This window comes from Endozoicomonas sp. ALC013, assembly GCF_049310205.1.
GTDB lineage: Bacteria > Pseudomonadota > Gammaproteobacteria > Pseudomonadales > Endozoicomonadaceae > Endozoicomonas.
The window spans coordinates 1-57,671 of sequence record NZ_JBLYNS010000010.1 but is presented as its reverse complement, the minus strand read 5'-3'; the positions used below and the strand labels follow the sequence as shown (position 1 = coordinate 57,671).

General features: G+C 50.0%; 48 protein-coding genes and 4 tRNA genes (1 of these 52 running past the window's edge). 32 read left to right on the top strand and 20 right to left on the bottom strand.

Annotation, left to right across the window (positions count from 1 at the left end):
- The 7 genes from ACO6V1_RS03975 to ACO6V1_RS03945 all read left to right on the top strand — a co-directional run.
- Positions 1–300 carry the 3' portion of an ERF family protein gene (locus tag ACO6V1_RS03975; protein WP_422447846.1) on the top strand. It extends 483 nt beyond the left edge of the window, so 300 of the gene's 783 nt are visible here — the last part of the coding sequence; the start codon falls outside the window, past its left edge; it ends in the stop codon at positions 298–300.
- On the top strand, positions 301–1,860 hold the full coding sequence (locus tag ACO6V1_RS03970; protein WP_422465885.1) for a YqaJ viral recombinase family protein: 1,560 nt from the start codon (positions 301–303) through the stop codon (positions 1,858–1,860).
- Positions 1,860–2,351, top strand: coding sequence for a single-stranded DNA-binding protein (locus ACO6V1_RS03965; RefSeq protein ID WP_422465883.1), 492 nt, complete (start codon positions 1,860–1,862; stop codon positions 2,349–2,351). The genes ACO6V1_RS03970 and ACO6V1_RS03965 overlap by 1 nt, the downstream gene beginning before the upstream one ends.
- A 26-nt stretch (positions 2,352–2,377) precedes the next feature.
- Positions 2,378–2,701: a hypothetical protein gene (locus tag ACO6V1_RS03960; RefSeq protein ID WP_422465881.1), complete on the top strand. Its 324-nt coding sequence runs from the start codon at positions 2,378–2,380 to the stop codon at positions 2,699–2,701.
- 74 nt (positions 2,702–2,775) lie between these two features.
- On the top strand, positions 2,776–4,035 hold the full coding sequence (locus ACO6V1_RS03955; protein ID WP_422465879.1) for a hypothetical protein: 1,260 nt from the start codon (positions 2,776–2,778) through the stop codon (positions 4,033–4,035).
- Positions 4,036–4,048: 13 nt separating this feature from the next.
- Positions 4,049–4,255: a hypothetical protein gene (locus ACO6V1_RS03950; RefSeq protein ID WP_269671927.1), complete on the top strand. Its 207-nt coding sequence runs from the start codon at positions 4,049–4,051 to the stop codon at positions 4,253–4,255.
- An 11-nt stretch (positions 4,256–4,266) separates the two neighbouring features.
- On the top strand, positions 4,267–5,319 hold the full coding sequence (locus tag ACO6V1_RS03945; RefSeq protein ID WP_422447834.1) for a tyrosine-type recombinase/integrase: 1,053 nt from the start codon (positions 4,267–4,269) through the stop codon (positions 5,317–5,319).
- An 86-nt stretch (positions 5,320–5,405) separates the two neighbouring features.
- Here ACO6V1_RS03945 and ACO6V1_RS03940 read toward each other — a convergent pair.
- From ACO6V1_RS03940 to ACO6V1_RS03920, 5 genes are all read right to left on the bottom strand, one after another.
- Positions 5,406–5,492: transfer RNA gene (locus tag ACO6V1_RS03940), tRNA-Leu, on the bottom strand.
- Positions 5,493–5,525: 33 nt separating this feature from the next.
- A tRNA-Leu gene (locus ACO6V1_RS03935) sits at positions 5,526–5,612 on the bottom strand.
- A gap of 167 nt (positions 5,613–5,779) precedes the next feature.
- Positions 5,780–6,103 carry a helicase gene (locus ACO6V1_RS03930; RefSeq protein WP_269672018.1) on the bottom strand — a complete coding sequence of 108 codons (324 nt, stop codon included), beginning with the start codon at positions 6,101–6,103 and terminating at the stop codon, positions 5,780–5,782.
- Between the two features lie 208 nt (positions 6,104–6,311).
- Positions 6,312–6,584, bottom strand: a complete 273-nt coding sequence (locus ACO6V1_RS03925) for an HU family DNA-binding protein (protein WP_163371979.1) — start codon at positions 6,582–6,584, stop codon at positions 6,312–6,314.
- A gap of 202 nt (positions 6,585–6,786) precedes the next feature.
- Complete coding sequence (locus ACO6V1_RS03920; RefSeq protein WP_422447956.1) at positions 6,787–6,954, bottom strand: rubredoxin; 168 nt, start codon at positions 6,952–6,954, stop codon at positions 6,787–6,789.
- 141 nt (positions 6,955–7,095) lie between these two features.
- On the opposite strand from ACO6V1_RS03920, the gene ACO6V1_RS03915 reads away from it, so the two are divergent.
- The 6 genes from ACO6V1_RS03915 to ACO6V1_RS03890 all read left to right on the top strand — a co-directional run bounded on the left by ACO6V1_RS03915 (position 7,096) and on the right by ACO6V1_RS03890 (position 13,198).
- Positions 7,096–8,778, top strand: a complete 1,683-nt coding sequence (locus ACO6V1_RS03915) for an ABC transporter ATP-binding protein (RefSeq protein ID WP_422465877.1) — start codon at positions 7,096–7,098, stop codon at positions 8,776–8,778.
- Entirely contained in the window at positions 8,778–9,878 is a 1,101-nt protein-coding gene (locus tag ACO6V1_RS03910; RefSeq protein WP_422465875.1) for an ABC transporter permease, read from the top strand. The genes ACO6V1_RS03915 and ACO6V1_RS03910 overlap by 1 nt, the downstream gene beginning before the upstream one ends.
- A complete protein-coding gene (locus tag ACO6V1_RS03905) occupies positions 9,878–10,804 on the top strand; it encodes an ABC transporter permease (RefSeq protein ID WP_422465872.1) in 927 nt (308 codons plus the stop codon). The genes ACO6V1_RS03910 and ACO6V1_RS03905 overlap by 1 nt, the downstream gene beginning before the upstream one ends.
- An 87-nt stretch (positions 10,805–10,891) precedes the next feature.
- Positions 10,892–11,977, top strand: a complete 1,086-nt coding sequence (locus ACO6V1_RS03900; RefSeq protein WP_422465870.1) for a BMP family ABC transporter substrate-binding protein — start codon at positions 10,892–10,894, stop codon at positions 11,975–11,977.
- Between the two features lie 56 nt (positions 11,978–12,033).
- The gene (locus ACO6V1_RS03895) at positions 12,034–12,573 is read left to right on the top strand and encodes a chorismate--pyruvate lyase family protein (RefSeq protein WP_422447825.1); all 540 of its coding nucleotides are present in this window, start codon (positions 12,034–12,036) and stop codon (positions 12,571–12,573) included.
- 58 nt (positions 12,574–12,631) lie between these two features.
- Positions 12,632–13,198: an ISAzo13-like element transposase-related protein gene (locus tag ACO6V1_RS03890; RefSeq protein ID WP_422461977.1), complete on the top strand. Its 567-nt coding sequence runs from the start codon at positions 12,632–12,634 to the stop codon at positions 13,196–13,198.
- Positions 13,199–13,302: 104 nt separating this feature from the next.
- On the opposite strand, the gene ACO6V1_RS03885 is transcribed toward ACO6V1_RS03890, so the two are convergent.
- Positions 13,303–14,481, bottom strand: coding sequence for a serpin family protein (locus ACO6V1_RS03885; protein ID WP_422461942.1), 1,179 nt, complete (start codon positions 14,479–14,481; stop codon positions 13,303–13,305).
- Between the two features lie 256 nt (positions 14,482–14,737).
- Here ACO6V1_RS03885 and ACO6V1_RS03880 point away from each other — a divergent pair, with 256 nt between their 5' ends.
- The 3 genes from ACO6V1_RS03880 (at position 14,738) to ACO6V1_RS03870 (ending at position 16,055) form a co-directional block, all read left to right on the top strand.
- Positions 14,738–15,703, top strand: coding sequence for an MBL fold metallo-hydrolase (locus ACO6V1_RS03880; RefSeq protein ID WP_422465868.1), 966 nt, complete (start codon positions 14,738–14,740; stop codon positions 15,701–15,703).
- Between the two features lie 165 nt (positions 15,704–15,868).
- Positions 15,869–15,944: transfer RNA gene (locus ACO6V1_RS03875), tRNA-Phe, on the top strand.
- A 35-nt stretch (positions 15,945–15,979) separates the two neighbouring features.
- A tRNA-Phe gene (locus ACO6V1_RS03870) sits at positions 15,980–16,055 on the top strand.
- 459 nt (positions 16,056–16,514) lie between these two features.
- On the opposite strand, the gene ACO6V1_RS03865 is transcribed toward ACO6V1_RS03870, so the two are convergent.
- Positions 16,515–16,787 (bottom strand): oxidative damage protection protein, encoded by a 273-nt coding sequence (locus tag ACO6V1_RS03865; RefSeq protein WP_101746174.1) that lies wholly within the window; start codon positions 16,785–16,787, stop codon positions 16,515–16,517.
- Between the two features lie 76 nt (positions 16,788–16,863).
- Entirely contained in the window at positions 16,864–18,342 is a 1,479-nt protein-coding gene (locus ACO6V1_RS03860; protein ID WP_422465866.1) for a protein adenylyltransferase SelO, read from the bottom strand.
- A gap of 154 nt (positions 18,343–18,496) precedes the next feature.
- Between ACO6V1_RS03860 and ACO6V1_RS03855 the strand changes: the two genes are divergently transcribed.
- On the top strand, positions 18,497–20,002 hold the full coding sequence (locus ACO6V1_RS03855) for a hypothetical protein (protein ID WP_422447815.1): 1,506 nt from the start codon (positions 18,497–18,499) through the stop codon (positions 20,000–20,002).
- Here ACO6V1_RS03855 and ACO6V1_RS03850 read toward each other — a convergent pair.
- The 4 genes from ACO6V1_RS03850 to ACO6V1_RS03835 form a co-directional block, all read right to left on the bottom strand.
- Positions 19,999–25,596 (bottom strand): autotransporter outer membrane beta-barrel domain-containing protein, encoded by a 5,598-nt coding sequence (locus ACO6V1_RS03850; protein ID WP_422465864.1) that lies wholly within the window; start codon positions 25,594–25,596, stop codon positions 19,999–20,001. The genes ACO6V1_RS03855 and ACO6V1_RS03850 overlap by 4 nt on opposite strands.
- An 84-nt stretch (positions 25,597–25,680) precedes the next feature.
- Positions 25,681–26,763 (bottom strand): A/G-specific adenine glycosylase, encoded by a 1,083-nt coding sequence (mutY, locus tag ACO6V1_RS03845; RefSeq protein WP_422465862.1) that lies wholly within the window; start codon positions 26,761–26,763, stop codon positions 25,681–25,683.
- A gap of 69 nt (positions 26,764–26,832) precedes the next feature.
- A complete protein-coding gene (locus ACO6V1_RS03840; RefSeq protein ID WP_422465860.1) occupies positions 26,833–28,860 on the bottom strand; it encodes an AsmA family protein in 2,028 nt (675 codons plus the stop codon).
- 108 nt (positions 28,861–28,968) lie between these two features.
- Positions 28,969–30,951: an SPOR domain-containing protein gene (locus ACO6V1_RS03835; RefSeq protein WP_422447807.1), complete on the bottom strand. Its 1,983-nt coding sequence runs from the start codon at positions 30,949–30,951 to the stop codon at positions 28,969–28,971.
- A gap of 313 nt (positions 30,952–31,264) precedes the next feature.
- Between ACO6V1_RS03835 and ACO6V1_RS03830 the strand changes: the two genes are divergently transcribed.
- The 6 genes from ACO6V1_RS03830 (at position 31,265) to hisF (ending at position 35,272) form a co-directional block, all read left to right on the top strand.
- Complete coding sequence (locus ACO6V1_RS03830; RefSeq protein ID WP_422447805.1) at positions 31,265–32,017, top strand: hypothetical protein; 753 nt, start codon at positions 31,265–31,267, stop codon at positions 32,015–32,017.
- Positions 32,018–32,123: 106 nt separating this feature from the next.
- Positions 32,124–32,717, top strand: a complete 594-nt coding sequence (gene hisB / locus ACO6V1_RS03825; protein ID WP_269671797.1) for an imidazoleglycerol-phosphate dehydratase HisB — start codon at positions 32,124–32,126, stop codon at positions 32,715–32,717.
- A 2-nt stretch (positions 32,718–32,719) separates the two neighbouring features.
- Positions 32,720–33,364: an imidazole glycerol phosphate synthase subunit HisH gene (hisH, locus tag ACO6V1_RS03820; protein ID WP_422447803.1), complete on the top strand. Its 645-nt coding sequence runs from the start codon at positions 32,720–32,722 to the stop codon at positions 33,362–33,364.
- Positions 33,365–33,366: 2 nt separating this feature from the next.
- Entirely contained in the window at positions 33,367–34,095 is a 729-nt protein-coding gene (gene hisA / locus ACO6V1_RS03815; RefSeq protein ID WP_422447801.1) for a 1-(5-phosphoribosyl)-5-[(5-phosphoribosylamino)methylideneamino]imidazole-4-carboxamide isomerase, read from the top strand.
- A gap of 16 nt (positions 34,096–34,111) precedes the next feature.
- Entirely contained in the window at positions 34,112–34,474 is a 363-nt protein-coding gene (locus ACO6V1_RS03810; protein ID WP_422447799.1) for a DUF4870 domain-containing protein, read from the top strand.
- Positions 34,475–34,498: 24 nt separating this feature from the next.
- Complete coding sequence (gene hisF / locus ACO6V1_RS03805) at positions 34,499–35,272, top strand: imidazole glycerol phosphate synthase subunit HisF (RefSeq protein WP_422447797.1); 774 nt, start codon at positions 34,499–34,501, stop codon at positions 35,270–35,272.
- Positions 35,273–35,705: 433 nt separating this feature from the next.
- On the opposite strand, the gene ACO6V1_RS03800 is transcribed toward hisF, so the two are convergent.
- The 4 genes from ACO6V1_RS03800 to ACO6V1_RS03785 form a co-directional block, all read right to left on the bottom strand.
- Positions 35,706–36,998, bottom strand: coding sequence for an AhpA/YtjB family protein (locus tag ACO6V1_RS03800; protein WP_422461930.1), 1,293 nt, complete (start codon positions 36,996–36,998; stop codon positions 35,706–35,708).
- A gap of 230 nt (positions 36,999–37,228) precedes the next feature.
- Positions 37,229–38,617 (bottom strand): ankyrin repeat domain-containing protein, encoded by a 1,389-nt coding sequence (locus ACO6V1_RS03795; RefSeq protein WP_422465858.1) that lies wholly within the window; start codon positions 38,615–38,617, stop codon positions 37,229–37,231.
- Positions 38,618–39,102: 485 nt separating this feature from the next.
- Complete coding sequence (locus tag ACO6V1_RS03790; protein WP_422465856.1) at positions 39,103–40,704, bottom strand: ankyrin repeat domain-containing protein; 1,602 nt, start codon at positions 40,702–40,704, stop codon at positions 39,103–39,105.
- A 296-nt stretch (positions 40,705–41,000) separates the two neighbouring features.
- Positions 41,001–42,542 carry an ankyrin repeat domain-containing protein gene (locus tag ACO6V1_RS03785; RefSeq protein WP_422465854.1) on the bottom strand — a complete coding sequence of 514 codons (1,542 nt, stop codon included), beginning with the start codon at positions 42,540–42,542 and terminating at the stop codon, positions 41,001–41,003.
- 438 nt (positions 42,543–42,980) lie between these two features.
- Between ACO6V1_RS03785 and serB the strand changes: the two genes are divergently transcribed.
- The 5 genes from serB (at position 42,981) to ACO6V1_RS03760 (ending at position 48,089) form a co-directional block, all read left to right on the top strand.
- Entirely contained in the window at positions 42,981–44,252 is a 1,272-nt protein-coding gene (serB, locus tag ACO6V1_RS03780) for a phosphoserine phosphatase SerB (protein ID WP_422465852.1), read from the top strand.
- Between the two features lie 16 nt (positions 44,253–44,268).
- Positions 44,269–44,475 (top strand): CPXCG motif-containing cysteine-rich protein, encoded by a 207-nt coding sequence (locus tag ACO6V1_RS03775; protein WP_269671786.1) that lies wholly within the window; start codon positions 44,269–44,271, stop codon positions 44,473–44,475.
- 61 nt (positions 44,476–44,536) lie between these two features.
- On the top strand, positions 44,537–45,730 hold the full coding sequence (locus ACO6V1_RS03770) for an ABC transporter substrate-binding protein (RefSeq protein ID WP_422465850.1): 1,194 nt from the start codon (positions 44,537–44,539) through the stop codon (positions 45,728–45,730).
- Positions 45,727–47,469 carry an ABC transporter permease gene (locus ACO6V1_RS03765; protein ID WP_422447779.1) on the top strand — a complete coding sequence of 581 codons (1,743 nt, stop codon included), beginning with the start codon at positions 45,727–45,729 and terminating at the stop codon, positions 47,467–47,469. The genes ACO6V1_RS03770 and ACO6V1_RS03765 overlap by 4 nt, the downstream gene beginning before the upstream one ends.
- Entirely contained in the window at positions 47,466–48,089 is a 624-nt protein-coding gene (locus ACO6V1_RS03760; protein WP_422465848.1) for an ATP-binding cassette domain-containing protein, read from the top strand. Before ACO6V1_RS03765 ends, ACO6V1_RS03760 begins: the two co-directional genes overlap by 4 nt.
- Here ACO6V1_RS03760 and ACO6V1_RS03755 read toward each other — a convergent pair.
- The 4 genes from ACO6V1_RS03755 to epmB all read right to left on the bottom strand — a co-directional run bounded on the left by ACO6V1_RS03755 (position 48,079) and on the right by epmB (position 54,472).
- Positions 48,079–48,801, bottom strand: coding sequence for a hypothetical protein (locus tag ACO6V1_RS03755; protein ID WP_422447775.1), 723 nt, complete (start codon positions 48,799–48,801; stop codon positions 48,079–48,081). The two genes, ACO6V1_RS03760 and ACO6V1_RS03755, sit on opposite strands and share 11 nt — an antisense overlap.
- 531 nt (positions 48,802–49,332) lie before the next feature.
- Positions 49,333–51,354: an EAL domain-containing protein gene (locus tag ACO6V1_RS03750; RefSeq protein WP_422461913.1), complete on the bottom strand. Its 2,022-nt coding sequence runs from the start codon at positions 51,352–51,354 to the stop codon at positions 49,333–49,335.
- A 178-nt stretch (positions 51,355–51,532) separates the two neighbouring features.
- A complete protein-coding gene (locus ACO6V1_RS03745; protein ID WP_422465846.1) occupies positions 51,533–53,185 on the bottom strand; it encodes a hypothetical protein in 1,653 nt (550 codons plus the stop codon).
- 243 nt (positions 53,186–53,428) lie between these two features.
- On the bottom strand, positions 53,429–54,472 hold the full coding sequence (gene epmB / locus ACO6V1_RS03740) for an EF-P beta-lysylation protein EpmB (RefSeq protein WP_422447769.1): 1,044 nt from the start codon (positions 54,470–54,472) through the stop codon (positions 53,429–53,431).
- Between the two features lie 29 nt (positions 54,473–54,501).
- Between epmB and efp the strand changes: the two genes are divergently transcribed.
- The 4 genes from efp to epmA all read left to right on the top strand — a co-directional run bounded on the left by efp (position 54,502) and on the right by epmA (position 57,266).
- The gene (gene efp, locus ACO6V1_RS03735; protein WP_101745846.1) at positions 54,502–55,071 is read left to right on the top strand and encodes an elongation factor P; all 570 of its coding nucleotides are present in this window, start codon (positions 54,502–54,504) and stop codon (positions 55,069–55,071) included.
- Between the two features lie 160 nt (positions 55,072–55,231).
- A complete protein-coding gene (locus ACO6V1_RS03730; protein ID WP_422447767.1) occupies positions 55,232–55,540 on the top strand; it encodes a hypothetical protein in 309 nt (102 codons plus the stop codon).
- Positions 55,541–55,593: 53 nt separating this feature from the next.
- Positions 55,594–56,121 (top strand): hypothetical protein, encoded by a 528-nt coding sequence (locus ACO6V1_RS03725; protein WP_422447765.1) that lies wholly within the window; start codon positions 55,594–55,596, stop codon positions 56,119–56,121.
- A 155-nt stretch (positions 56,122–56,276) separates the two neighbouring features.
- Positions 56,277–57,266, top strand: coding sequence for an EF-P lysine aminoacylase EpmA (gene epmA / locus ACO6V1_RS03720; RefSeq protein ID WP_422447763.1), 990 nt, complete (start codon positions 56,277–56,279; stop codon positions 57,264–57,266).
- Positions 57,267–57,671: the final 405 nt, after the last annotated feature.

The window sequence follows — 57,671 nt, the reverse complement described above, 5'->3', positions numbered from 1 at the left end:
CAACAGATCGGTTCTACCGTGACTTATCTGAAGCGTCAGACTCTGGTCGGGATTCTTGGCGTCGCCTGCACCGATGATGATACCGATGGTTATGTGCCCGATATGAATGACTCGACCCAGTCACCGGTTCACAACCACTACTCCGATGAAGACTTCCAGCGTCTGTTACCAGAATGGCGGGCATCCATTGAGTCCGGCCAACAGAGTGCAGATCGCATCATCCGAAAAATCAATTCCAAAGCTCCAGCCACCCCACAACAAGTACAACAACTGAAAGCCATCCAACCCAGAGGCCACTAAATGGACATTCTCGATATCCAACAGGGGACGCCTGAATGGCTCGCCCTGCGCCAGAACTATTTCACCGCCAGCGAGGCACCGGCCATGATGGGCGACAGTCCCTACCTCAGCCGGGACCAGCTACTCCATCAGAAGAAAACAGGCAGCACCCCAGAGGTAAATGCATTTCAGCAGAAGAAATTCGATGCAGGGCATCGGGCCGAAGCAGAAGCTCGACCGTTGGCAGAGAAAATAGTCGGAGCGGATCTGTTCCCAGCCACCGGCGTCACCATCATTGACGGTTTACCTCTGCTGGCCAGCTTCGACGGGCTGACCATGGTGGAAGACCTGGTCTTCGAGCACAAGCTCTGGAATGAAAAGTTGGTTGCCCAGATCGAAGGAGAAGGTATTGAACCTGCCTATTACTGGCAGTTGGAACAACAACTATTGGTCAGTGGTGCCGAACGGGTTCTGTTTGTTTGCTCTGATGGTACCTCTGCCAACCTGCGCCATGTTTACTACGAATCCCAAGACCATCGTCGTGAAGCTCTGATCGCTGGATGGAAGCAGTTTCAGGAAGATCTGCACAAATTTGAATCGGCAGTAGCCACTCCGGTTCTGGAAGGCGAGCTTATTCAAGATACTACCACCCTGGTTATCCAACTTAACGGTCAGGTTAATCACTCCAATCTGCCCCAACTTGAAGAGCAGATCCATCACCGCATTGATTCAGCGAAATCCGAACTGGTCAGCGATCAGGATTTTGCCGATGCCGAATCGGCAGTGAAGTTTTTCAAAAAGACGGAAAAGAAACTGAAGGACGGCAAAGAAACCGCGCTTGCCCAGGTACCGGAAATCGCCGAACTATTTACCCGCATAGACCACCTCACCGATGCCATGGCCAGCAAACGCAAGTCGCTGGACAAGCTGGTCAAACATCAGAAGCAGCATATAAAAGACAGCATGGTGCTGAAAGCTGTCACCGCACTGGAAAAAGAACGTCAGGTGATCAATTCGGAACTCACTCCCGGCTGGATCGCCGCCGAGGTTACGCCTGCTGATTTTCAGGAAGTCATCAAGGGAAAAAAGAGTGTTGCCAGTATGCAGTCTTCGGTAAATGACCGGCTGGCACAGGCTCGGATCGAACAGAAGCAGCAGGCACAGGACGTAAAAAACAATCTGGCGATATACCGAAAAATGGCAGCTGATAAGGACTACCTGTTTCCGGATCTGGATGTGCTTCTTCATAAAGAGCAAACCGACCTGATCGCCATTATTGAAATACGCCTCAATCAGGAAGCCCGGCAGAAAGTAGCTGACAAACAGCCCGAACCGGTAACAGAAATCGAAAAAGGCGAAGATCAACCCGACTTGCTCTACTCCGATGGCGAAGTCACCGAAGAGATTCTGACCGACGATATCCACGCCATGGAAAAGTGGCTCGGCAAAGGCTCACTGGACTGCTACCGCTTTGACCGCCACGGCAACGAATACCGCATCGAACTGATCATCCGCCGTGCCGCACTGATCACCCCAGCTCAACAACTCTCTCTAAAACCAGAAGAAAAGGAGATCGCCTGATGGTCGCATCCATGAACCGCGTCACCCTGATTGGCAGGCTGGGCAAAGACCCGGACTGCAAAGCCACCGCCAATGGCAATGCCGTAACCCTTCTTTCCATCGCCACTGAAGAGAGCTGGAAAAAAGATGGCCAGAAACAAACCCGCACCGAATGGCATCGGGTGGTTCTCTATGGCAAACCTGCTGAACTGGCCGCTCAGTATCTGGGCAAAGGCCACAGAGTCCTGATCGAAGGACAGCTCCAGACCCGAAAATGGCGGGACCAGAATGGTCAGGATCGCTACCAGACTGAAGTCGTGTACAGCGGGTACAACGGCAAGCTGCTGTTTCTGGAAAAGAACCCCAATGGTCAGCAGGCTCAACCCCAAAATTATCAGCCACAGCCAGGCACACATCAGAACCAGTACACCAACGCCCGGGATGGTGGTCATGCTCCCCAGCCCATGCAGACACAACAGTATGACTCCTACGACGACTCCATCCCATTTTAAAGGAGCTTGTTTTAATGAAAGCCGGAATGAGTCCACTCACACCCGATGATCTGGCCTTGGCCATAGAAATAAAACAGAAACAGACCGCTGGTCTCAGCTCGGAAAAGGAGGAAAAGGAACTGGCAAAAAAAATCATGCTGGCGGACCGGATCGGTGACGAAATGGAAGGCCAGCTATTGGATGCAGAAACCGTACTGATTGAAATGACCACGCTGATTGTGGCCATTACTGTCGGCATCCACAGCCCCCGGGCGCGGGATCAGGCCATGCTGGTAACCGGACTGATCCTGCAACGCATCCGGGATATTGATCAGCAAACGACAATACAAAAAACCACCCATATTCACTGAAAGCAATAACCCACACCCTGTGGAAAACCTGAACACCAAAGTTATCAACAGGCCAGCATCAAAGGACACTGACTATGGACAGCACAGTACCTGCCAATAAAAGCGCCAACCTTATCACCAGCCTGGATCAGGCCGAACTGAAAATCCGTCGTGCCGGCATTATTCGCCTCACTCCTGAAGGATATGAACAAGTGGAAGGCGAGGAGCTGCTGCAAAAAGTGTGCGGCTTTAACCTGGAGTCGAAAACCGTAGCTCAGGCGATTAAGCGACAGATTACAAAGCATGAGTTTACCGAGGGCCAAGACTTTACAACATTGATGTTGCAAAGTTCCGGAGGTCGACCCAGAAGGGTTTATCACTTTTCTGTGAATGCGGCGAACCATGTCCTGCTTTCTGCCATGACCCAGGAAGGCAAACAGGCAAGACAGGAAGCGATTGACGATAAACGTGAAAAGCAGCTTGCCCGTCACGATACTATGCCTGCGTTGCATAAGCCCGGGATTTATCAACCAGAGTTATCCACACCTCAGGCTTTGCTGGAAATCAATATGGCCACCTCCCTGAAAGCCATTGCCTTTGCCGAGGCGCTGGGCTTTACCGGTAATCAGAAGCTGCTCTCCGCTGACCGGTTACTGAAAAGCCAGATCGGCTTTTCGCCACTGGAAGCCATGGGGCAGAAACAACTGGTGGCGCCTGTCCAGGCCATGACGTTTACGCCAACCCAGCTCGGGCAGATGATGACTCCAACCCAGGATCCACGACAAGTGAACAAATTGCTGGAAGCTGCAGGACTCCAGCTCAAGATCGACAGCCAGTGGGTACCTACCGACCAGGGTCAGCCACTCTGTGAAATCCTTGATACCGGAAAAGCCCATAACAGTGGTGCGCCAGTAAAGCAGGTGAAATGGTATCAGACCGTGCTGGACCGATTGCAACCGGCTCTCCCCGATGAATCCAAAACTGAATCGATCGATCAGGATTGCCGCTATGCTGATCCTGCGGTGGTTGGATCTGACAGCGATGACGAGCCTGTGCAAAGAAAACAAAAGCGCAAACGCAACCGCTACGAACTGGACGATTACTTCTCCCTGGTGGAGCTTGGCGAATTTATTGGGCGCAGCCGTCAGCATGTGGTGGAAGTACTGGAGAAGCACAGGATTATCAAATGGACGGGGCAGGGCAAGAGAGGCAAATACCTGCTCACCGATAAGGGCTGGCAGTACGGCCTGATGTATGACCCTTCCGAGATCTGCTTCCACAACCGGAACAGTAAACGACTGACCACCAGCAATGCCCAGCCGGTTCTGAGGTACGACATCCTGAAATTCTTTTAACCGGGTCGGCGATATGGATGCGCTTATTTCCCAGCCCGACCTGATGGAGTGGTCAGGCATTAAGCAAAAAACGGCACTGATCAAATGGATGATTCAAAACAGGATACCGTTTTACTACGGACGTAATGGCGAAGTAGTCACCACCTACGCCGCCATTAACCAGCCATTGATTGGCACCGAACCACAACAACCCAAAAAACAACCACTCAAATTCCTGTAGGAGATGTATTGATGGGAAGACCACGCAAAAAAGAGAATGCCCAGTTGCCGGATGGCGTCTATCGAAGTAAAGGACGCTTCATCTATAAGCCTTACCACGGGCGAGTTGGTAAAAAGAATGTATTCGGAGCCGAGATTGTATTGGGGCCAGAAACCATGGCCATGTCCAAACTCTATATGGCCATTGAGAACCTGGAGAAAAGTTCCGACCAGACATTGGGCTGGCTATTGGATGAATACCTGGAGTCAAAAAAGTTCAAAAGCCAAAGCAAAGACTGGCAGTACAATAAAAGGCTCTACACCCCCAAAGTAAAAAAATTCCCCGTCGAGGGATATGGTACTTTCGGTAATGTGCCCCTGACGCTGATCACCCCGCCATCACTTAACCGGTTCTATGAAAAGTATTCAGATAAACTCGGGGCCGTGGCCATTGTCCGCAAATTAATCTCCAGCGCCTGGAGTTGGGGCAGAAGCCACCTGGAAGGTGTGCCACCAAACCCATCTCTGGATTGCGAAGCCCTGCCAAGACCGAACCGTCAGGATGTGTACGTCAGCGATGAAGACTACGCCTGCGTTTACTATCTGGCCAATCCGTTCTGGAAAGCAATGATGGAGTTTGCCTATATCTGTCGTGCAAGACGTTCCGAGCTAATCAATATGCAGCGGGATCAATTACTGGAAAAAGGTGTACAACTGAAACGGGGTAAAGGATCGCTGGATGAAATCACCCTCTGGACACCGAGACTGAGAAAAGCACTCAAACTTCTTGAGGACTACAGCAATGGCGAGAAGTTCGAATACGTGTTTGGTGCACCTGAGGTAACCGGTAAAAAAGGCATTCCGATGAGACCGGGACAAAAAATGCACAAAAACACATTGGACAGCCAGTGGCAGAAACTGATCAACCGCGCCGTAGATGAAGGACTGATTAACGAGAAGTGGCACTTTCACGATCTGAAAGCCAAAGGTGTATCTGACCATGAAGGATTAGTATCCGGCCACAAAACACTGGAAGCGAAGAAAATCTATATCCGGAAAACCCAGGAAGTACAGGGTACAAGATAACAAAAAGGAAGAGAAATAAGAGAAGATATTACCGGGCAGTTGTCCGGTTTTTTTTGCCGATAATTACACGACATATCTTTGAGAATTGGTGCCCAGGAGAAGACTCGAACTTCCACGACCATACAGTCACTAGCACCTGAAGCTAGCGCGTCTACCAATTCCGCCACCTGGGCATATACGACAAACTACTGATTTTTAACGATGATTGGTGCCCAGGAGAAGACTCGAACTTCCACGCCCTTTCGGACACTAGCACCTGAAGCTAGCGCGTCTACCAATTCCGCCACCTGGGCCTTGCCATCGCTGTCCAACATCTCAGCGATGCGGCGCATATTAGAGATCACTGGATGGACTGTCAACCACTTAACATCAGATTAACCAAAGATTATGGAAGCTACGTATCCAGCTATCGGTTATTCACCTCACACCCAATAGCAAGGCGTAAAGAGGGTGGAATTGACTATCTCTTCATGGCTCTGGTCATGGTTTGAAACCACATCACTTTACTGAGATCACCGGTTGCCACGATATTCTGCTCCTGGACACCACGCATAAAGGCTTCCTGGGTATTTTTTGCCGTCAGGATTTCAAAGCCTTTAGTGGCACTGGAGAAAGAAAGCTCAAATGTTGGCTCGGTGGTGGTTCCGGCAACCGGGTAAACCTGTTTGTCTTTGACAATATAGTGCCGGGCGACACCGTCTTTACTGCTGAGCTGAAAGGTCAGGTCCTGGCCTTCCAGCGTCTTTTGAAATGAGGGGTTCTTTCGACTGGCACGTTTCATCATGAAACCCAGTGCCCATAACAACAATTTGAATTTCACTACTTCAGTCCCGAACTCTATATAAAAAAACACTTCCCCATGGCGCAGCTTGCAAAAGCTGGCAATGGAAAAATGCTTTCTGAGAGGTTGTGCAAACAGTATTTATGAAGATGGTAAAACCGGTAGCCGGTTTATCTGGCACATCAATCGCAGCTGGCCAGATAGAGAGCTATCAGTTTACGGCTTCTTTCAGGGCTTTGCCCGGCTTGAAAGCCACTGTCTTACTGGCCTTAATCTGGATGGTTTCGCCGGTTTGGGGATTTTTACCGGTACGGGCAGCACGGCTGCGCTGTTCAAAAGTACCAAAGCCAACAAGGTTGACAGAGTCTGCTGATTTCATGGCACTGGTGATGGCTTCAAGAATGGCATTGAGCGCCAGGGAAGCCTTGTCCTTGCTGATATCCGCTTCGTCAGCGATGACATTGACCAGATCGGGTTTACGCATAGGAAATACACTCCGTTTTGTTTTTCTTGTTTCTTCCCTTGAATCAAGGGTTTCTCGCTTCCTGAGCAAGGACAGCAGCAGCTCTTGACTACAGGTGTATGGCTCACAGACAAAAACAGACTAAAACACAGCCGCTCTCAGGGCAATAGTCTGAACCAACTGTTTGTGGGATTTTTGTCAGAAATCCGGGTTTTTCGATCATTCAACCCACTTCCATCATCTCAAAGTCAGATTTGCTGGCTCCACAATCCGGGCAGAGCCAGTCCTCCGGAACATCCTCCCAGGCCGTTCCGGCAGGTATGCCATCGTCAGGCCAGCCGACAGACTCATCATAGACAAAACCACAGACAATACACTGCCACTTTTTCATCATTCTCTCCGGTTCATACATGCTAACTGTTGTTTGTTTCTGGTATGCTTTGTGCTTTTGAAATCACCCCAAATGCTCAACAGGTCAATCTGTAAACAAAGATTCACCAAGAAGAATAAATATACGTTATCAGAGATCATCATGCCCGCAAGTCACGAGCCGGAATCCAGCCGTTCACACCGCCTGGACAGCAAAGGCACTGTTTTTGACAACCGCAGCGGTGAAGAGCGCTGCTACCGTATTCGCTGTGCAGGAATCACCAAAGTGTATCCGGGTGTTGTTGCCAATGATCAGGTAAGCCTGGCCATCCGGCCTGGCGAAATCCATGCGCTGCTGGGCGAAAATGGTGCAGGCAAAAGTACCTTGATGAAAATCATCTATGGCGTGACGCAACCAGACAGCGGACATATCTGGTTTGATGGCCAGCAGCACAACCTGAAATCGCCAGCCCATGCAAGACGCCTTGGCATCGGCATGGTATTCCAGCACTTCTCATTGTTTGAAACCTTAACCGTGGTGGAAAACATTGCGCTCTCTTTTTACGGGAAGGCGATGGATAAAAGAGCAGCAGGCCAGCTGAAGGATCTGGCCCGACGCATCGAGGAAATCTCCAGCCATTACGGTATGCCCATTGACCCTCATCGTCATGTGCACAGTTTATCCACCGGAGAGCGCCAGCGGGTTGAGATCATCCGCTGCCTGGTACAAGACATTAGCCTGTTGATTCTGGATGAGCCCACCTCAGTGCTGACACCACAGGAAGTCAGCAGTTTGTTTGTCACCTTGAAAAAGCTGGCCGCTGAAGGCTGCAGTCTGCTGTTTATCAGCCATAAGCTTCAGGAAGTCAAAGCCCTGTGTGATAGCGCCACGGTGCTGAGACACGGAAAGATTGCCGGAACCTGTGATCCGAAAACCACCAGCACTGAGGATATGGCCAGTATGATGGTGGGCAGCCAGACGACACTGGGTCAGCGCTACAGTTTTTCCACCAATAATAATGACGATAAACGCCTCAACGTCACAGGGCTGACAGAAGCGGCACTGGGTGACTTTGGCACCCCATTGCACAACATCCATTTTTCGGTAAAACCCGGGGAAATTCTTGGTATCGCCGGTGTAGCAGGCAATGGCCAGAAAGAATTAATTCAACTGCTCAGTGGGGAGAGACTGGCTACCTCACCGGATTTTATCACGCTGGATAACCAGCCCATTGGCCAGCTAACCCCCGGTAAACGACGACGCCTGGGCATGGCCGTCGTGCCGGAAGAGCGCCTGGGTCGGGGAGCGGTGCCCGATATGTCGCTGTCAGACAATGGCCTGCTCACCGGCTTTTTACAAAACCTGGTGTCCGGTGGGTTTTTAAGACAGCGACGAATTCACGGATTTGCCAACAACGTTATCCGCCGCTTTCGGGTAAAAGCCCACGGCAACTCAGCGGATGCCAAAAGCCTTTCCGGCGGTAATTTGCAGAAGTTCATTATTGGCCGTGAAATTTTACAGAATCCCAAACTGCTGATCTGTGCCAGCCCTACCTGGGGCGTTGATGTTGGTGCCGCTAACCTGATCCATCAGTCCCTGATTGATCTGCGGGACAAGGGCACGGCCATCGTCGTGCTTTCCGAAGACCTGGATGAGCTGTTCCAGATTTCGGACCGAATGGGTGCACTCTGCCACGGCAAACTGTCGCCGGTGAAACCGGTCAGGGAAACCTCCATTAACGAAGTGGGTCAGTGGATGGCCGGAGTGTTTGGTCATCCGGAAAAATCAGCCTCAGCGCCGATGGCAATGGAACCTGACAGACAGGCAAAGGAGTATACCCCCTGATGAAGATTGCCATTGAAAGAAGGCCGCAAGACTCCAGCCTGATGAAATATCTATCCCCCGTTCTGGCGGTGTTGCTCACCCTGATGGCCGGGAGTGTGATTTTTGCCATGCAGGGGCAGAACCCGTGGACCGGCTTATATACCTTCTTCATTCTGCCCATCAGCGATAGCTATGGCCTGTCCGAGCTGGGTGTCAAAGCGGCCCCCATACTGCTCTGTGCCATGGGTCTGGCGGTGTGTTTTCGAGCCAATATCTGGAACATCGGCGCGGAAGGACAGTTACTGATGGGGGCTCTGATGGGCAGCTGGGCCGCCCTGAGCTGGATGGATTCGGAAGGCGGCTGGGTGCTCCCTGCGGTACTGATAACCGGCGCTGTGGCCGGTTTACTTTGGGCATTGATCCCTGCGGTGCTGAGGAACCATTTCAATACTAATGAAATCCTCACCACCATCATGTTGAACTATATTGCCCTGAATCTGCTGCTCTATGCCGTGCACGGCCCCCTGAAAGATCCCCATGGTTTTAACTTCCCGGAATCCGCACTGTTTACCGATGTGGTCACGCTGCCACTGTTGCTGGAAGGAACCCGCCTGCATATTGGTCTGGCCTTCGGACTGCTGGCCGGGGTGTGCATTTGGGTCCTGATGACCAGGACCTTCCTGGGCTTTCAGCTGAAGGTCATTGGTCTGGATGCCAGTGCCGGGCACTTTGCCGGTTTCCGTGAGCGCCGTCTGGTGTATTTCAGCCTGTTGCTGTGCGGTGCTTTGGCCGGGCTTGCCGGTATCTCGGAAGTCAGTGGCCCGATTGGTCAGCTGGTGCCATCGGTCTCCCCCGGCTACGGTTATGCGGCCATTATTGTTGCCTTTCTTGGTCGCCTGCACCCTATTGGTATTTTACTGGCCAGCCTGCTGATGGCGCTGGTTTATATGGGGGGCGAGATGGGTCAGATTGACCTTGGCCTGCCGCTGGCCATGGGCAGTCTGTTTCAGGGGATGTTGCTGTTCTTTCTGCTGTCCTGTGATTTTCTGATCAGTTACCGCTTGAACATCTCTACTTATCAACCCCCGGCTCAGGGACATCATGTAGGAGTCAACGGCTAATGGATATGGACCTGATCACTAACATTCTGTTTGCCATGGTTCGAACCGGTACGCCACTGCTGCTGGTTGCCCTGGGGGAACTGGTGTGTGAAAAGAGCGGCGTGCTTAACCTGGGGCAGGAGGGCATGATGCTGATGGGCGCGGTGATCGGCTTTATTGCCGCACTCACCACAGGCAGCCTGATTTTCGGGGTGATAATGAGTCTGCTGGTTGGCATGGCCATGGCCATGTTGTTTGGCCTGCTGGCGATCCAGTTGCGGGCCAATCAGGTGGCCACCGGCCTGGCCCTGACCATTTTTGGTGCAGGCCTGAGTGCTTATGTGGGCACTGACTACATCGGTCAGGCTTTGGCAGGCTTCCAGCCCATGTTGATTCCGCTGTTATCTGACATTCCGGTGCTGGGTAAAGCCCTGTTCAGTCAGGACATTCTGGTTTACTGCTCTCTGGGTATCGCGTTGGCTATCTGGCTGTTCTTCCGCTTTAGCCGCCCTGGCCTGATGGTGAAAGCCATCGGGGAAAGCCCATACTCAGCCACGGCTGTAGGCTTACCGGTGATACGGACCCGGTGGCTGGCGTTACTGTTTGGTGGTGCCATGGCGGGCCTCGGGGGGGCTTATCTGTCACTGGCCTATACGCCACTGTGGGCGGAAGGCATGACCGCAGGGCGTGGCTGGATTGCCCTGGCCCTGGTGGTATTTGCCAGCTGGAAGGTAGAACGGGTCTTACTGGGGGCCTGGCTGTTTGGCTTGGCAAGCATTATGCATCTGGTACTGCAGGGGATGGGTGCCTCTATTTCATCCAATCTGCTGGCGACCCTGCCTTATCTGGCGACCATTGTGGTGCTGGTACTGCTATCAAGCAACCAGTCCAGAAGCCGGTTGCTGGCACCAATGTCCCTTGGCAAACCCTACCACCCGGCGGGGTAATCTTTAAAACGGTTCCAACCCGGCCTGACAGGGAACTCAGGCCATTAATCTAACGATAAAACAGACCTGTAAGGAGTTGATCATCCCATGAAATCCCTGATTAAAAAGGCCCTCGTCTCTGTGGCCACGGCCGGATTGATGACCCTGTCGACACTCTCGTCGGCGGTTGAAAAGCCGCTGAAAGTGGGCTTTGTCTATGTCGGCCCGGTGGGTGATGCTGGCTGGACCTATGGTCATGATGAAGGCCGACTGCAGATGGTTGAGAAGCTGGGCAAGAATATCGAAACCACTTATGTTGAGAGTGTCTCTGAAGGTGCCGATGCCGAGCGGGTCATCCGTAAACTGGCACAGCAGGGACACGACCTGATCTTTACCACCTCGTTTGGCTACATGAACCCAACTCTGAAAGTGGCCAAGCAATTTCCCAACGTTAAGTTCCAGCACGCCACGGGTTACAAGCGTGGCAAGAATGTTGGCACCTACTCCGCCCGCTTCTATGAAGGCCGTTACCTGACGGGCGTGATTGCCGGACATATGACCAAAAACAATGTGATTGGCTATGTGGGTTCATTCCCGATTCCTGAAGTGGTCCAGGGGATCAATGCCTTTACCCTCGGCCTGCGCAGTGTCAACCCGGATGCCACCGTGAAAGTGGTCTGGATCAACAGCTGGTACGACCCTGCCAAAGAGCGTGAGGCGGCTGAGTCACTGATTGCCCAGGGTGCCGACATCATCAACCAGCACACCGACTCACCCGCTCCGGTGCAGGCCGCCCAGGACAAAGGGGTATTTGCCTTTGGCTATGACACGGACATGACACGCTTTGGTCCCGATGCCCACCTGACCGGCAGCATGGTTCACTGGGGGGGCTTCTATACTGACACGGCCAAAGCAGTACTGGATAAGCAGTGGAAGGCAGAAGATGTATGGGGCGGCTTCTCCGCAGGCATGGTTGAAATGGCCCCTTATAACAAAGCCATTCCTGAAACCGTTGTTGCCCAGGTCGAAGCCTTCAAGACACAGATTGCCGATGGCACCTTCACCATTTTTGAAGGCCCCATCAAGGCACAGGATGGTTCCATTAAAGTTTCAGAGGGTACAAAGCTGAACGATGGTGATATTCTGTCCATGAACTGGTATGTGGAGGGCGTTGAAGGCTCTTTGCCTAACTGATCCCCACTTGATTGACAGATCCTGGAGTCATCGGCTCCAGGCAGGATGTACTGCCGATGCCCTTTGCTGACATGAACTGGCAACCCGCCCGGGATGCCAAAGCGATACCCAGCGCACTGCGTGAGATGATACTGGATCAACATTCGTTGACCCGACGGCTGAAACAAGCACACAACAACGATTTTTTTGTCCGGGTCATTTCCCATGATTGGCAGGAGCCGGATGCATCAGAGAAAGCCTTTCTTCATTGCGATGATCAGCGTGCCAGCATAAGAGAAGTCCTGCTGTTTGGCTCAGGTCAACCGGTGGTTTTTGCCCGCAGTGTGTTACCGGAGTCCAGTCTGTCCGGTGAGAATAGAGTACTTCTGGAACTGGAGGACAGGCCATTAGGTGAATATATTTTCAGTCAGCCCGGCCTGCGCCGTGGACCGATTGAAGTTGCCGATATCAAAGCCAGTGAATTTAACGCACACCTTGATGTGGAATTTACGGCAGAAATCGCCTGGGCCAGACGATCCCTGTTTTTTTTGCGGGATAAGCCTATTTCTGTTTGTGAGGTTTTTTTGCCTGAGCGTGAGAGCAGAGGGGCTGTCTGAGAATAGCGCCTGGTTACCTCCTGGTAGCATGTGAAGCGGCATTGCAGTATGCCAGTAAATTTTTTACTGCCAGCAAAAATATCGTTTCCCGCTTACTGCACAAGAATGGTTACCGGCGTCGGAAACCACAGAAAAAGCGAACCATGGGACAGCATGCCGAACTTCTGAGTTTGCCTGCGAAAGCGTTGAACTGTGGTGGAATGAAGAGGGGCAAAGGGACTATCCGGGTCAGAATGAATTGCTCATGTTGTGTGACGGTGGTGGCAGTAACAGTGCGTCGGCATATATTTTCAAGGAAGATCTGCAGGCGCTGGCGAATCGTCTGGGTGTGGAGATCCGGATAGCGCACTATCCACCATACTGCTCTAAATACAACCCCGTTGAACACCGCTTGTTCCCACACGTGACACGCGCCTGTCAGGGCGTATCGCTGGAAAGCATTGAAACAGCGGCATACTACATGAGTAAAACAGAGACAACAGGACTTGCCGTAACTACCAGAATCATCGACAAGGTCTTTGAGGCTGGCCGGAAGTATGCGGCTGATTTCAAGGAGAAAATGACCATTCAGTTCGATAAAATTCTCCCAAAATGGAACTATAGAGCTATCCCTGAAGCTGGGTGAAATGAGGAAGTTATTTCGGGACTATTCCTTAATAAGCGCTTTGCTGATTATCTTACTTCTTACTGCCTGTTGGGAACGTGGCAGCAAGAAGTAAAAAAGGTTAATCAGCTCTTTCCGGGATGATTAATCTGGGCCATGCCAATAACCCTTGGGTCGTTGGAATTTTTATGGTTAATTATTGCCAAGTAGAATGGATGGTCAAATTTAAAGCGAAGAAGTTTTTCAGGAGGTATATGTAAATCGTATGAGAGTATAGATGACGCAGCAGCTACCGCCGCTCCATTTTCATCAACGTCCAATGCTGCTATATGTTTACCCTTGGCTTCAGCCTCTTCACATATTTTTGTAAATTGATAATTGAACTTGAACTTGGGCAGCGTTAGCACCGCGTGTTTACTTCCGGATTTGCCCAGGATAGTGGTGAGTCCACTTGACAAAACCTGGTTGAGATCTTCACTACCGGGATTCGTTTCCCCTTCTGGCGGTAAAACAAACACCGCTTTCATGCCCGATTCCATAACAGGAACAGCGACAAAGTCATAGTCTTTATTTTTTATGTGCTTAATGGGTTGTACACTTCCACTTTCCATCCACTGTATTTCTGAGTGGGTTGCATTTTCCCATGTCATTTCTGAACTCTCATTTTCATTCATCACTCTAAAAGGAAACTGCCATGAGACCTGTTGCAATAACCAGGTGACCAGTTGAAACGCCAGGTCTGGATTATCCAGGTCTTTTGCTTGCAGAAAATCAGTAATCAGGCCCTGGGTGTCTTTTGTTATTTGCTCATTGAGCTCTGCCGTGGCCTGTTCAGGTCCCTTGTGAAAAAAAGCTTCACTGGTTGTATGAGGAATCTGGGATTGTCTCAGAATTCCATCAATCTTTGGTCTTTTTGAAAAGACATGTATGCCTTCTTCGGTGCTTTTGATCAATGGTCGAGCTTGATGAAGCTCACCAATATCCCCTACTTGATAAGGCTCACCAGTATCCCCTATAGAGTCCGCCATATATTTTAAATTGGTAGTGATCGCCTCTGATGTTGTGACCAGAGCAGGTGAGGTAACAATGTTAATTGATCGTTCGAATAATGTTAATTCTCTAACAAATTCCTGTACGTCATCGACAAGCCCCTTCAAATAGGGTTGGACATTGTTTGTTACTGATGTACCAGAATCTGGGGAATCAGCCGACTGTGTTGAGGATTGCGGGAGGGGTAAATCACTGTTGTCCCAGAACGTATTGGATGGAGCTCTGGGGTAGTCACTAGAGGGTAAATTATTCATATATATTCAAGCCTCCAATCGTAATATTTTTATCTGAACCAGCACATTATTTATAATCAAACATGGCAAGTTCTGACCGGTTAAATGATAGGAGGTATTTTTATTCTGTAAATAATTGTTTGAAAATTAAATGTCATTGTTATTTTTGCCAGATAGATGGTTGTTGTTGATTTTATTTGGCTATAGTGATCTCCAAATGATTTACTTAATTTTCTTTCAGGAAAAAATTCTTTTCTGAAATCGAAGGCTTAACAGGATGGCTAATAAAGCGTTTGCATCATCAAGAGATCTGGAACCCAAAAAAGAGACGCTTGAAGTGCTGGCAGAGGGTGTTTATGCCTTTACCGCTGAGGGGGATCCCAATGTCGGGGCCATTGAGGCAGAAGACTTCCTTATTGCTTTTGAGGCTCGGGCAACACCAACGGCGGCGTCCGACTGGTTACGGGAACTCAGAAGGCATACAACAAAGCCTGTTAAGTATCTGGTTTTGTCCCACTACCATGCAGTGCGCGTACTCGGTGCCGCCGCCTTCTCAGCCGAATCGATTATTGCCCATGAGAACACCCGGTTCCTGATTGAAGAGCGTGGTATGGAGGACTGGGACAGTGAGTTTCGTCGAATGCCCAGGTTGTTCCGGGAGCCCGAAGGAATCCAGGGGCTGACCCATCCTGATATTGTGTTTAATGATCGATTAGAAATCCCGCTGGGTGGGCTTCGGGGAAGCCTGGTGCTGGAATACTGTGGACGGGGTCATACCGCCGGGGATATCTGTGCCTGGCTGCCCCGGCATAACATTCTGTTTGCGGGAGATCTTGTTGAGGCCCGGGCTGCACTTTACACCGGTGATGCTTTCCATTTCGACTGGTCCACCACCACGTTGGACAAGATAAAGGCTTACGGTGCTGAAACGTTGGTTGGTGGCCGGGGTGCAGTTGTGCATGGTCGGGATCATGTAGATGCCGCTATCGAGCAAAGTCGCACTTTCCTCAAGACCCTGATTGATCAGGTAGGGACCGTTTATAAAAACGGGGGAACGTTAACCGAAGCCTTTGCCGCATCCCATAAAAGCCTGGCCCCCCGGTATGGTAGCTGGCCCATTTTTGAGCACTGTTTGCCATTTGATGTTCAGCGCCTCTGGGATGAGTTTGCTGGTATCGACTGGCCGAGAATCTGGACTGCCGAGCGAGACCAGGAAGTTTGGGATCAACTGCATGGCGTATAGTAAAGTTGGTATCAATAGAGAAATGTACACGGTTAATAAACGACGGGTTGATGATCCCCGGCTTGCATACTCACCGACTGACCATAAAAATTTATATATGACTTGACTCTCCAGGGTGAAATCCGTTTAATACGCCTCGCACATCGTTTTCGTTGTTTGAACAGCGCCTGGGTAGCTCAGTTGGTAGAGCAGCGGATTGAAAATCCGCGTGTCGGTGGTTCGATTCCGCCCCTAGGCACCACACTTAAATGATAAAAATATATGTGCCAAAATTTAGCCTGGGTAGCTCAGTTGGTAGAGCAGCGGATTGAAAATCCGCGTGTCGGTGGTTCGATTCCGCCCCTAGGCACCATATAAAAAGCCTTGAGCCCTTGCTCAAGGCTTTTTTGTTATTGGAGTTCAAAAAAACAAGTACAGCCAAACCTGACGACAGGTTTTGCTGTGTCAGGCACAATGGTTGCACTGTGCAGCTCAACAAATAAGCAACGATTGATAAGCATCCATCGTCTTCTATATGCGCGTTATGTCTAGTACATGGTTTCAATGAGTTTGACGTGTACGATCTCCGTTCACCCTGAGCGGAGTCGAAGGGTGCTTGGCACGTTCTATCAGAGTCCGGAGTTTCCGCCTGTAGGCCCTATGGGTCCTTCGACAGCCTCAGGGCGAACGGAGTGCGGAGGCACGACAACCCGTCAAACTCATTGAAACCATGTACTAGAGTTATCTGAACAATAAACATGATCAAAGATTTTCCCATCAGCTGTTAAGGCATGCCAGCCCCTGAGGTTGGCTAAGAATAGCCAGCCGGGAGTTAGTTATCTTCCGGCACATAGCCTTCAGCGGCATCAATATCTTCGCCAGAGAAATATTTATCCATTTGTTCCATGAGATACTGCCGGGCTTCAGGTGCCAACAGGTTAAGATGCTTTTCATTGATCAGGCGGGTCTGGTGGGCCTGCCATTCAGTCCAGGCTTCCTGGGAAACATGCTCAAAGATCCACTGACCCTTTGGGCCGGGTAGTGGCGGAACCATGAGGCCTTCCGCTTCTTTTTTCAGTTTGACGCATTGAATCATTCTGGCCATTGTTATCTCACTGCTTCAGTTACTGTGGATTGAGGGTATCTTAACGGGAAAGCTACCTGATAAACATTCATTCCCTTCAGGAAGAGCAGCTGACTTCCAGTTTTTTGCCCCATTCAGGCGGTTGACCTGCATAGTGCTCAAAATCAGGGTGCTCATCGTAGGGCGAAACCAGTACGTTCATCAGGTTTTCAATTTCCTGGTAGTCCCCTTTCTCTGCCTTTTCGATCGCCTGTTGTGCCAGATAGTTTCTGAGAATGTATTTCGGGTTCACCTGTTTCATTCGTTTCTGGCGGTTCTGGTCATCCAGAGGGTTGCTCTTGAGCCTTTTCTTATAGCTATCCAGCCAGGGGGCGAGTGATGGGTGGTTAACTAACGGCTCCAGCTGGTTAACGGCTTGTTCTGAAGGAAAGCTGCTGAGGGTTCGGAAGAATAATGTGTAATCACAGTGACTGTCATGCAATAGCTGAAGGAGATCGCGAACCAGTTCTGCGTCTTCCTCCTCTTCTGCCCCCAGCCCCAGTTTATCGAGCATCAGGCGGGTATAGGTTTGGGTGTAGATTTGTGGGTATTGATCCAGCGCTTTCTGGATTAACTCAACATCATCAAACAGGGGAACCAGTGCCTGGCCCAGCCTGCCACAGTTCCAGTAGCCAATGTCGGGTTGTTGGCTGAAGGCATAGCGACCGGAGTGGTCAGAGTGGTTGCAGATGTAGTGCCAGTTAAAATCGTCCATAAAACCATAGGGGCCATAATCAAACGTATCCCCGATAATGCTCATATTGTCGGTATTCATAACGCCGTGGGCAAAACCTGCGGCCTGCCACCGGGCAATTAAGGTTGCGGTACGATGAACGACTTCTGCATAAAACAGCTGATAGCCTTTGTCACTGCCCGTCACTGCTTTCATTCCTTCAAGATCATGAAAGTGGTGTTCAATGGTGTAATCAGCCAGCTCTTTTAAGGCTTCATACCGTTTGTTGTAAAAAAAATATTCAAAGTGGCCAAAGCGGATATGGCTTCTGGCCAGTCTGAGTAATGTTGAACCCGCTTCCCTGGTTTCCCGGTAAACCGGCGTATCACTGGTCACCACGCACAAAGCGCGTGTCGTCGGAATGCCCAGATGGTGGAGCGCTTCTGAGGCGAGATATTCCCGGATGCAGGAGCGCAGGACGGCTCTGCCATCACCAAATCGGGAGTAAGGGGTTGGCCCGGCCCCTTTCAGATGCAGGTCCCACTTTTCTCCCCGGGTATTGACCAGCTCTCCCAATAACAACCCTCTGCCATCACCCAGCTGGGGATTATAGGCACCAAACTGATGGCCGGAATACACCATGGCCAGTGGTTCTGAACCGGGCCATGCACGGTTTCCGGAACCGATCAATGTTAGCTTTTCCCGGGTTTTCCGGGTGTCTTCAAGGTTCAGCTGCTGGCCGACTGATGGGCTGTAGGCCACGAGTCTCGGGTTCTCCAGGGGAGTTGGGTCCAGCCTTGTATAAAAGCATTCAGGCAGGCGTGAGAAGGTGTTGTTGAAGTGTCCGCCATCAAGGTTATTCATCCCTGTGGTGCTCCCGGGTGATTCACAGAGAATCAGTTTACTCTGTATCTGTGCGCTACACATTCATTCATATAAATGGCCAGTTTTTGAACTTATAGCCAGATTTTCTGTCTGAGAATACAAGTTGTTCAGAATAATAAAAGGAGAGAGGTATATGAGTTCAGTTGAATTGGGCGCTTTGAACGCCATGTCTTACTGTTGGAACAAGCATGATGACAGTTTCATCCTTGCTCGTGCGGTGAAAGCCATCGCGGTGGTGGTGAAAGCGATATTTACCAAATATACCGTCTCATTAATTGAAGCCGAGGCTGTGATGAAGCGTCATCCTGACGCCTGGTTTGCAAAGCCCGTCACACGGGCATTGGCTGAATACAAGATAACCCATGCAACGGATACTTCACAACAACCATCAACAGCTGGCAGTCCTCCTCCGTCATCAGCAACAGCAGGCAGTTCTCCCTCATTGCCCCAACCACCGGCGAATTCGCTATTCTCATTCTCTTTAAAAGAAACGGATACAGACCGGGTTCGATTTATAGACGGATTCCGGACAACAGCAGATGTAAGGGACGCTTATAAAGAGATGAGGATGGCCGCTGGTGATTCGTGGGTTGCAAACGCCAGGTTAACCTGCAAACAGGTGGCTAAAGATGCTGTAGATGACATCGCATTTAATAATAAAGATCATTACGCTATATCGAAATTCCTGGTAACTATCACTCACCCAGACCATAGAGGGGAATCGATTGAAGAAGTGCTTCATGTGATGGATAAAAGGACTGGGCAGCACAAGCTGGTGCGTATTGGTTCGTTCTGTGAAGTTGCAGACGGATCAACAGCCGGAGGGTGCGGTTTCCCCGGATATTCAAAGTTAAGCTCAACCAGGGCAGGCCTTTATTTAAAAAATCTCCAGGCTAAAGATCAAGATGGCAAAGATTACTATCCCTATGCCCAGACCAGGTTTGGTATTGGCGAATATGACAGTAATAATGTTGGCAGTATGTGGAGTTGCGGTTTTGACGTACTGAGAATGCAGCTTTTCCAGGCAACAGGTTATAAATTTTCTTTTCAGGTCCTGGTTGCTTATTTAGAAGAAATAATCAGCGCCAGAGGTGATGCTCAAGAGTTGAGACGTAGTTTGTCTAATGGCCATTACCCTATGACAATATGTGTAATGCACCTGCTTTTAACCGGCATCGCCTCATCATCAGGCTACTCGAATTTACTGGTGGAAGAGGGGTCTGAAGGTGAGGGTCGAATCTCGCCAGACGAAAGAGAAGGTCTTGGTATCAAAACATGCACGCGTCAGGATATATTGGAAACCACAAACTGGGATTACTCATCAACAGCCATGATTTGCCAGCCTTTATACTCTTTTGGTATCTATCGAAACAAAAAAAGAGACGGTACGTTCGAATACACGGTCTACGATCCTCACAATTTCGAAGGTAGTCCAGACTTTTACGATTCAGGCAAGGGGCCGGGGCTAGAGAGTTTTGCATCCGCCGAAGCAGCGATTCATCATGTAACGAGCCGTAAAGGAGGTGCCAATGGCAAGATTGATGCTTTCTTTAGAGGCTCTGATGCTGGACTATGCTTCATGCGGGACAGAATGTTGAAAACGAAAGGTCGGCTGGAGTCTGAAGGAAAAGGCTTTTAGAAGCTATAGCGAACCCTGGCAATACACCCATCAACTTTGAAGTTATCTGCCCAATGGTGGGAGTAACGGAAGGTAATGGTGGTATTGCTTTGAATTTCCACACTCATGCTGGCATCAAATTGATAGCGGTTGTTATCTCTGTCGGCACCATTGATACGGAAGTGTTCACCCCCTGCGGCAAAGTGAGCAGTAATAGCAATCGGATCTTTTTTGAAATCGTGAAAGCCCATCAGCCCAAGCTCTGGTTTGATGACCATTGCCCGGGTATTCATTTCTCCCATCAACTTCAGGCCAGCACCCAGTTCCATGATGTCATATTTGCCATTTTTGACCTGATCGTATGATAAGTGTGTCTGGGCAGGATCTCTGGCGGACTCGGTATAATCGTCAGTTTGGATGGTGAAATAATTAAAGGCTACCTGAGGCTGCCAGCTCCACTCATCTCCCAGGGAGTAAGTGTGGCCCGCAATCATGCCGACCCCCCAGCTCCGGGAATCATATTTTGCATCGTTCAGGTGACCATCAACGTAGCGGCGTCCTTTATTCTTGCCAGAGGAATAACTCATCCGGCCATCAAAGAAAAAATCATTTTCCAGGTACGAGGAGTAAAGGCTGACAATATGAGTATCCGTGTCAATTTTGTTTCTTGAGCCATCTTTCCCTGCTACGTTTCCTTTTGCATAGGTGTAGGCAATGCCTGCTTCTATATTCTGATCCCTTTCCAGAGGGCTATCTGCCCCCATGGAGAAGCCAGTGATTCTGGCATGATAACCCGGTACATGGTCGTTGATATCCTGTGTTGCCTTGCTGTAGTCGTATTGAATCCAGGCCGCGCCAGAAGAGAAGATATCTCCGGTGTTGATGCCGGTTCGTTTGCCAGACATTCTGTCGTTAAGGGTTTTGCCCGCCGTTTTCAGTGCAAGGTTGGCATTGTGCACCGCATGAGGCGACATGGCAGGGGCAAGCTCTGCGGCTTTTTTCATGTCTTTGCCGGGCTTTACATTTTTTACAACATGCCGGGTTAATTTGGCACTTTCACTGTCGTGTTCTTCTTTTTCGGAAGGTTTTGTGGCTGCCAGCATCATGGATCGAAACCGCCCCGGAACCTGAGATACCCGATGGTCAGCCTGATCCGTGCTGATCAGCAGCATTCTTTTTGCGTTATCCGGATCAATGATCGCGTCATAGTGGATATAGAGCTCATTGTCAGCATCCACATTAACCGGCTGGTTAATGTTGGAATCCTCTGCTTCCATCAACAGATATTGTTTGCCAATGGCCGGATCTTGAATGATAACGCTGTCAAACACAAAATCAGCAGCAGGACCCACGTGGATATTTTTGGCTGCCACCACCGGGGCTTGCGGTATCGTACCATCGGTTAACGGCTCAAACCCTGCCGCGTCCGGACTTTGTTCTGTCAGCACCAGGCGACCATCCTGTTGATAGTTACCGTCGATATTAAGTTCAGATGGAATGGTAACGACGGCTCCCTGACGAATATGCAATGCAGGTGATGATTCAGGCACCTCTGCACGACGACTGTCTGACGAGCCGGAAACGATAGCCATTCTATCTGCCAAAAAATGGAGATGGCCATTCACATCAATGAGCCCATTGGACCGAAGCAGGTTACCTTTATAGTGGTTGATACCGTTAAAGGTAATGAAATCAATATCGGATATCTGTTCTTCTACTGTCGTATTATTGGCAATGAATCGATCATCCTTACCGTTGGCTCCTTTAAGTGAACCAATCTTGCCACCGGTTTGCTCTATGCTGAATGATGGGCTGCTCTGTAATGGTGACAGGTTGACCTCATCCAGCGTTCCTCTGGAATTTACGTATACCCTGCCACAGTCTTCTGTAAAGTGGGTTGCCAGTATTCCTTTGCCCTCTGGCATCTGATCAGAAACAAGAATATTGGCTGCACTGGCTGCTTCGTGGATGTTGATATTTTCAGGATTTGTTAACTGAATGCTGTGCCAGTCAGCGCCAAAGATATCGATATTGGCAAATCCTGAGGCTGTTTTCAGTGGGCCATTCACCAGGGCCAGAGTGTCGTTTTTGTCCTGTCGGCCGATGACCCGATCGGTATTGCCGCCATGTTGCATAAAGTACAGGGGAGGGCGCTGGGTATCCGCCGAGAAATCCAGTACTTTCAGCTCTCCCCGGTGATCAGGTAATTCATTGATGCCAGCCTCACCGAGATTGGTGACGACAAATGCCTTATTCCAGTCATAGGGGGCATCACCGGAAAAAGAAAGATGCATCGACTGTTTTTGAGCGAAATCCTGCTCACTGGTCTGCGTTCCATCAGCAACAATAAGATCTGCTGCCCCATCAGGGGCAATAGTGAGTGTTTCGGGATTATTCACCAGCCCCTGGCTGTTCCAGCCTGAGCTATGAATCCAGATATTTTTCACAGAATCAACAGCACCAATATTGGCTCCGTCATTGAGATTGAGCCGCTGTATCTGCGGAGTCGGCTGGTTGCTTTTTATCGTCAAAGGACGCTCTGGTGATGTCTGTATATTCAGCCTGGCAGGGGTATCCGGCACATCGGCTGCGGGCTTGGAGCTGTCAGCAACATTGACTTCAGCAACAGGTGCATCAGCGACCAGTTCAATAGCACTGATCCGGCCTTCAGATACAAAATCCGGGGTTGTGATAAACAGTCGCTCTACCGCCGGAATCTCACCTTTAAGCTTTGCTCCTTGAGTTAGCTGCAGGCTATCAATTTTTTTGCTGAAGACACTGACGGGTCTTGGAGTACTGAGTACCAGGTTGTTCCCAAAGGGGCTTTGTTGCGGGTTACCACCAACCAGTACATTGCCAAGCCCGGTTTCCGGAGAATAAACACCGTCGGCATTAGTAATTTTTCCCAGCTCCAGCGTCTTGTGGTCACCGGGCATGATGCTTACCACGCCACCCTGCAACGATAGATCACCAAGACTGGCCTGGTCATATACTTCCAGCAGGCCAAGTGCTCCACCCTCTGTTACCGTAACAGGCAACCGCTGTCCGGCAGCTGTTTTTATCTGAAGGGTCAGATCATTCTCTGTACGGTGAGGGATCTCCTGTGGTCCATAAACCCGCAGTAATGTCAGAATGCCATGCTTATCAACCAGCACTTCTCCGGTGTTATTGAGCGTTCCATGGGAACCCCAGTCATTACTGGCAACGGTAACGGAGTGGAGGCTGTCCGTATCGCCCTGAATGTGGCCTCCGTGAATAACCAGCTGATCGTCCTTTTCCGGGTTACCTGTCAGAGTACCTATTTCACCATTAAGAATCTCAAAACGCATGTTGGGGCGTTCTTTCATGTTGAAATTTAGCCCCGGTGTTATGAGGTCAGTTTTTAATGTTGCACTTTCAGGCTTCCTGACTGAATACGACATAAACGTCGGATTAGGTATATCCTGGGCCTTGTCTGCTCTTTCTTTCTCCAGGTGATCAGCACTGACCGCATAAATATGCCCAATAGGCAGGGTACTGGTGAGTGTCAATGACTCAAGATCAGCGGGAAGCTCCACCGGTGCTGCCACGCCATGAAGATTCAGGGTAGCAAAACCATGTTGCAGCGCTGAGCTTGAAACGGCCTGTACGGTTTCTGCAGAACCGCCCTTAACGGTTAGTTGGTCGTTTCTGGTGTTGTTGCCCCGCAGGTTTACCAGCGTGTCACTGTCGTGGATATAGTGAAGGTCTGGGCGTTGATGGCCATTGGACGCATCAACCTCATTAACAGTGCCGTGATTGGTGATCCTGATGGCATCACCGGATGCGCTGTCACTGAAAAGCAGCCCAAGGCTGCTATCGGTATGTGCCGGAGAGGCTCCCAGTGTAACCCCTTGTACCAGAGCAGAGGTTGAAACTTCAATATGTCTAGCATTACGAACAGGTCCGTAAGCGTGAAAAGGCTGGTCAGCAGAGGCCTTTACGATCAGTTTCTCCGGAGCAATCAGTTGGCCAAAACGCGCCCCATTGGCGATGGTGACTTCTGCTTTACCCGCTGATCCATCGAATTCCGGGATCGGTTGCCCCGAGCTGATGTCAGACTCTGAAGGCGTTGCAACAACCAGTGTATTGGCTTTTTCTGTCAGTTGGTTGTCTTGTGCTGAGAATGCCGGATCCCCAAGGACAATTGACGTCTGTTCAAAAGTGGGTGTGTCTTTATCACCAGCGAATTCAGTGACCAGATGTTTTACGCCACGGACCGGCGTTTTTACCTGCCAGTCACCATCGGTTTGTGCTCTGATTCGATGTACATCTTCAATGATATTGATGATTCCGCTTGCCAGAGATAGCTCATCACGGCCTTGCAGATGGCCTGTCATCTGGCTGATATTACCTCCCACCAGGGATATTCTGGCGGCAGGACGGTGATTGGTATCCGATAAATCAATATGGGCTATTCCAGATTCGTTGACCTCGATATCAACGCCATTTTCTGATGGAAACGAATCCGTAAAACTGAGCTGCAGGGTTTGCGCCTGATCCTCACTGACAGGACTCAAGGTTACATTCACAGTGCCGGCGGCAATCAGTGATTTTGGGTTGATAATTGGCCGGGATGCTGTCCACCGGTCTCCGGCTATATAAATGAATTCAAAATCCCTGACTTCACCATTGACTGAAATCTTCTGGTTAATGTCTTCAGTCATGTTGTCTGCCGGGTTGAGACGCAGAATATCCATCGGGCTGTTGCCGAGCAGGTTTCCCTGTAGTGTGCCGCCACGAAGCTCAATCAGGTTCAGGTCATTACCGAAGCCTTCAAGCAGCACGGCAGCACGCTGTCCCCTGATGTAGCTACCGGGGGTGAAGATGGCGATATTAAAGGGCCCTGTTCCCCGGATAGCGGCATCATCACTGATCACTGTTCCCGAATTCTTCAGCCCGCCTTTGTGCAGGTGAATGCCGCTGGCACCATCCGTAGCAGTTATGGTGCCGGTGTTGGCAATAAGTCCGAAACCGACATTTGGATTATCCGGGTCAATGGATTGTGCCCTGGCCCCGGTTGAGTGCGAACCCGATATCTGGATACTGCCGTGATTTTTGATCAGGCCATTGTTATAAGACAGCAGTCCGGTTCCCTGACCCTTAATAGAGCCATGGGGATAATTTATGGCACCTGCTTTGTAGTCATTACTGTGTTCATCCCACGCTTTGCCGATTCCGGACCAGACAATGTTCTGTCCATTGCTGACCATTCCTGTGCTTTCGGGGTGGTTTAGCAAAATGGTGCCGTGGTTGGTGGCTGTCGTTTGATGGCTTGTATCTTCAGGGCTGGCTGTAGCCCTCATACCTGTTCCTGGTACATTGATTTCAATATTGCCGTGGTTCAGGATTTTTTCCCCCTCAGCCTCCATTCCTGTCATCCCCATGGTGGCGATGTAGATAGTGCCGGAATTTATATTGTGCGCATCGGAACCCGGTGGGGAGTTTTCCTGAGTTTCTTGCTGGTCATTGGATAAATTACCGGCATTTTCAGTTTCAACTCCAGCGTGATCACTTTGGCTTGATGTTGAGACTATTGCAGAAATGGCAATTACCAATATTTTTTTATGGAATGTCTCACATTTGAAACCAATCATTCTTCAGGTTCCTCAACCAATGAGTTACACCATAGAGCTGAAACTTCTATACATAATGTATAAAAATAACCTCAGGGTAATTTCTTACAATGCATTCTCTATTTTTTGTAACAGTTTCTTTACCGGTGCTGCCAACCCCAATTCAGGCGACTGATCCAAGGCAAACCAATAATAACTGTCATGGTCTTTTATTACCGTATTGGTTTGTCCCGGATATTCAACAAAACTCAGTGCCGGGGTAATGTCCAGATGGTAGTGGCTGAAGGTATGACGAAAAGACGACCATGTGTCGAAGTCTGTCAGTAACAGGCCCGTCTTCTCAAGTGCCTGCTCGATAATCTGATCAGGAGCTGAAATCTCGGGAAAGCTCCAGAGTCCTCCCCAAATGCCAGACGGTGGTCGTTTTTCAAGCAGAACTTCACCGTACTGATTCACTACCATCAGCATAATAACCGACTTTTCCGGTTTCTCCCGTTTTGGCTTTGATTCCGGAAACAGCCTCTGCTGGCCTGTTTTGTGCGCTATACAATCGGCTTCCAGTGGACAAACCTGGCAGGCAGGCTTACTTCTTGTGCAAACCGTTGCCCCCAGATCCATCATCACCTGAGTGTAATCACCTGTGCGACACTCAGGTGTCAGCTGTTCAGCAATCTCCCATAGCGCATTGGCGACACGTGTCTGCCCGGGCCAGCCGGAGATGGCAAAGTAGCGGGTAAGCACTCTTTTTACATTGCCATCCATGATGGGAGCCCGGATCCCCATGCTAATGGAGGCAATGGCACCAGCAGTGGATCGGCCAATGCCCGGAAGTTCCATAAGCTGTTCAACTGAGTGGGGAAATGCCCCTGCGAAGTCACTCACCACTTTTTTTGCGGCTTTATGCAGGTTTCTTGCGCGACTGTAGTAACCGAGCCCACTCCAGAAATGGAGTACTTCATCTTCACTGGCTGCTGCAAGGTCAGTCACTTCTGGAAATCGCGCCATAAACTTCTGGTAGTAGGGGATAACCGTGGTTACCTGCGTCTGTTGTAGCATGATCTCACTGATCCAGACACGATAAGGCGTTTTATTTTGCTGCCACGGCAGATGTTTACGGCCATGTACATCGAACCAGTCCAGAAGTCTCTGGCTGAAAGTATGGTCTTTATATGGGGCTTTTTGAGTCATTAAATTACAAAAACAGGTTTGCGATCAGCCCGCTGGCCGATCGCAGTATAGTCGTTATGGGCAGAAATTTTATTTGAAGAAGCCCTGGAGCAGGTCTTTAACAGGTCCCTGCACCTTGTCTTCTATCTTCTGCTTAAGGCGGTTTTCAGCGATTTCGGCAATGGTTTCAGTCAGTCGTCTGAAATCTGCGCCGCATTTCAGGGCACCAAGATCACCGTGGCAACGGACAGGCCAGGTGACATTGACGTAATCCTTGTTGATCTGACAGGCAGGATCACTGTCCGGCGCTTCTTCGCCACGAATGTTGAGACCCATACGATAATCCAGCTGTCGATCCACAAGATTTACCTGGCCATCACCTTTCAGGTTCATATAGGCGAGCGCTGCAATCAGGTTGTCGTTTTTAGCAACACCGTTTTTGATGACGAAACTGCCGCTCAGGTCGGTAAACTCGGTAGATGTGCCCCAATCCGTCGCTCTCAGCTCTTTCTTACGCACTTTGGCAACGCCTTCACAGACCAATTTGTCAAAGTTGGCATCAGTGAATGCGCCTTTATCAATCTTGAATTCAATGTTGCCATTCAGGTTTTTGGTGAGAACACTGGCGTATTGACCCTGTGTATAAACCTTCATACCCGCATTCACATCGCCTTTCAGTGAGGCAAGATCAGGAATAGCGGTTGATAACGCTTCAAGGCTGATATTTTTCAGCTCTGCCGATGCTGCCATTTTTGGCTTGCCTGACCGACGTACATTCAGGTTAGACGTCATATCAATAGTGCCCTGATAAAAGCGGGAACCAATGGTAACTTCCTGCTTACCCCGGGCTGCTTTTATAGAAACAGACGGCTGTTCAAAAATGAATTTGGCCACGGTGAGAGAGGCCAGCTTCATTGACCCGTCAAGGTTAAGGCCACGCAGCATTCCTTCCGGAATCAGAGGATGCTCTTTACCGGATGCGGGTGGCTCTGAGCCCGATTGAGCGGGTTGCTCTTCATCAGGCGCTTCTGCGTTATCCGTGGCAGGGGGAAGATAGTTATCCAGATTAAGGTCGTTACCGGTAAAGCTGAACTGCATATCGCCCCGGTCAATGCTGTTCATCCTGAAATGGCCATCCAGGGTAAAACTGTCCAGCTGGAGTTGCAGCTTATCTGCGCTCAGGCTTTCACCATTGGTGCTGAAATGACTGTCAAAGGATAGCCGGTTCAAGGCTTTCGGGTCAGCCATGGGAGGGAGTTGTACCTTGATCTGGTTCAGCAGATTGGCAAGGTTAAACTCGGCAACGCCCAGGTTGCCCTTAACCAGCATGGGTGTTTGTTGATATTGAACATTACCCACAATACTCAGGCTTTCACCTTTTTCTACATCCGGTGTGGCACTGACTTTCAGGTTCTGGATGTCATAATGACCCGCTTCCAGATTAAACGTCATCTTGCCACTGATCAGTGAATTTACCACCAGGTCAGGAATGTTAATGTGGGCTGTTAATTGAAAATCAAAAGGCTGCTGATTGCGGATGGCACCAGTGGTTAAACTGGCCTGGTCAATCATGTATTTCTGCCCGGAAACCTGGTCTTCATAGCTGATCAGCAGTCCACTGACGTTGACACTGGCAATATCCAGCCTGACAGGCGAGGCTGGTTCTGACTCAGGCGTCGGGGATGGCTCCTGTCCCCTGGGCGTGGGTTGTTGTTCAGTGGGCGTTGGCGCACTGACCTGCCAGTTGCCCTTGCCTCTGGTATTTTTGACCAGCGTTAATTCCAGCCCTGTCAGCTCAAGGGTCTGCATTTCAATGCGTTTACTGATCAAGGGTATCAACTTCACACTGACTCCGGCGGAGCCCAGTTGCGCCAGGTGTGAATTATTGGCCCCTGCGACGGATACATCCTCAAGAGAAAGGCCAACCCAGGGGAATATTGACCAGCCAATGGGCCCGTTAATACTGACTTTCAGTCCCGACTGTTCATAAACAAGCCGGGTGATTTCATCGCGATACTGGTTGGGGTCGATAACGCGTGGCAGCAGTGCCGCACCGATAACACCCAGCAAAACCACCGCCGCCAGCAGCACGGCAATGAACTTGAGAATGCGGTTCATGGGAATCCTCAGGATCTATGGAAGAGTGATAATAAAAGACACCTATCTTACCCTGATACTTAACGTCATCAAGGGTAAAACAGGCTTGTTGCGGAAATGGGAACTGCGTCAGAGGCTGGCGATTTGCAGCTTTTTCAGTGATTCCACCGGACGGGTCCATGGATGAAGTATCAGGGCAATGTTTTTCATTGCCGGGGACTTCAGCGCCCTGATGGCTTCCTGACTGTTTCTGTATTTTCCCTGAACCAGAACATACCAGTCCTTCTGGTTGCGCTGAACATGAACAGTGACTGCTGAAGCCAGCTCCGGGAAACGCTGTTTCAACTTGTCAATTGTCTGCCGGTTACTGGCTGCGAACCACTGAATGGTATAGCTGTCATCAGGGCTGTTCAGCAGTTCATTCACAGGATTGTGAGGGTCCGGCTGTTCATAGTGTTGGTAGTTGTTGTCCGGCTGATAACCCGGGTGGAGAGGTTGTTCTCTGTTGGGCATCGTATGAACAACCGCTGGTCTGTGCATTGTCGGTGTACCAGCGTCGTTTGAACTCACTAACCTTGCCTTCACTGGCTGTCGGTTAAGGTCTTCACGATGGACAATATAGGTCTTGTCGCCGGGGTCTTCCTGACTAATCCATTGGCGTCTATCAATAGACGGCTCTGTCACGGGTCTGGCCCACGCATGGGTAGCCTGCGGGGTTGAACCGACCAGGGACTGCAAATAGGCGACCTGTCTGACTTTTGGCGAGAAACGTGCCGACACTCTTGACAGTGAAGGCGTGAGCAGAGCATCCAGAGCCTGGGAACGATTCACAAACAGCATACTGACCAGGGCATAGCGATTCCTGCTGTGTCTCTGGTAGTGGATGATCTGGGTATTTTTCAATTCGCTGTAACGAAGCCTTGCCCGTTCAAGTGATGCTTTTCTACTGGCATTCATCCATTCAATCGTATAACTCTTTGGATTGGCGGTCAGAACATTCATTGCCGGACGGGAGGGTTCCGACTCTTCATAACTCCGGGGTTGTCTGTATTCAGGGGCTGGTGCAACAGGCGCGTTTGGCGTGTTGTAGTCGACACGGCTCCCCTGAGTATGTTGCTGAGGAATTCTACTGCGATAGGCCGGTGAGATACTGACATACATTTCCTGCGGGTTAGCCTGCTCTGGCAGAATCCGGTAGTTTTGATCACTGGATAAGCCGGAGTAGGATTGGCCCTCGAACTCACTGCCATAAGACACAGTATTTATTTCAGGCGGCTGGCCAGTATCATAACCTGTCTCAGCCAATGGGTAGCTATTATCACGACGGATGACCGATGTTTCCGGTTGCTGAGTATAAGAGGGCTGCCGTTGATATTGTGAAGGTTGACGGCTTTGCTCTGTACTATAGGAAATATCGTAGTTAATAGGCGCATTGTTGCTGTCGCGCATGGACAGCTCTGGGGGATATTCTGGCTGATAGCGGTCGGCCAGCTGTTCCACCGGGTAATTCGGCCTGATAATATCCAGTTTATGAATACTGGCCAGCGATCTTGTCCAGGGGTAAAGTTCTCTGGCCATATGGGATCTGGGCGGTGAATCCAGTTCCGCCATGGCGGCAATATGGCTTGGATATGGGCCATCCAGAAGCACATACCAGACTGTGCCTGATCTTTTGTATTCAGCAATGGTCGCGTTTTTTAATACCGGGTAGCGCTGCTTTAGCGCCTCCAGCTGTTCACGCTCTTTTGCTGCCATCCATTGAAGCACGTAATGATCTCTCGGAGCATCCAGAATACTGACAAGTGATTCTGAGTTTCGAGCTTCAATAGATAATGAATTATAGGATTCAGCATAAAGCTGTTGTTCATCAGACTGTTTTTGCCTGGAGTATCCGGCATACTGTTGAGCAGGTTCGGTTTTATAAAACTGTCTGCTTATGCCGTTGCATAGCCAATCATTATTAATGCCTGACTGGCAGTTCCAGGAAATATTCGAAGCCAGAGGTTTTGGCGGCAATACTAGACTCTCTGCAACAGGTGCAGCAATTGACGTCAGAGCGGCCACGACACAAAGCCTGAGTTGTTTTTCCTTAAACAACAATCGACCGGACATGGTATCAGATCCTTCTTGGTTCAAATCAACAATACCTGACTAGTAAACAAAATCAACCCTTATAAAAATTAATTTTTTATTAAATATTTTTTTGTGAATATTTCGATTCTTATAAAGAGAGCTATTATGTTAACGGCGGAGTTGTTTTTTTCGGGAAAACAAAGGGTATTCACTTTTTGGTTTTTTTTGAGTCTGGAAAAAACGAGCTTATCCATTAATTGATTATTAGATTATCTAAAAAACCAGCCTTTAATAGTGTAAACAAAGGTTGGCGGTCTCCTCAGATTGAGTGAAAGGTTGTTGAGGAAAAAAAATGTCAAAAGTGAATTACCCTGCTTTCAAATTACCAGGCAATGTAATTTGGCTGATGGGGTTACTGAATATTTTATGCATAGCGCCTGTCATCAGCATGGCCAATGAGTGCTTCCCTGCGTTTGATAAGGCAAAGTCTCAGTACATTGTCGGTTATGGTAGCCTGCTTTATGAGCAGGCCAGGAAATCAGCCAATATCGGGTTTAAGCCTGAGGTTCCGGTCTGGGTTGATGGATTCAGAAGAGGGTGGCAGACCAGAACCCGGCAGGATAACACTATCAAGGTGACTGAACTGGGGGTTATACCGCTGGTTGGCGGACGATTTAATGGTGTGTTGATTTCCATGCCAACCAATAAGATCAAGTCCATAGATCGTCAGCAGCAACTGACCTGCCGCGTGCCGGTCAACCCCGGGCGATTAACCTCCATGAGTAACGGGAACATCCCGGAGAATAGCCAGTTCTGGCTCTATCAGACGCAGAATAAATACAGCAGCAAACCCGCAGGCAGCTATCCGATCCTGATGTCCGATGTGGATGAATTTCTCACGGGATGTCTTGAGCAGGCGGATCGGTTTGGTCTTGAATCCTTCGCCCGGGAGTGTGTGACTACGACCTGGAACTGGTCATCACACTGGGTGAATGACCGGTTACACCCATTGAAAGCAAAACCGGCTCAAATCCAGAGGCTGCAGGTGGATAAGCTTCTGGAAAGCCTGGAAGGTAATCTTTATGAACAGGTCCGGTCCCAATAAAGAATATCCTCTTACAGCCTCCTAGCGAGCAGTTAACAGTCTCTATATAATGCTCACCATAATATCCCGGCAAACAGAATAGATGACAATCCAACCGGAGAAGTTCATGGCTGAGCGCAAGGCGAGTGTTGAAAGAAACACCCTGGAAACCCAGATTCGTGTGGCCATCAATCTGGATGGTACTGGCAAGGCATCGTTTGATACAGGGGTGCCTTTTCTTGACCACATGATGGATCAGATTGCCCGCCATGGCCTTATTGACCTTGATATCAAGGCTGTTGGTGATAATGATATCGACGATCACCATACCGTTGAGGATATCGGCATTACCTTGGGTCAGGCCTTTGCCAGGGCCATTGGTGATAAAAAAGGGCTGTATCGTTACGGGCATGCTTATGTGCCCCTGGATGAGGCGCTTTCCAGAGTCGTTATCGATTTCTCCGGGCGACCCGGTCTGGAATTTAATGTTGAATTTACCCGTGCAATGATCGGCCGCTTTGACGTTGACCTGTTCTATGAATTCTTCCAGGGCTTCGTGAATCACGCCGGTGTCACCCTGCATATTGATAACCTGCGGGGACGCAACGCCCATCATCAGATAGAAACCGTCTTTAAAGCCTTTGGCCGCGCCTTACGGATGGCGGTTGCCCTGGATCCGCGCATGGCGGGCCAGATGCCTTCTACAAAAGGGTCGTTGTAACCATGAAGACGGTCGCTGTCATTGATTATGGGATGGGCAACCTTCACTCCGTCAGTAAAGCACTGGAACATGTTGCCGAGGCGAATACCCGAATCATTGTTACCTCCGATCCCGGGCAGATACTGGCTGCCGATAAGGCAGTGCTTCCCGGCGTAGGGGCAATCCGTGACTGTATGGCGGAGATACGGCGTCATGGTGTTGATGAAGTGGTTCGAGAGGTGGCAGCCAACCGCCCCTTGCTGGGTATTTGTGTGGGTATGCAGGTACTGCTCGATCATAGCGAAGAGAATGGCGGGGTTGAGTGCCTTGGCCTGTTTTCCGGTGAGGTAAAGTTCTTTGGGAAAGACCTTCGGGATAGCGAAGGCGCTCGATTGAAAGTTCCCCACATGGGCTGGAGCCCGGTCCGTCAGGCTGAACCCTCCCATCCTCTCTGGCAGGGAATCGTAGACAATGCCCGGTTCTATTTCGTGCACAGCTACTATGCCCGTGTTGCCAATGCCGCGATGGTGGTGGGTAGAAGTGACTACGGTCTTGGTTTCGATGTCGCCCTTGGTCATGACAATATTGTCGCTGTGCAGTTCCACCCTGAAAAAAGTGCCGCCAATGGACTGCAGCTGCTCGAAAACTTTTTAACATGGAAGCCATAACGATGTTAATCATTCCTGCAATCGATTTGAAAGATGGTGCCTGTGTCCGGCTGCGTCAGGGGGAAATGGCGGATGCCACGGTCTTTGGTGATGACCCGGTTGCCATGGCCAGCCGGTGGGTGGATGCCGGTTGCCGCAGGCTTCACCTGGTTGACCTGAACGGGGCGTTTGCCGGCAAGCCCCTGAACGCCGATGCGGTTCGTGGTATCACCGCAAAGTACCCTGATTTGCCCGTACAGATTGGTGGGGGTATTCGTGATCTGGCGACAATAGAAGCCTATCTGGAGTCTGGTGTTTCCTGGGTGATTATCGGTACCAAAGCAGTAACCGACCCTGACTTTGTCAGGCAAGCCTGCCAGACGTTTCCCGGCCATGTAATCGTGGGTATCGATGCCCGTGATGGCCGTGTCGCAACGGATGGTTGGGCAAAAGTCACCGACACCCAGGCTGTAGACCTTGCACGTCAGTTTGAGCAGGACGGTGTCTCTGCCATCGTCTATACCGATATAGCCCGGGATGGCATGATGCAGGGGGTCAATGTTGCCGCAACCCGGCAATTGGCCAACAGCATGGCGATTCCTGTGATTGCTTCCGGTGGTATCACTGATATGAACGATATACGTGCCCTGAAAGCCGTTGCCGGGGAAGGGGTTGCCGGTGCGATTACCGGTCGTGCCATTTACGAAGGGACACTCAATCTGAACGAAGCGCAACGTTACTGCGATGAATGATTATGGTATCCCTCCAATGAACAGGCCCGATATTAACCGGGACGATAAAAATATGGCCGTACTGGCACATCTTCTGCCTCTGTTCGGCTTTATGATTCCGGGGTTGAATATTGCCATACCGCTGGTGATCTGGCTGATGAAACGGGACAAGTCGCTCTATATTGAGCACCATGCCAGAGAGTCCCTGAACTTTCAGATCACCATCACACTGCTGGCGACTCTCTGGGTTATCCTCAAGTTCATGCTGGTTGGGTTTCTATTATTACCACTGGTGCCAGTGATCATCATAGTGGTTCTGGTGTTTATGGTCAGGGCAGCCATGAAGGCGGGCAGTGGAGAGTTTTACCGCTACCCGGTGTCGCTGCGTCTGGCCAATTAACAAGCGTTTGGAAAGGTTGAAGTCATGGGACTGGCTAAAAGAATAATTCCCTGTCTCGATGTCGAAAATGGGCGGGTGGTTAAAGGCGTTCAGTTTGTCGATATTCGGGATGCTGGTGACCCGGTGGAAGTTGCCCGGCGTTATAACGAAGCGGGCGCTGATGAGATAACCTTTCTTGATATTACCGCCAGCCATGAGGGGCGGGAGACAACGGTGCATACCGTTGAACGTATGGCCAGTGAAGTATTTATCCCGCTGACCGTTGGCGGTGGTATTCGCAAAGTGGAAGATATCCGCACCATGCTTAATGCGGGTGCGGATAAAGTCAGCATCAACACCGCGGCGGTTTTCAATCCTGAATTTGTTCAGGAAGCGGCTGACCGCTTTGGCTCGCAATGTATTGTCGTGGCTATTGATGCCAAAAAAGTGAGCCAGCCCGGTGAGCCAGACCGCTGGGAGATCTTTACCCATGGCGGGCGCAAGCCTACCGGCCTTGATGCTGTGCAGTGGGCACTGAAAATGGAGAGCCTCGGAGCCGGTGAAATACTGCTGACCAGTATGGATCAGGACGGTGTCAAAAATGGTTACGACCTGGGCGTCACCAGGGCTATCTCGGAGTCAGTGGGTATTCCGGTCATTGCCTCCGGCGGTGCGGGTAACCTGGATCATCTGGTGGCAGGCATCAAAGAGGGTAAAGCGGATGCGGTACTGGCCGCCAGTATTTTCCATTTCGGGCAATACTCTATTCCTGAAGCCAAGGAGTATATGGCTGCCCGGGGGATTGAGATGAGAATCTGACCAGGATTGCTTATCAGGGTGCCTCGCGGAGGGCTTCCATTTACCACTTACAGCGAGCTTCCATTTACACCTGGCCACGATTGTCAGAACCCAGTGGCTGAGAGGTAATTACTGCGACTGTTGTCGGCTTGTAAACCGGGCTGTCAACATAATAGCGATGGAACGGTTCACTTTTACAACAAGAAGGAAGCACGGACGGCATGGCTGATACCAGCCTGCCATAACAGAGGTATGTTCCAGAGCTTGATTTAGACTCCAGTAGATCTTGCGAAGAAGGGGCGGGCTGAACAGCTCCTGAACCAGTAACAGAGTTCATATATTCATTCTTAACGTAACTATTCCAAAACACCATAAACCTAGCAGACGGGAGTAGATCCTGCCGCAAAATATTTGAAATTTCTGTTAAACATTTGGTGGATAACCCGCAGGATGCTTAAGTCGTTTTAAAACAGCCTCTTAATTCCAGAATGGACTCCATCTCAAAAATCTGGCCTCTCAATTCATTGGCCAGCTCGTTTTTGATGCCTTTGATATTGATGACTTCACTGTCCAGGGCGGCAAAATCCGGAAGGTCTGAGGGAAGCCAGCTGGCTTCTGACCGGCGCATATAAATACCATCCATATCTGGCAGGTTAGCCAGAGTCAGTGCCTGGCTGGCGGCACTGTCACCCAGGGCCGGGTGTTGCTCTTCCGGGAACTCCGCCTGTTGATCACTGACGCTCAGGCCAATACCAATATGTGTTTTGGCAATATTGATTGCTCCGGCTTTTTCAGCCAGCGCTTCGATCATCAGACAGCAGAATAGAGCATCTGAGGTAAATGCCGGGCTCTCTTTGCTGGAAAACCGCAGATAGGCATTCCCTTCTGGCGTATAGGTTACCTCGCCACCATAATAATCCGCAGCTTCACTGATGATCTGGCTGTGAGTGCGGAGAATATCCTGCAAGTCTCTGGGGGCCAGCAATTGCTGAAGCCTGCCCAGGTTTTTGACTTTGATTGCGGCAATTATCGACGTTTCCTGCTGCTCTTCGACACTCTCTTCCGGCTCCGCCATTTTCTTTTCAAGCAGCTGCTGCTCGGCAAAGGCAGAAAGCCGGGTGATTTCGCCAGTGATTGACGGGATTGGGTTCCCTGTGGGCAGAATGGAACGTAACTGTCGTTCAATAAGGCGCAGCTGAGTCGCCAGGCCGGAGGCATAGAGGTGCAGAAAAATCAGCCCGGCCAGCAGCAGTATCAAGCTGATAGCAATAATCACGAACAGGGCTTCTTTGGGTTTCTGGCTGAGCAGACCTTCGTTGAGTGATAAGCGGGCGTAACCGGCAATCACATCCTGGTAATGAATGGGCGATGAATAAACCGGATGCCTGATGCCTTCATCCGCCGTTTTGGCAATGGCTTTGGCAATTCTCTGGTTATCGATGCTGTAGATACTGGCTTCGGCAACATAAGGGTTCTGCACCAGCTGACTGAGCAGAACATTGAGGCTGAGCCTGTCTCCGGTGACCAGCATATCGGTCGCGGCGCTGGCAGTCTGTTCACTCAATAATTGACCGATACTGTCTGCCTGATGCTGGCTTGATGAGTCAATCTCATTGCTGATGACCAACGACATCCCAATCGTCAGCGTGGCCATCAATAGACCAAAGATGACCATTAACTGCGTTCGGATGGAAAAGCGGGATGTGAACTGCGCAAAAATATCTGGCGTGAAAATACGCTTCTTCAAAAGTTAAGCTCCTGAGAGGAAAGCCAATGATTGTGATGAATTATCAACAGGCCCTACTGTCAATGAGTAAATTCTGACAGCCTCGCCGGGGAAGAGCCAGACTAAAAAAAGTGGAGACAGGCTGCTCCACTTGTTGCAATGGCAGGATGATAGCAGACAAAACCTATTTCCCTTGCTATTTCAGAAATAGTAATGCAGGCGAGATTTCACCTTTAACATTGCGTTAATGGTTATTTCCTTTTTAAAAAGGCTTTAATAAGCTCCCTACACTCACTGTCACGGTCAGCAAGGCTTAGAGGTGTAGCGTCACATTTATTTTTCGCTTTGACCCGGATGCCGACAGCTTTCAGCAACTCCCTGACGATCTTTGCATCATCTCGTTTGGCAGCCAGGTGAAGAGCCGTATCACCATTGAAGTCCATTTGATTGAAATTGGTGCCTTTAACCGCCAGTAATTCCGTGACGACATCTGCACGGCCCTGTTTGACAGCAAGCAGGATGGCTGTATTGTTGAAAAGTCCAACCCTCTCATTGATCTTGATGCCGTCAGTGTTCAGTAACTTCCGGACGATATTTATGTTGGCATATTTGACAGCAAAGTGGAGAGCATTCCAGCGATTTTTATCCTTCTTATTGACGTTAATACCGTCAGTGGTCAGTAACCTCATGACGGTCTCAGTGCGATTATGTTGGACTGCCAGGTGGAGAGCCGTAAGGCCCGATTTATCAGCGATATTGATATTCACTCCATTGGTTTTAAGCAGCTTTTCCAGGCTTTTGCCATGGCCCATGACAGCGGCGATGTGCAGCGGTGTTCTGCCGTTCTCATCGGTAGCATTGATGTATGTCGAGATGACCCGGTCATTCAGATATTCCATGGAATCAGTTTTGGCAGCACTGTGCACTAAGGAAGTAATATCCGCACCATTAGCAATCAGAGCGTCCAGGACCTTATTGTTGTTCGCCAGGAAAGCGGGATACAAGGCACCGTTAAGGTCTTTCGCTCCCTCCTTGATCAAGAGTAAAAGGGCCTGATCTTTTCCCAGTTTGGCCGCAGTGCACAGGGCACCATCAAGATCTTTTGCTCCGTTATTGATCAGGGGTTTAAGGCACCAGGTTTGCCCCTGCCCGGCGGCTTCACGCAGGGCACCGTTAAGGTCTTTTGCTCCCATTTGGATCAGACGACTAAGACAGAGTATGTGCCCGTGCCCGGCGGCAGTAAGCAGGGCATCGTCAAGGTTGTTTGCTCCCGCTGCGACGAGAATTTCAAGGCAATGCAATTGCCCCCATTTGGCGGCTTCGTGCAGGGCGCTATTAAGGGCAGGTCGGCCGGGGCGGGTGCTGATCAGGTAATTAAGGAGTTCGGTATTGCCCTTCTGGATAGCGGTGGTCATGTCCGGACGAATCAATGGCAGGGTCGATTGCCCGTATGCACATTCGCGCAGGCCAAGACTTCTTAACTTCTGCGGTAAATCGTCAGGCGTTTCAATGATGCATTCTGGGTTGCACTGGGTTCTGACCAGTGAACGCCCATCCAGCTGTCCTCTATACCCGTCGTCATTCTTACCGATGCCACCAGTTAAGGGGACATTTGCTGTGTTGCCCCAGGCAGTATTCATAAAACCCTTCAAAACACTTTCCATCGCTTTGTCCAATTTTAGAGTTAAAGACTGTAGTTAGTTCTCGTCCAAAAACACAACCAATTGAAAATCCTGGAAATTCATCTTGAAAAATAATTGAAGCTTTGTTGTTTTTACAGCTAGAACATCAGGGAATGCTAAAAACAGAAGGCTTCGAATGCACAAGAAACGCAATCCGTAGGATAGTATGGAACTTCATTACGTTCCTCATGAAATCTGTACTCAGCTTTTCGGACTATCTCAGTGGCTTGATGCTTATCCGCAGTTGAATGACTGGGTTTATTGAAGACTTGAATTCTGGTGACAAACACTGACAGAAATGGGCTGTCAGCAAAACTGGCCAACCCGATGACCGTGTGGCAGTTTCATTGTGCGGGGTGACTTGGAAAAATCAGATTGCCAATTCTCATGAACGACTATTACGGTCATGAGAATTGGGTTCCAGAAAATAATGTAGACGACATTTAACATTTATTGTTGTGTTTGTGCTTATTTGCTTTTTCAAAGGCTTGTAAGGCTGCCTTGCACTCACTGTCTTTAGCAAGGTCGATAGGCCTTATGCCTTTATTGGTTTTCGCATTGATGTTGATGTCTTCAGCGGTCAGTAACGCATCCACGGCGTCTTTGCGACCGTCGTTGGCAGCCATGTGGAGAGGTGTATAGCCAGAGTTATTCTTCTCATTGACCTGAATGTGCTGCATTAACAACTTGATGACGTCTACATCAGCGTGTTGGGCAGCCGTGTGGAGAGCCGTCCTGTTATATCCACTCGTTGCATCGACCTCGATGCCGGCTTTTATTAACAACTCGACGATTTTTATATCAGCGTGCATGGCTGCTAAGTGGAGAGCCGTACAGTAATCTATGTGTTGATCCGTAAAGTAATGGAAACACCCCTTATTGACATTGATGCCGGCAGCCAGTAACAACTTGACGGCCGCTGCATCATTGTTTATGACAGCTATGTGGAGAGCCGACTGGCTCAATTTATTAGTGATATCGAGATTCACCCCATTGGTATCAATCAGCTTTTCCAGGCTTTCGATATGGCCCATGGCAGCGGCGATATGCAGTGGTGTTCTGCCGTTCTTATCGGTAGCATTAATGTCTACCAAGGTCAGGAAGGTCGGGTCATCCAGACATTCCATAGAATTTTTACGGGCAGCAGTATGCAGTAAGGAAGTCATATCTGCTCCCTTCGTCAGCAGAATGTTCTTTGACTCTTCGTTTTTCGCCAGAACGGCGTAATACAAGGCACTGTTAAAGTCTTTCGCCCCCTCATTGATCAAGAATAAAAGGGAATTCGTATGCCCCTGTTGGGCGGCAGCGCACAGGGCATCATCATAATTTCTTGCTCCCAGATTGATCAGGGGTTTAAGGCACTGCAATTTTCCCTGCTCGGCGGCTTCGCGCAGGGCTCCATTAAGATCCTCAGCTCCCAATTTTTTCAGGGGTTTAAGGCACATCGTTTGTCCCTGCGCGGCGGCTTTGCGCAGGGCTCCGTCAAGATCTTTAGCCCCCAGTTTTTTCAGGGGGGTGAGGCACTGCACTTGCCCTTCCCCGGCGGCAGCACGCAGGGCATCGTCAAGGTTGTTTGCTCCCGCTTTGACCAGGGTGTCAAGGTACTGCGTTTGCCCCTTTTTGGCAGCATTGAGCAGGGAGTCATTAAAGACAGGTTGGTCGGCGGGTATATCACTTAAAAGGTGTCTAAGGAGTTCAGTATTGTCCTCCAGGGCAGCAATGTGCAGGGGGGGCTCCCCATGTTGATTGGCAGTATTAAGTACCATGGTTGCATAATCAGGTGATTCGTCATCAGCGACGTCGCTCCTGCCCGGACCAATCAATGGCAGTGCCGATTGCCCGCTTGCACATTCCCGTTGGTTAAGACTTGTTGACACCTGCTGTGCATTGTAAGGCTGCTCGGTGATGCGGGTGCAAGAGGTTTCGGACAGTAAACGCCCAGCAAGCTGCCCTGTGCCATAATCGTTATCATTTTCAACAATACCATGATTTTTGAAGGCATTGGCTGCGTCGGCCGTGGCACTATCTAACGTGTTGCTATTCATCGCTTTACTCTACTTTAGGATTAAACTCTGTAGCTTCGACAACAAGCAGCAGAGAAAATTCCTTAAAACAGAATTTCCCACAGTTTTTTTTGAATATGTAATATGCAACAGATGATTTTTGTTGAAAAAAAACCAAGCTCAATCAAATAGGGAGGTCTTGCAGAGTGACTCTTCACTTGGTAACGGTGACCGGAAAAAATCAGATTAAAAATACTCATGACCGGCTATGACGATCATGAGTATTTGGTTCCAGAAATAGTAATAATCCTGGATGAGATTTAACCTTTCATATTGCGTTAGTGTTTATTTGCTTTTAAAAAGTCTTTAAGCAGTTTCCTGCAATTATCGTCAGCAAGATCCAGAGCCGTTTGGCCACTGTTATTTTTCTCTTTGACCTCAATGCCAACATCAGTGTCCAGCAACATCTCGACGATATTTGTATTACCACTTTTAACAGCCAAGTGGAGAGCTGTATCGCCATGGTTATCCTTTTGATTGACCTTGGTGTCTTTAATGGCCAGTAATTGCCTGACGGCGTCTGGAATATTCTTGTAGGCAGCAGCATGGAGAGGTGTCCAGCCCTCTTCACCCCCCTCATTTACCGCGATGTCACTAGTTTTCAGTAACTCCTCCACGATCGTACTGTTGTCTGCATTGATAGCATAGTGGAGAGCAGTAAAGTGATTTTTATCCTTCACATTGACATCGATGTTGTCAGCTTTCAGTAACATCATGGCAGTGTCTGTACGCATATTAAAGACAGCAAAGTGGAGAGGCGTATGGCCGGATTTATCAGTGGTATTGATTTTCACTCCATCGGTTTTAAGCAGCTTTTCCAAGCTTTTGGTATGGCCCATGGCAGCGCTGATATGCAGTGGTGTTCTGCCGTACTTATTGGGAGTATTGATGTAAGCCGAGATGAACTGGTTATTAAGCTGGTCCACAGAATCTTTCACGGCAGCAGTGTGCAATACGGTAGTAATATCCGCTCCGTTATTAATCAGAGCGTCCCGGAACTCATCGTTTTCTGTCAGGACAGCGAAATACAAAACATCGTTAAGGTTAAGGTTTTCCGCTCCCTCTTTGAGCAAGAGTTGCAGGGACTTGCTTTGCCCCTGTTCGGCGGCAGCGCACAGGGCACCAATGAGATTATTTGCTCCCTGATTGATCAGGGGTTTGAGGCACTGGGTTTGTCCATGCCTTGCGGCTTCGCACAGGGCCATGTTAAGGACTTTAACTTTATCATCCGTTCTGATCAGTGGGTGGAGGCAATGTGCTTGCCCCTGTGCGGCGGCAGCAAGCAGGGCCTCGTCAAGGTTTTTTGCTCCCGCTTTGATCAGGATTTCAAGGCAATGATTTTGCCCCGATTTGGCGGCTTCTTGCAGGGCGTTGTTAAGGGTAGATTCGTCGGGTTGTTTGCTGATCAGGAATTGAAGACGTTCAGCATTGCCCTTCCGGGCAGTGTTGACCATGTCTTCACTGAATTCGTCGTTCTTTTTCAGTATCTGCAATACATTGGTGCTGCGTTGCCGTTCAGCAATGTGCAGGGGGGTCTCACTTTGGTGGTTGGGTTTTTGATCAATTGATTTGCCGTCAATGACGCTGCTACTGCCCTGATCAATCGGCAGTGCTGGTTGCTTGTCTGCACATCTGCGTTGGTTAAGACTGATTGACTTCTGCTGTCCATCGCCAGGCTCATTGGTAATGCATTTTTGGGGGGCAGAGGTTTTGACCCGTGAATGCCCATTAAATTTTCCTCCGTTATCCTCATCGTTACCACCGACATTTTCCAGGTTGAACCTGACGGTAGGCCCATTGCTCATATCAACATTATTCATAACTTTGCCCTACTTTAGGATTTAAGACTGTGGTTTTGACAATGAGCAGAAGGGAAAATTCCACAAAACAGAAATTTTTTTGCATTTTTTTTTTGAATACGCAATTTTAAATAGAGGATCATTTGGTGAAAAAAACTGAGTTCAGGTAGTTCAGGTAGTTCAGGTAGTTCAAGTCTTGCAGAGCAACTATCTGCTTAGCGCCTTTTTGCCGTAAAAATCACTGGGTCAGGAATGAACCGGCCCGTAATGTGTTTTTTCTTTCAGAGTTTGTGCACTGGAAATGGCTGTCTGCTGTCATTATTCTTATCCTTAATTTTGTCCCGGCGCTATAAAAATACCCACGATAATATGTACAATCGTACAAGCTTTGATAACTATAAATGGCTTATCCATCAAAGTTTGAGTGGTCATAAAACGAGTACAAACGTGCAGAAAAAAGTGAGCAATATAATACTGATTAATGTGACTGGCCGGGACCAGCCGGGACTCACCTCATCCATAACCGCTATTATGGCCAACTACGGTCTGGAAATTCTGGATATTGGTCAATCGGTCATCCACGATACCCTGACCTGGGGCATTCTTGTCCGTCTGCCAGACCAGGCTTCAGGTCAGGGTGATTCCGCTGCTGTTGCCAACAGAATGCTAAAAGATCTTCTGTTCCATTTTCATGAAAGTGATTTGCAGTTCAGCTATCAACCGATATCTGAAGAAGACTACGAGCACTGGGTCTCTGAGCAAGGCAGGAATCGTTATATATTGACGCTGTTATCCCGTAATGTCACCGCAGAGCAAATCGCCAGAGTCTCTGGTATTACCGCCGCTCATGGACTGAACATTGACCATATTGCCCGGCTTTCCGGTCGACGGTCGCTGCACAATGATAACAGGCGGGATAAAAAAAACAGCCGTCGTTCATCATGCCTGGAGTTTTCGGTTCGGGGTACGGCTCCTGATCAGGAAAAACTAAGGGCTGACTTTCTCAATCTTACCGCTGACCTGGACGCTGATGTGGCATTTCAGGAAGACAGTATTTATCGGCGTAACCGTCGGCTGGTTGTCTTTGATATGGACTCCACCCTGATCGAAGCGGAAGTTATCGACCTTCTTGCAGAAGCCGCTGGTGTGGGTGAGCAGGTGGCAATGATCACTGAGAGGGCCATGCAGGGTGAGCTGGATTTTAATGACAGCTTTCGTGAGCGCCTGGCCATGTTGAGGGGGCTGGATGAGTCTGTGCTGGCCGATATTGCCAGACAGCTGCCGTTAACCGAAGGTGCAGAAACGTTGATTCGTACCCTCCGTTCACTGGGCTATCGCACGGCTATTCTATCCGGTGGGTTTACCTATTTCGCCCGCTATCTTCAGGAAAAACTGGGGATAGACTATATCCACGCCAATGAACTGGACATGGTCGATGGCAAGGTTACCGGCCTGGTGAAAGGCGACATTGTCAATGGTGAGCGAAAAGCCACACTGCTGAAGCAGATTGCCGCTGAAGAGGGCATTTCCCTGAATCAGGTTATTGCGGTGGGTGATGGTGCCAATGATCTGCCAATGCTCAGCGTGGCCGGGCTGGGAATTGCCTTTCGGGCCAAGCCGATGGTGAAACAAAGTGCCCGGCAGTCAATTTCTACCTTGGGGCTGGACAGTATTCTGTATCTGTTGGGCTTTAGCGAGAAAGATCTGGAGTCGCTTAATGCTCCTGACTGAGAAAAAGGTATTCGCGATGGATGAGTGGATAAGCTGGCAGGATCATTGCCCGTACTGTGGAGAACCCATCGAACTGCTGTTGGATGCGGGTTTTACCGAGACGGATGAATCATTGCTTTACACTGAAGATTGTCAGGTGTGCTGTCGCCCCATCGTTGTGACGCTGGCCATCGACGAAGACGGTAACCATTATTGCCAATTAACGACAGAGTCTGGCTATTGAGATGAAAATGAATATGAACATCCTAAGGACATGGAGCAAGCAAGCCTCAGCTGCTTTGGTCATGGCTACCGTCGCTTTTATCAGCGGCGTCAGTGCCAGTGAAGCGAAAACCACTACCTGGCAAACAATAGTGGAGCAATCAAAAGGGCAGACGGTGTATTTCAATGCCTGGGGGGGAAGTGAGCAGATCAATGATTATATTGACTGGGCTACCGATCAGGTAGACAAACGTTACGGTATTGCACTGAAACATGTCAAAGTCAGTGACACATCAAATGTCGTAAGTCGTGTACTTGCGGAAAAAGCAGCAGGGCGAAACAGTAATGGCACCGTTGATCTGGTATGGATTAATGGTGAAAACTTTCGTTCCATGAAGCAAAACGGCCTGTTGTTTGGCCCTTTTGTCCAGGACTTACCCTCGTTTAAGGGAGTGAACCCGCAAGAGAACCCCTCCACGGTGCTTGACTTTGGTGAGCCTGTTGAAGGCCTTGAAGCGCCCTGGGGGATGGCACAACTGGTGTTTATTTATGACACCGATTCGTTTTCCCGAAAAGAAACAGTCCCGCCAGCCAATGCCTCAGAACTGCTTGAGTTTGCCAGAAAGCATAAAGGGCGTGTGACGTACCCCCTGCCACCCGATTTTGTCGGTACGACGTTTCTGAAGCAGTTGTTGAGTGAGTTGACGCCAGATCCCGGTGCGCTGTTAAAGCCTGTCTCTGCAGCGGATTTCGCTGCGGTAACTTCCCCTTTATGGCGATATCTTGATGAACTTCACCCTTTATTGTGGCGAGAAGGCGAGACGTTTCCAGCCAACAATCTGGCGCTGACCCCCATGCTGGACGACGGTGAAATTTTACTCTCCATGACCTTTAATCCCGCCTATGCCAGCTCTGCTATTGCCAATGGGGAGTTACCAGACACGGTGAGAACATACGTCCATGATGTGGGTACACTGGGAAATACCCATTTTCTGGCGATTCCTTTCAACAGTGATTCCACCGGGGCAGCACAGGTCGTCATTAATTTTCTGCTATCACCGGAGGCACAGGCACACAAAGCGAACCCGGATGTCTGGGGAGACCCTACGGTGCTCAGCATGAGCCAGTTAAAGGGGGTTGAGCGCAAACGCTTTTCAAGTTTGCCCCTGGGGCCGGCAACCCTGTCGCCTGAAGCGTTAGGTAAAGTGCTTCCGGAACCTCACAGCTCCTGGGTTGCTGAACTTGAGGATGCCTGGAAGGCAAGATACCGCCAGTGAGTTTATTGATAAAGTGTGAGCGGGTATCGGTCAGGTCTGTTTCACGGTTACTTGCTTTAGGGTTGGTGGCACTGTTTTTATTCCCGGTCCTGGCCGGGTTGGGCAGTATTATGCTGCCTGCCTTTGGGTATATGCCGGTCCTGGGGTTTGACACAGTCAGTTTATCTTCCTGGCAAATGCTGCTGGAAACACCTGCGCTTATCGAGATGCTGTTGCTCAGTCTCTGGACTTCTGTTTTAGCCACGTTGTTATCACTGTTCCTTGCTTTTGGTGTGCTCTGTTGCACCTGGGGCACGCCCCTTTGGCAGAAGGTTCAGCGGTGGTTGGCACCCTTGATGGCTGTGCCCCATGTGGCACTGGCTTTTGGGGTTATGTTTGTGTTGATGCCCAGTGGTTTGCTGGCCCGGCTTATTGCTGTTTTTGCCGGGTGGAGTTTTCCTCCTGACTGGCAGACGATCCAGGATCAATACGGCATAAGCCTGATACTGATTCTGATTATTAAAGAAACCCCTTTTTTGCTGTTTATGATGGCGGCGTCTGTCGTGCAGTTGCCCGTCGCCGATACGCTGAAACTGGGAGGCAGCCTGGGATATCAGCCAGCTGTTATCTGGCTTAAGCTGATCTGGCCGCGCCTCTACCCGATGATTCGTCTGCCGGTGTATACCGTATTGGCGTTCGCCATCTCTGTGGTGGATGTGGCGCTGGTGATTGGCCCTGCAAACCCTCCGACATTTGCCGTACAGATTTTTCAGTGGATAAATGATCCGGATTTGAGCAAAAGCCTGCTTGCCGCATCGGGCAGTGTGCTTTTATTGCTGCTGGTGGCCTCTGTTATTGGTGCTTTTCACCTGACGGAATGGACCATGAACAGACGGCTCAGACACTGGTTGATCAATGGGCATCGTGGTCGGTTCAGTGGTCTCTGGCTGTCGTTCAGCAGGAAAGCCTGGCAGGGTTTGGTGGTGCTGTTTCTGTCCGGCGGGGCTGCTCTGCTGATCTGGTCTTTTGTCTGGCGCTGGCGATTCCCTTCTCTCTGGCCAGACTGGTCTTTGCGAAGCTGGCAGCGCGCCTGGGAGGGTATCAGTGAGCCCATTGTGAACTCCCTGCTGATCGGCGTGACCGCCACGTTAGCGGCCAACATTATCTCGGTTATTTTGCTGGAGCTGAATGATCTCCAGCGACAAAACAGTGAATCAGCCGGAAAGTGGCTGGCCCTGCTGACCAGGGGGGCCATGTATATTCCGTTGCTTTTGCCGCAAATGACTTTTCTGTTTGGTGTTCAACTGCTTCTGCTGCAATGGGGAGCAGAGGGTCACTGGTTGACGGTTACCGGCCTGCATTTGCTGTTCGTATTGCCTTACTGCTTTCTGAGTTTGTCAGGCCCCTGGCAGCATTATGATCAGCGCCACAGTCTTCAGGGACTGTTATTATCCGGGTCCTGGCTGAAGACCTTTTTGCGGGTGAAGCTGGGCATAGTCTGGCGTCCGGTGATGGCCAGTCTGGCGTTGGGCTTTGCGGTGAGTATTGCCCAATATCTGCCAACCCTGTTTGCCAGTGCTGGCCGGGTGGAGACAGTGACAACCGAGGCCGTCAGTCTGGTTTCCGGCGGAAATCGACGTTTGTTTGGCGTCTACGGGCTTGTTCAAATGCTCCTGCCTTTCATTGCTTATGCCATGGCTTTTTTCCTGAGCTATTGGACAATCAGACATGGACGTTTTGCCAGGAGACTCAATTCTTGAGCCTGATTCTTGATCAAATTGATATTACGCTGAATGGCCAGAAGCTGTTGGATAACATCTGTTGTTGCGTGGACGACGGTGAAGTGCTTTCGGTATTGGGTCCCAGTGGTTGCGGTAAAAGCAGTTTGTTAAATCTGATTTGCGGGACGCTGCCAAACAGCTTTGGTTGCTCAGGGCAGGTGATTCTGAACGGGGTAGTGCTGAATAACCTGCCGCCCTGTAAACGACAGGTAGGCCTGCAGTTTCAGGATCACCTGTTGTTTCCCCATATGACGGTGGGTGAGAATCTGGCCTTTGCGCTGCCTGCGCACTACCGGAAATCCCAGCGCCGGGAAAGAGCAGAGCAGGCACTGGCTGACTGCGGAATGTCGGGCTTTTTCGAGCTGAATCCAGCCATGCTGTCCGGTGGCCAAAAAGCAAGAATCAGCCTGATGCGAACGCTGTTATCCGAACCCAAAGCCCTGCTGCTGGATGAGCCTTTTTCCAAGTTGGATGCAACACTGAGAAGCAGCTTTCGGCACTTCGTCTTTCAACAGATTCAGAGCCGAAGCATTCCTGCGCTTATGGTGACCCATGATGAACAGGATATTCCTGATAAAGGCTTATTGCTTAGGCTCTGATCATTGATTTTGAACCGGGTAAAAATAGATCGGTATTGGCAAAGAAATCAGAGGTGTCAGAGCCCGGGGGAAGCTCAGGGTAAGGTGATCTGAGAATCAGAGCCATGCTATTGTCAGTGTCGGTTAAATGGACTGCGTGCTCGAACTGGGTTGCATCCATTATGTAAAAATGGCCGGGTTTATTCGATTCAATGGTGGTCAGCTGATCATTGTTTCGTATGGTTAACGTTCGTTGACCGGCCAGATTGATACAAGCCACCAGCTGGCCTACCTTGCCCTTATCCACATGCCAGCCAAGACAGTGATTCGATGGTAGCATGGCGTTATTCTCAGGGGTTTCAGATCGGCGACAATAAAAATTAATAGACGTCAGTCGCAGGGCATTCTGGCCAAAATAGCGTTTAAGGTCAGGGTTGAGGGTGTGAAGATGATTCACCAGCTGAATAATGGTGGCATGGCTGGCCGCCAATATTGTGCGGTCCGGTTCTTCTACTGGCATCGGGATTGCCCATGAGCGTACAAGCCCGGCATCACCATGACACATGAACGTGGCTTGTGTACTCGGCAGTTTTGCCAGATAGGATTCCCACTTGGGAACGAGACTGCATGTAGCATTACCTTGTCGAGCTATTACTTCGTGGTACGGCAAGCCCATGGCCTCTATATCACGATTAATGCCTGCGATTAATGCCGGGTTAATATAGCCGGTCATGATCGTTGCCTGAGAGCCGCGAATATTAGGCGCATTAATTTTCTGGCATTTATAGGCAGAACGGCGTCCTTTGTTGAGAATTATGGGGCTGATTTCTTTTCCGTTGGTCTCCGGAAGGGGTAACTGAAGTAATCTGGCCGGCAATGGTCGTAACGAAATGGTTCTCTGTTTATTCTCTGGGGCAGTCGCTTTAGTGGTTGGGTTATCCATTGTGGATAAGCAAGACTGGCCGGGTTTGTCCTGGTTATTATTCTTTCTTATCTTTTTCCCCTTGAGGAACGCATCGGACAAAGGATGCGCAGAACCAAAGGTCTCAGTGCTTGTATGAGGCCTTTTGTGAGAACGAAGAATCATAAAGAGCAAAATCCGTAATATTTTTATTCGAACGATTAATATAGAAGAACGGTCAGAAATTGCTTAACTAACCCGGATATTTCATAAACTGCCCCGAATCTCGCGCGGGACTTTGTCGCTCTAATCCGGGTTAAACCAGACAGGACCGTTACACATCCTGTCTGTCATTTATTTTTGTCAGCCAAAGTCAAAGTCCATCGTTTCCATTGGCCCCTGAATATAATACCCCTGCGCGTAATCAACGCCCATTCGCCATAAGTGTGCCAGTGTCCGGGTACTTTCTACCTTTGGCACAATACTGCGAATATTATGTTCTTTGAGGATATCCAGCATTTTGATGATGTTCTCATCACTGTTTTCATCCAGCTTGCTGGTGAAGCTGCCGTCCAGGCGCACAAACTGGATATCAAGGTGTTTCAGTATCTTCATGGAACGAGAGTCACCCTGAAATCGGGTAATGGCCAGCTGGCAGCCAATATTGTGAATAGTTTCAGCAAAATCCACAATGCGTTTCAGCTGTTGCAGCACAATGGACTCTGGCAGTTGCAGGACAATACTGTCAGGCGGCAACTCTGTTGCTTTCAACAGGCCGGAAAGATACTGGGCTAACTCGGTTCCCTGGATGGACAGGTGACTCAGGTGAATCAGCAATCGAACGCTTTGCCCCTGTTTATGGACCTGTGCCAACTGGCGCACGCATTGACGAAGCACCCAGCGATCAATATGCGGCATCAGGCTGGAGGATTCTGCCGCCGCCATAAACGTGCCGGCTTCAACCACTTCACCCTGGTGAGAGTGCAGGCGCAGGAAGACTTCATACTGTTTTTCTTCGGAACCGGTAATGTTGATGACAGGCTGGAACAGCAGACGGAATGAGTCCTGGGACAGCGCCTGACGAATCATGGCCTGTACATCGCCATCCCTGGCTTTCTCATCGAGTTCTTCCGTTTTGGAGTAGCGGCAAAGACGTTCGGCATTTTTAATGGCGCGCTGGCAGGCACTTTCTGCATTATTTAACAGTATGGTGATGTCTTGTTTATGCTCTTTCACCGCAAAACCGATACTGACTGTCGCTGTGAGCGTTTCATCGTCACTGCCGAACAGGTGCTCATCAATGGCGCTTTGCAAGGTGATGAGGCGCTTATGGGTGTCATCCGGATTACCTGCTGTTTCAACCAGCAAAAAGCTGTCATCGGTATAATGGCAGATAGCGGCAGCGGGGAAGAGTTCCTCAGCCATCCGCACAATGGATCCCTGTATGGAGATAATGCCGTCGATACTGGCTTCTTGTTGTAAATTCTGAAAGTCATCCAGCTGTATCCAGGCCAGTGTGGCCTCTGTTGCTGCTGTGACCGCAGATGCGGCTTGCTCAAGAAACTGTTCTTTCGTTTCTGCACTGGCCTTATGGTTCACCGGCTGGCTGAGTACGGGAACCATTACCGGTAACAGAATCAGCTGGATGCAGGGTTCATCATCGTATTGCGCAGCGGATAAACGGAGGCTGACGGGGGTACTGTGGCCATCGGTATGAACCAGCTCACATTCAACCTGGTCAATCGTTTGGTTAGTCCCAAACTGCTTCAACATCTGCCTGATCTCAGCTTGATGTTGTGCGGTGATCATATCGATCAGGGGGATGCCCGCCAGATCATCGGCATGGTCGTAGCCCGTGAGCTGAAGATACGCAGCATTGGCATCCACATGCATGCCATCGTGAATATAGGCGATGGCTTCAGAGGCATTGGCCAGTAACAGTTGGCAACGTTTGTTGGACTCATTCAGCTCCTGACGTACATTGCTGAGGTTTCGCCGGTCTTCCAGGCTGGTGAGCTCACGGAGAACGGCGTGCAGTATATGCTCTTCATGGGCACTGGGTATCGCGTCTCTGGCTCCGGCAGATAGCCAGGTAGAAGTACGCTGAGGATTGTATTCCGGCAGGGTGACAATAACCGGAATATCCTTCTGGTGTTTTTCAATGATGGCCAGTACCTGCTGTGCATTAAGCCTGGTGGTTTCTTCAGCGCTGAGCACGACATCCCATGGCTGCTCTGACAGGGCTTCCTCCATGGTTTCGATGGAAGCGATATGTTGCACCCGGGGAGGCAGGCCCGCATTGCGAAACAACTTTACCCAGCGTTCCACATCGTTAGGGGAGTCTTCCAGGGCAAGCAAGCGTAGAGTTTGTCGGCGGTAATTCATGGGAGATTGATCACTATTATTTTGAATGAGGCAGCTCTTACGTCAGCAGATGCTCCCTGAAACGGTATGAGCCTGTTTCAACATCTTACGACAAGCGCAATTCAAAGGTATAGAGTGCCTCCACGGAATTGTGACCGGCACCGGGAACTTGATTACCGGGATCAGGAACAATGACAGTTTACCCAAATAGCTTGAATTGGTACTGGCTCCAGGTTGGCGTTGTATTCATGCAGCTCATAAGTTGACCTTTCAGCAGGGTATCATTCTGAATCAACTCAAACTTGGCTCCCTCCCTGGCGGAGAGATTTGGTATGACCAGAGAGGGCTGGTTGGGGTCGGTTAACATCAGTGATCTCTGGAAGTGGCTGGCTGCCTGAGTTTTGTGTATCAGGGATATGGCCACTGGTTCTACTGATGGGCTGATAAGAATGACACCAAAAGTCACTTCATTCTGCGCTGAGATTCCCAGCCAGCGCACACTGTAAAGGGCCCAGGGTGACACTTTATCCAGGCGGATGCCAATAAGTTCACCGGCATGAAACTGTTTGGGTAACGTGCTGTTGATTTTCAGGCAGAACCCGGTGTTGCTGGTATTAATGATCTCGGCTGGCAAGACGGAGAGGTGGTTATTACCCGGGGTCTCTGTCGTATTAAAGGCAATTCTCTCGCCAGCTGAAGGGCTGTTTTGTTTATCTCTGATTTCAGCATCATGGGCCTGTGACCAGACATCATCAGATACCTCAGAGAAGCTACTTTTGCCAGCAGTATCAGAATGAGCGGCAATGATATCCTCGAATCGTCGTTTACCTGAGAGATGATAATGAAGCGCGGTAAATCCAAAGCAGGTTTCACATGGGTCCGAAGCAGCTCTGCGCGGACTGGATCGCTTTTGGATCGGTCCCCAGCTTGATATGAGATGTTGGATCAATTCCGTTGGCAACACGTTTGCCGCTTTTGGATTTTCTTTTATTTTTGCCAGGTGCGCGGTCAGTACCCGGATATTCAGACCAATCACGCCGGGATGCACTTTATCAGGCTCTGGTAACGCATATTCAAGGCCTCCGTCACCGTTGAGACGCACTGAAAAATAGGTTTTCAGACCAGACTCGGGCTGAATTTTGCCGTGGCTGATCCAGAGGCTTAACATTTGCCAGACCTGCTGGATTTCACCGGGTGATAATTGATCGGTATTACTGCGTGACAGCATCAGGGCTCGTTTATAGAGGCTTTCCAGCGACATGGGGCTGGATTTGGGGTCATAAGGATCTTCCTGTTGGAAGCCCTGATGATTATGGCGTGCGGCAAGCTGGTATAACGTATGCAGTTCAAGCCACAGGCGTTCAGGCGCAGGGCGATAAAGCAGGCAATGGAATAAATACGCTGCAGCACTCTCCGAAATAGCCCGATGCAGTGCGGCTGCCAGTATACTGGCATGCTCTTTATTATCCAGACAGCACTGAACCACGGCTTTATAGACTTTTGCCAAGCCCATATACAGGCGTTTGCACAGATCAAACCAGCTTTGCTGGCTTGATGCAAAAGTAATGTATCGCTGCAGATGTCGTTGATAACTATTGGCGGCGTTTGACCGGGAAGGTGACCGGAGGGCTTCTGCAAGAGCAAATAGCTCATCAGGGGGGGCGTCAAGCCTGCTCAGTTCATCCAGAGCGTGAACCAGAAGTTCTCCACTTTGCTGATGATCCGTGAGAGGCAGTCCTTTCAGCCACTGTTCCAGCTTATTGCTGTTTGACGCTGTCCCGTCAGGACAAAATGAAAGAGAATTGAGGCTACGGCTGGGTAGCTCCAGGTGAGGAGTGTTTGCAGATTCCATTCTTTAATTCCAATAGCGGGGCTCTGACATCCTGTCAGTAACGGTTCTTGATCAATCTTTTTATTGAATCAATGTTGCGTTTCCGGGTGATAGCGTCGGTTGCCAGTGACACTCCACCCATCTGTTTCCAGTAGCGAACTCTGTATTGATGATAATTATGCTGAGACGAATATACCAGTCCAGTCTTTTATTATCACTTTTATTAAATTGTACGACCAATGTCTGACTTTTTAATGAAAAGTGTCAGAGTATCCATGTTTTGCCGGGTCTGCCGGGAATCTCCCGAACCAGTCTGGGCACCAGGTAGCCCGGACAGTGAGCCATAACCTCTTGTATCAGGCGAGTCGCTGTAACGTCCGGCACATCAAAATGAGCGGCACCATGCACCGGGTCTAACAGGTGCAGGTAGTAAGGGAGTACACCAGCTTTAAACAGCGCTTCGCCAAGCTGAATAAGCGCCGAAGCACTATCATTAACACCCTTAAGCAACACCGCCTGGTTCAATAGTGTTACGCCCGCCTGTTTGAGCCGGAACAAGGCTTCACGAACACTGTCATCAATCTCGTTGGCATGGTTGGCATGAATCACCATCACAGGTTGCAGGCGCTGTCTGGCAAACCAGTTGATCAGTTCATCGGTGACCCGGTCAGGAATCACCACGGGCAAACGGGTATGAATGCGCAGTGTGGCCACATGATCAATAGCGTTCAGCTCGGCAGCAATGTTCGCCAACCGACGGTCATTGTTGGCCAATGGGTCTCCGCCACTGAGAATCACCTCTTTTATACTGGTATCCGCGCGAATGTACTCTATGGCATTGTGCCAGCTGTCCCGGTCCAGCCGATTATCCTGGTACGGGAAATGGCGGCGAAAACAGAAGCGGCAGTTCACCGCACAGGCTCCGCCGACGATCAGCAACAGCCTGCCATGGTATTTATGGATAACCCCATCGGTTGGGTTCTGCGACTGCTCTGCCAGCGGATCCAGGCCATAACCCTCAATGTGTTGACACTCTTCGCCAACAGGCAGAACCTGCCTCAACAACGGGTCGTCAGGGTTCCCCGGCACCATTCGCTGGATATAGGCATGGGGTACTCTCAGAGGAAATTCCTGACAGGCTCTCAATGCCGGTGATAATAGCCCCGGACTCAACTGCAGCATGGCCAGCAACTGCTCCGGGGAAGTGATGGCCCCTGCCAGTTGCGTCTGCCAGCAGCCGAAATCGCTGATTGTCTGCGTACTTATCTGCGCCCTCGACTGCACACTGAGCTCCGAACGGGTTATCATAGGGGTTTTTGATCTCCTGGTAAGGTCCAATGGCTAGTTATAGTACCAATGAGTTTCGTTCAGGTCTTAAAGTAATGCTCGAGGGCGATCCCTGCTCGATCATTGAGAACGAATTTGTAAAACCTGGCAAAGGTCAGGCATTCAACCGGGTTAAATTCCGTAACCTGATGTCCGGTCGCGTCTGGGAACGTACGTTCAAATCCGGCGAAAGTCTGGAAGCGGCAGACGTTATGGACCTGGATATGGAATACCTATACACCGACGGTGAATTCTGGCACTTCATGATGACTGATGGTTCCTATGAACAGCATGCAGCCAGCCGTGAAGCCGTGGGTGACACCATCGATTGGCTCAAAGAGCAGGGAGTATACTCGGTTACTCTTTATAATGGTTCCCCTCTTTCGGTTTCTGCACCTAATTTTGTCGAACTCCAGGTGGTGGAAACCGATCCGGGCCTGAAGGGCGATACCGCCCAGGGCGGCTCCAAGCCAGCCAAGCTGAGCACCGGCGCGGTGGTTAAGGTGCCGCTGTTTATTGTTGAGGGTGAAGTCCTCAAAATTGATACCCGTACCGGCGAATATGTTGGTCGTGTGAAGTAATTGATCTCTTTTGCGGGGCGGCTTTCTGCCGCCTTGTCCTGCTTTTTTTGAAGCTATTCTGTGCCCACCACGGTGGTTACAATCCGTGCCCTTTCCGTAATGGTTTCATCTTCGCCGGGCATGAAGAGTTCATGCTGATGTCCGTAATGATCAGGGCAGTATGAAGACCTTCTTCAGTAACCTGCTGACCTGGCTGGTACCAAAGTATGACAATGGTACCCAGAGTATCGACGTAGCCAGCAATATTGAAAAAGGGCATGCGTTCCGTTTTGACGGTAGCCAAATGAAAGGCCAGATCTACGACTTCGTCGTGAATAAAAGCTATCGCCTGGATAATCTGACTTCTATCTCCAAAGGCGGCTTTGCGGGCCTTGATGCCAGAAGTACTCTGGTACTGTTGCGGCAATCCTTTGAGATCACCATTCACAATAATGATCAGGACTACGCATCACTGGTGGTACCGAGGTGACCAACAATATTCTTGCTCTCTAAATGTAGGAACAGCGTGAGGCTCTGCCGCAGATGGATCGCATTAGCAGTGATCTGCAAAAGGTGAAGCTGTGGCTGAGCATCCACCGTGGTCACGGCTGGAGTGAAGGTGACAATGGCATGCGTTTGGCCATGTTTGGTCAGCTGAAGCTTTGGGCTGAGGATCACTTCGATATCAGCAAATGGTATCCAGAGGGTAATCAGCCTGCCGTATTTGGTGATGACCGGGGTTGGAATATGTACAAGCTGGCCCATCGTAAAGCCCGGGGCGACCTGGTGGGTGATGAACTGAATGGTAACAAGGGTATCAATTACTGCTCTGCAAAAGACACCGACCTCAGCCAGGGTGACCTGCTGATGAGCTGTTTGTCTTACCTGAGCAATTATGATCTGTCGGACTACTTCAGACAGTGGAATCCGTCCGAGTCCAAAGCGGACCTGCCGGATGGCTCAGCGGATTACAGCGGAGGCCTGACTGATAAGGGTTTCAGTACAGTTGCCAGAATGGGACTTAAGAAACCTGAGAAATCACCACTGGATTACACCAGTATCAGCGGGTAAAGCACAGATGCTTACCCCCGGTCAGCCAACTCCGGCTGACAGGTACTGAAAAACAACAAACCCTGCCATAGTTGGCAGGGTTTGTTGTATTCAGCCCTACAACAACTGGCAGTATTCACTTACCTTAAATAATGAATATTACTCAGGAGCCACTTATGACCAATGACTTATGGCACCCATCGGCTTCCATGATGGCGCTCAAAGAACGAGCCCGATTGCTACGGAAGGCCCGGGCTTATTTTGATGCCCGGGGCGTCATGGAGGTGGAAACCCCGATGCTGTCCGGCAGCGCCACTGTGGATGTTTATATAGACAGCTTTGCCACAGAGTTCAGCCCCATTGGTCATGGCCAGTCACAGCTTTGCTACCTGCACACCTCGCCGGAGTTTGCCATGAAGCGGCTGCTGGCAGCAGGCAGTGGCGATATTTACTCGCTCGGGCGAGTCTTCAGAAATGGTGAAGCCGGAGGGCGGCATAATCCGGAGTTCACTATGTTGGAATGGTATCGCGTTGGTATGGATGACCGGCGGTTGATGGATGATGTTGCTGATTTGCTGAGCAGTGTCTGCAATTTCCGGGAGGTCCGGCGCTGCAGCTATGGGGAGCTGTTTGCAGAGTACCTGGGAGTCAATCCATACATTGCATCGGATGAAGCGCTGAGCCAGCTGGTCAGGGATAAGGTGGATGCCAAACTTCAGGGGCTTGAAAGAAGTGACTGCCTGGACCTGCTGTTCTCAAAATTTATTGAGCCGAATCTTGGGTCCAAAGATTCAGAAGTGCTGGAAGGCTACTTTGTCTATGACTACCCGGCCACCATGTCAGCACTGGCCAGGTTATCCACGAATCGGGATGGGCATCCGGTCGCTTCACGCTTTGAACTGTTTGTGAACGGGGTCGAGCTGGCAAATGGCTACCATGAACTGTTGAATGCAGAGGAACAGAAACAACGTTTTGAACAAGAGCAGCAAAAGCGTCAGGAGCGAGGCTATGACATCTACCCCTACGATAAAAACATGGTGGCTGCACTGGCGCATGGAATGCCCGACTGTGCAGGTGTAGCGATGGGTATTGACCGGCTTCTTATGTTGATGCTCGGCACAGGCAATATTGCGGATGTGCTGGCATTTGATTTCAGCCGGGCATAATCAATGGCACCGCAACCAGTGTGCAGCCGGTGATTCCCAAAAAGATGCACGGGTGAATGCATCAACCTGGAATAAAAATACTTGTCATTACATTTGGTTTGTGTAGAATGCGCCGCTCTTCCACGGGCAAACCTGAAACGGTCACCCACGGATCAGCAGAATGAATCATCGTCGCTGACCGGGAAGTGCGGTTTGAAAATGGGTTGTTTGGAGATGAACGAAAAACAACCGGTTGACAAATCAAACTGGCGCGGTAAGATGCGCCTCCGCTGACAGGGCTTTGGGCAACGTCAGTGAGTTGGAAAGCTTCTGAAAATGATCGCTTGACAACGAAAGCCGCCACGGTAAGATAGGCGGCCTTGCTGATCGGCACTGACTGCTGAATCAGCGATTAAATCACCACGG

Excerpts from the sequence above, each read along its gene's own strand:
- ACO6V1_RS03970 (WP_422465885.1), top strand. The coding sequence starts at position 301 with ATGGACATTCTCGATATCCAACAGGGGACGCCTGAATGGCTCGCCCTG.
- ACO6V1_RS03965 (WP_422465883.1), top strand. The coding sequence starts at position 1,860 with ATGGTCGCATCCATGAACCGCGTCACCCTGATTGGCAGGCTGGGCAAA.
- ACO6V1_RS03960 (WP_422465881.1), top strand. The coding sequence starts at position 2,378 with ATGAGTCCACTCACACCCGATGATCTGGCCTTGGCCATAGAAATAAAA.
- ACO6V1_RS03955 (WP_422465879.1), top strand. The coding sequence starts at position 2,776 with ATGGACAGCACAGTACCTGCCAATAAAAGCGCCAACCTTATCACCAGC.
- ACO6V1_RS03950 (WP_269671927.1), top strand. The coding sequence starts at position 4,049 with ATGGATGCGCTTATTTCCCAGCCCGACCTGATGGAGTGGTCAGGCATT.
- ACO6V1_RS03945 (WP_422447834.1), top strand. The coding sequence starts at position 4,267 with ATGGGAAGACCACGCAAAAAAGAGAATGCCCAGTTGCCGGATGGCGTC.
- ACO6V1_RS03930 (WP_269672018.1), bottom strand. The coding sequence starts at position 6,103 with ATGATGAAACGTGCCAGTCGAAAGAACCCCTCATTTCAAAAGACGCTG.
- ACO6V1_RS03925 (WP_163371979.1), bottom strand. The coding sequence starts at position 6,584 with ATGCGTAAACCCGATCTGGTCAATGTCATCGCTGACGAAGCGGATATC.
- ACO6V1_RS03920 (WP_422447956.1), bottom strand. The coding sequence starts at position 6,954 with ATGAAAAAGTGGCAGTGTATTGTCTGTGGTTTTGTCTATGATGAGTCT.
- ACO6V1_RS03915 (WP_422465877.1), top strand. The coding sequence starts at position 7,096 with ATGCCCGCAAGTCACGAGCCGGAATCCAGCCGTTCACACCGCCTGGAC.
- ACO6V1_RS03910 (WP_422465875.1), top strand. The coding sequence starts at position 8,778 with ATGAAGATTGCCATTGAAAGAAGGCCGCAAGACTCCAGCCTGATGAAA.
- ACO6V1_RS03905 (WP_422465872.1), top strand. The coding sequence starts at position 9,878 with ATGGATATGGACCTGATCACTAACATTCTGTTTGCCATGGTTCGAACC.
- ACO6V1_RS03900 (WP_422465870.1), top strand. The coding sequence starts at position 10,892 with ATGAAATCCCTGATTAAAAAGGCCCTCGTCTCTGTGGCCACGGCCGGA.
- ACO6V1_RS03895 (WP_422447825.1), top strand. The coding sequence starts at position 12,034 with ATGCCCTTTGCTGACATGAACTGGCAACCCGCCCGGGATGCCAAAGCG.
- ACO6V1_RS03885 (WP_422461942.1), bottom strand. The coding sequence starts at position 14,481 with ATGAATAATTTACCCTCTAGTGACTACCCCAGAGCTCCATCCAATACG.
- ACO6V1_RS03880 (WP_422465868.1), top strand. The coding sequence starts at position 14,738 with ATGGCTAATAAAGCGTTTGCATCATCAAGAGATCTGGAACCCAAAAAA.
- ACO6V1_RS03865 (WP_101746174.1), bottom strand. The coding sequence starts at position 16,787 with ATGGCCAGAATGATTCAATGCGTCAAACTGAAAAAAGAAGCGGAAGGC.
- ACO6V1_RS03860 (WP_422465866.1), bottom strand. The coding sequence starts at position 18,342 with ATGAATAACCTTGATGGCGGACACTTCAACAACACCTTCTCACGCCTG.
- ACO6V1_RS03855 (WP_422447815.1), top strand. The coding sequence starts at position 18,497 with ATGAGTTCAGTTGAATTGGGCGCTTTGAACGCCATGTCTTACTGTTGG.
- ACO6V1_RS03850 (WP_422465864.1), bottom strand. The coding sequence starts at position 25,596 with ATGATTGGTTTCAAATGTGAGACATTCCATAAAAAAATATTGGTAATT.
- mutY (WP_422465862.1), bottom strand. The coding sequence starts at position 26,763 with ATGACTCAAAAAGCCCCATATAAAGACCATACTTTCAGCCAGAGACTT.
- ACO6V1_RS03840 (WP_422465860.1), bottom strand. The coding sequence starts at position 28,860 with ATGAACCGCATTCTCAAGTTCATTGCCGTGCTGCTGGCGGCGGTGGTT.
- ACO6V1_RS03835 (WP_422447807.1), bottom strand. The coding sequence starts at position 30,951 with ATGTCCGGTCGATTGTTGTTTAAGGAAAAACAACTCAGGCTTTGTGTC.
- ACO6V1_RS03830 (WP_422447805.1), top strand. The coding sequence starts at position 31,265 with ATGTCAAAAGTGAATTACCCTGCTTTCAAATTACCAGGCAATGTAATT.
- hisB (WP_269671797.1), top strand. The coding sequence starts at position 32,124 with ATGGCTGAGCGCAAGGCGAGTGTTGAAAGAAACACCCTGGAAACCCAG.
- hisH (WP_422447803.1), top strand. The coding sequence starts at position 32,720 with ATGAAGACGGTCGCTGTCATTGATTATGGGATGGGCAACCTTCACTCC.
- hisA (WP_422447801.1), top strand. The coding sequence starts at position 33,367 with ATGTTAATCATTCCTGCAATCGATTTGAAAGATGGTGCCTGTGTCCGG.
- ACO6V1_RS03810 (WP_422447799.1), top strand. The coding sequence starts at position 34,112 with ATGAACAGGCCCGATATTAACCGGGACGATAAAAATATGGCCGTACTG.
- hisF (WP_422447797.1), top strand. The coding sequence starts at position 34,499 with ATGGGACTGGCTAAAAGAATAATTCCCTGTCTCGATGTCGAAAATGGG.
- ACO6V1_RS03795 (WP_422465858.1), bottom strand. The coding sequence starts at position 38,617 with ATGAATACTGCCTGGGGCAACACAGCAAATGTCCCCTTAACTGGTGGC.
- ACO6V1_RS03790 (WP_422465856.1), bottom strand. The coding sequence starts at position 40,704 with ATGAATAGCAACACGTTAGATAGTGCCACGGCCGACGCAGCCAATGCC.
- ACO6V1_RS03785 (WP_422465854.1), bottom strand. The coding sequence starts at position 42,542 with ATGAATAATGTTGATATGAGCAATGGGCCTACCGTCAGGTTCAACCTG.
- ACO6V1_RS03775 (WP_269671786.1), top strand. The coding sequence starts at position 44,269 with ATGGATGAGTGGATAAGCTGGCAGGATCATTGCCCGTACTGTGGAGAA.
- ACO6V1_RS03770 (WP_422465850.1), top strand. The coding sequence starts at position 44,537 with ATGGCTACCGTCGCTTTTATCAGCGGCGTCAGTGCCAGTGAAGCGAAA.
- ACO6V1_RS03755 (WP_422447775.1), bottom strand. The coding sequence starts at position 48,801 with ATGACCGGCTATATTAACCCGGCATTAATCGCAGGCATTAATCGTGAT.
- ACO6V1_RS03750 (WP_422461913.1), bottom strand. The coding sequence starts at position 51,354 with ATGAATTACCGCCGACAAACTCTACGCTTGCTTGCCCTGGAAGACTCC.
- ACO6V1_RS03745 (WP_422465846.1), bottom strand. The coding sequence starts at position 53,185 with ATGGAATCTGCAAACACTCCTCACCTGGAGCTACCCAGCCGTAGCCTC.
- epmB (WP_422447769.1), bottom strand. The coding sequence starts at position 54,472 with ATGATAACCCGTTCGGAGCTCAGTGTGCAGTCGAGGGCGCAGATAAGT.
- efp (WP_101745846.1), top strand. The coding sequence starts at position 54,502 with ATGGCTAGTTATAGTACCAATGAGTTTCGTTCAGGTCTTAAAGTAATG.
- ACO6V1_RS03730 (WP_422447767.1), top strand. The coding sequence starts at position 55,232 with ATGAAGACCTTCTTCAGTAACCTGCTGACCTGGCTGGTACCAAAGTAT.
- ACO6V1_RS03725 (WP_422447765.1), top strand. The coding sequence starts at position 55,594 with ATGGATCGCATTAGCAGTGATCTGCAAAAGGTGAAGCTGTGGCTGAGC.
- epmA (WP_422447763.1), top strand. The coding sequence starts at position 56,277 with ATGACCAATGACTTATGGCACCCATCGGCTTCCATGATGGCGCTCAAA.